The 52677-nt window shown below is 57.6% G+C and carries 79 protein-coding genes, 1 tRNA gene and 1 pseudogene (2 of these 81 cut by a window edge); 55 read left to right on the forward strand and 26 right to left on the reverse strand.

Annotated features, from left to right (window positions below; translation table 11 throughout):
- Window positions 1-454, reverse strand: partial view of an ATP-binding protein gene (locus tag AC245Y_RS08210; protein ID WP_012757246.1) — the 5' portion only. Its footprint begins 419 nt before the window's first position; only the first 454 of its 873 coding nucleotides appear in the window; it begins with the start codon at window positions 452-454; its stop codon lies off the left edge, out of view.
- A gap of 206 nt (window positions 455-660) precedes the next feature.
- Here AC245Y_RS08210 and yajC point away from each other — a divergent pair, with 206 nt between their 5' ends.
- From yajC to AC245Y_RS08235, 5 genes are all read left to right on the forward strand, one after another.
- Window positions 661-1008 (forward strand): preprotein translocase subunit YajC, encoded by a 348-nt coding sequence (gene yajC / locus AC245Y_RS08215; protein WP_003558894.1) that lies wholly within the window; start codon window positions 661-663, stop codon window positions 1006-1008.
- Window positions 1009-1053: 45 nt separating this feature from the next.
- The gene (secDF, locus tag AC245Y_RS08220) at window positions 1054-3594 is read left to right on the forward strand and encodes a protein translocase subunit SecDF (protein ID WP_012757247.1); all 2541 of its coding nucleotides are present in this window, start codon (window positions 1054-1056) and stop codon (window positions 3592-3594) included.
- Between the two features lie 4 nt (window positions 3595-3598).
- On the forward strand, window positions 3599-3985 hold the full coding sequence (locus AC245Y_RS08225) for an Mth938-like domain-containing protein (protein ID WP_003539009.1): 387 nt from the start codon (window positions 3599-3601) through the stop codon (window positions 3983-3985).
- A gap of 2 nt (window positions 3986-3987) precedes the next feature.
- Window positions 3988-4845: a phytoene/squalene synthase family protein gene (locus tag AC245Y_RS08230; RefSeq protein ID WP_012757248.1), complete on the forward strand. Its 858-nt coding sequence runs from the start codon at window positions 3988-3990 to the stop codon at window positions 4843-4845.
- 71 nt (window positions 4846-4916) lie between these two features.
- Complete coding sequence (locus AC245Y_RS08235; RefSeq protein ID WP_017993777.1) at window positions 4917-5384, forward strand: hypothetical protein; 468 nt, start codon at window positions 4917-4919, stop codon at window positions 5382-5384.
- 107 nt (window positions 5385-5491) lie between these two features.
- Here the strand turns inward: AC245Y_RS08235 and trmFO are convergent, their stop codons facing one another.
- The 3 genes from trmFO to AC245Y_RS08250 all read right to left on the reverse strand — a co-directional run bounded on the left by trmFO (window position 5492) and on the right by AC245Y_RS08250 (window position 7603).
- Entirely contained in the window at window positions 5492-6925 is a 1434-nt protein-coding gene (gene trmFO, locus AC245Y_RS08240; protein WP_012757250.1) for a methylenetetrahydrofolate--tRNA-(uracil(54)-C(5))-methyltransferase (FADH(2)-oxidizing) TrmFO, read from the reverse strand.
- Window positions 6926-7018: 93 nt separating this feature from the next.
- Window positions 7019-7162 (reverse strand): DUF1127 domain-containing protein, encoded by a 144-nt coding sequence (locus AC245Y_RS08245; protein WP_003539017.1) that lies wholly within the window; start codon window positions 7160-7162, stop codon window positions 7019-7021.
- Between the two features lie 294 nt (window positions 7163-7456).
- A complete protein-coding gene (locus AC245Y_RS08250; RefSeq protein WP_012757251.1) occupies window positions 7457-7603 on the reverse strand; it encodes a DUF1127 domain-containing protein in 147 nt (48 codons plus the stop codon).
- 871 nt (window positions 7604-8474) lie between these two features.
- Between AC245Y_RS08250 and AC245Y_RS08255 the strand changes: the two genes are divergently transcribed.
- From AC245Y_RS08255 to AC245Y_RS08275, 5 genes are all read left to right on the forward strand, one after another.
- On the forward strand, window positions 8475-9578 hold the full coding sequence (locus AC245Y_RS08255; protein WP_017993778.1) for a DUF2157 domain-containing protein: 1104 nt from the start codon (window positions 8475-8477) through the stop codon (window positions 9576-9578).
- Entirely contained in the window at window positions 9575-10165 is a 591-nt protein-coding gene (locus AC245Y_RS08260) for a GDYXXLXY domain-containing protein (RefSeq protein WP_012757253.1), read from the forward strand. The genes AC245Y_RS08255 and AC245Y_RS08260 overlap by 4 nt, the downstream gene beginning before the upstream one ends.
- Before the next feature lie 153 nt (window positions 10166-10318).
- Window positions 10319-10403 (forward strand) — tRNA-Leu (locus tag AC245Y_RS08265).
- A 199-nt stretch (window positions 10404-10602) separates the two neighbouring features.
- Window positions 10603-12087 (forward strand): trigger factor, encoded by a 1485-nt coding sequence (tig, locus tag AC245Y_RS08270; protein WP_012757254.1) that lies wholly within the window; start codon window positions 10603-10605, stop codon window positions 12085-12087.
- Between the two features lie 178 nt (window positions 12088-12265).
- On the forward strand, window positions 12266-12691 hold the full coding sequence (locus tag AC245Y_RS08275; RefSeq protein ID WP_012757255.1) for a nuclear transport factor 2 family protein: 426 nt from the start codon (window positions 12266-12268) through the stop codon (window positions 12689-12691).
- 127 nt (window positions 12692-12818) lie between these two features.
- Here AC245Y_RS08275 and AC245Y_RS08280 read toward each other — a convergent pair whose 3' ends face one another.
- From AC245Y_RS08280 to AC245Y_RS08350, 15 genes and pseudogenes are all read right to left on the reverse strand, one after another.
- Window positions 12819-14588, reverse strand: a complete 1770-nt coding sequence (locus AC245Y_RS08280; RefSeq protein WP_012757256.1) for a B12-binding domain-containing radical SAM protein — start codon at window positions 14586-14588, stop codon at window positions 12819-12821.
- Window positions 14589-14749: 161 nt separating this feature from the next.
- A complete protein-coding gene (locus AC245Y_RS08285) occupies window positions 14750-15559 on the reverse strand; it encodes an endonuclease/exonuclease/phosphatase family protein (RefSeq protein ID WP_017993779.1) in 810 nt (269 codons plus the stop codon).
- A gap of 57 nt (window positions 15560-15616) precedes the next feature.
- On the reverse strand, window positions 15617-17023 hold the full coding sequence (gene sthA / locus AC245Y_RS08290) for a Si-specific NAD(P)(+) transhydrogenase (RefSeq protein ID WP_026157329.1): 1407 nt from the start codon (window positions 17021-17023) through the stop codon (window positions 15617-15619).
- Between the two features lie 218 nt (window positions 17024-17241).
- Window positions 17242-18429: an alpha-hydroxy acid oxidase gene (locus AC245Y_RS08295; protein ID WP_017993781.1), complete on the reverse strand. Its 1188-nt coding sequence runs from the start codon at window positions 18427-18429 to the stop codon at window positions 17242-17244.
- A gap of 201 nt (window positions 18430-18630) precedes the next feature.
- Window positions 18631-18795: pseudogene (locus tag AC245Y_RS08300) on the reverse strand (JAB domain-containing protein); the annotation flags it as partial.
- A 144-nt stretch (window positions 18796-18939) separates the two neighbouring features.
- Window positions 18940-19329 carry a Rap1a/Tai family immunity protein gene (locus AC245Y_RS08305; RefSeq protein ID WP_017993783.1) on the reverse strand — a complete coding sequence of 130 codons (390 nt, stop codon included), beginning with the start codon at window positions 19327-19329 and terminating at the stop codon, window positions 18940-18942.
- A gap of 66 nt (window positions 19330-19395) precedes the next feature.
- Entirely contained in the window at window positions 19396-19626 is a 231-nt protein-coding gene (locus tag AC245Y_RS08310; protein ID WP_017993784.1) for a hypothetical protein, read from the reverse strand.
- A 3-nt stretch (window positions 19627-19629) separates the two neighbouring features.
- Complete coding sequence (locus AC245Y_RS08315) at window positions 19630-19935, reverse strand: hypothetical protein (RefSeq protein ID WP_017993785.1); 306 nt, start codon at window positions 19933-19935, stop codon at window positions 19630-19632.
- Window positions 19922-20101: a hypothetical protein gene (locus AC245Y_RS08320; RefSeq protein WP_172643734.1), complete on the reverse strand. Its 180-nt coding sequence runs from the start codon at window positions 20099-20101 to the stop codon at window positions 19922-19924. The genes AC245Y_RS08315 and AC245Y_RS08320 overlap by 14 nt, the downstream gene beginning before the upstream one ends.
- Complete coding sequence (locus AC245Y_RS08325; RefSeq protein WP_017993786.1) at window positions 20102-20374, reverse strand: hypothetical protein; 273 nt, start codon at window positions 20372-20374, stop codon at window positions 20102-20104. It abuts the gene before it with no gap.
- An 80-nt stretch (window positions 20375-20454) separates the two neighbouring features.
- Window positions 20455-20691, reverse strand: a complete 237-nt coding sequence (locus AC245Y_RS08330; protein WP_017993787.1) for a hypothetical protein — start codon at window positions 20689-20691, stop codon at window positions 20455-20457.
- On the reverse strand, window positions 20691-20918 hold the full coding sequence (locus AC245Y_RS08335; protein WP_017993788.1) for a hypothetical protein: 228 nt from the start codon (window positions 20916-20918) through the stop codon (window positions 20691-20693). The genes AC245Y_RS08330 and AC245Y_RS08335 overlap by 1 nt, the downstream gene beginning before the upstream one ends.
- Before the next feature lie 203 nt (window positions 20919-21121).
- Complete coding sequence (locus AC245Y_RS08340) at window positions 21122-22090, reverse strand: DUF4062 domain-containing protein (RefSeq protein WP_050563522.1); 969 nt, start codon at window positions 22088-22090, stop codon at window positions 21122-21124.
- 101 nt (window positions 22091-22191) lie between these two features.
- Window positions 22192-22476 (reverse strand): hypothetical protein, encoded by a 285-nt coding sequence (locus AC245Y_RS08345; protein ID WP_017993790.1) that lies wholly within the window; start codon window positions 22474-22476, stop codon window positions 22192-22194.
- Between the two features lie 244 nt (window positions 22477-22720).
- Window positions 22721-22894, reverse strand: coding sequence for a hypothetical protein (locus tag AC245Y_RS08350; protein ID WP_172643735.1), 174 nt, complete (start codon window positions 22892-22894; stop codon window positions 22721-22723).
- 162 nt (window positions 22895-23056) lie between these two features.
- On the opposite strand from AC245Y_RS08350, the gene AC245Y_RS08355 reads away from it, so the two are divergent.
- Window positions 23057-23275, forward strand: a complete 219-nt coding sequence (locus AC245Y_RS08355; RefSeq protein WP_017993792.1) for a hypothetical protein — start codon at window positions 23057-23059, stop codon at window positions 23273-23275.
- On the opposite strand, the gene AC245Y_RS08360 is transcribed toward AC245Y_RS08355, so the two are convergent.
- Window positions 23265-23900, reverse strand: a complete 636-nt coding sequence (locus tag AC245Y_RS08360; protein WP_487762863.1) for a hypothetical protein — start codon at window positions 23898-23900, stop codon at window positions 23265-23267. The two genes, AC245Y_RS08355 and AC245Y_RS08360, sit on opposite strands and share 11 nt — an antisense overlap.
- A gap of 151 nt (window positions 23901-24051) precedes the next feature.
- Between AC245Y_RS08360 and AC245Y_RS08365 the strand changes: the two genes are divergently transcribed.
- The 4 genes from AC245Y_RS08365 (at window position 24052) to AC245Y_RS08380 (ending at window position 26875) form a co-directional block, all read left to right on the forward strand.
- On the forward strand, window positions 24052-24711 hold the full coding sequence (locus AC245Y_RS08365) for an ASCH domain-containing protein (RefSeq protein WP_017993794.1): 660 nt from the start codon (window positions 24052-24054) through the stop codon (window positions 24709-24711).
- On the forward strand, window positions 24711-25532 hold the full coding sequence (locus tag AC245Y_RS08370; protein WP_245274010.1) for a helix-turn-helix domain-containing protein: 822 nt from the start codon (window positions 24711-24713) through the stop codon (window positions 25530-25532). Before AC245Y_RS08365 ends, AC245Y_RS08370 begins: the two co-directional genes overlap by 1 nt.
- On the forward strand, window positions 25492-25830 hold the full coding sequence (locus tag AC245Y_RS08375; RefSeq protein WP_487762864.1) for a hypothetical protein: 339 nt from the start codon (window positions 25492-25494) through the stop codon (window positions 25828-25830). The genes AC245Y_RS08370 and AC245Y_RS08375 overlap by 41 nt, the downstream gene beginning before the upstream one ends.
- Before the next feature lie 832 nt (window positions 25831-26662).
- Entirely contained in the window at window positions 26663-26875 is a 213-nt protein-coding gene (locus AC245Y_RS08380; protein WP_017993799.1) for a hypothetical protein, read from the forward strand.
- Between the two features lie 3 nt (window positions 26876-26878).
- Here the strand turns inward: AC245Y_RS08380 and AC245Y_RS08385 are convergent, their stop codons facing one another.
- Complete coding sequence (locus AC245Y_RS08385; protein WP_017993800.1) at window positions 26879-27355, reverse strand: hypothetical protein; 477 nt, start codon at window positions 27353-27355, stop codon at window positions 26879-26881.
- 90 nt (window positions 27356-27445) lie between these two features.
- Here AC245Y_RS08385 and AC245Y_RS08390 point away from each other — a divergent pair, with 90 nt between their 5' ends.
- On the forward strand, window positions 27446-27805 hold the full coding sequence (locus AC245Y_RS08390; protein ID WP_157628324.1) for a RusA family crossover junction endodeoxyribonuclease: 360 nt from the start codon (window positions 27446-27448) through the stop codon (window positions 27803-27805).
- On the opposite strand, the gene AC245Y_RS08395 is transcribed toward AC245Y_RS08390, so the two are convergent.
- From AC245Y_RS08395 to AC245Y_RS08415, 5 genes are read right to left on the reverse strand one after another with little or no spacing between them, the layout of a single operon-like run.
- Window positions 27802-28119 carry a helix-turn-helix domain-containing protein gene (locus tag AC245Y_RS08395; RefSeq protein WP_017993802.1) on the reverse strand — a complete coding sequence of 106 codons (318 nt, stop codon included), beginning with the start codon at window positions 28117-28119 and terminating at the stop codon, window positions 27802-27804. The two genes, AC245Y_RS08390 and AC245Y_RS08395, sit on opposite strands and share 4 nt — an antisense overlap.
- Window positions 28116-28307 (reverse strand): hypothetical protein, encoded by a 192-nt coding sequence (locus tag AC245Y_RS08400; protein ID WP_017993803.1) that lies wholly within the window; start codon window positions 28305-28307, stop codon window positions 28116-28118. The genes AC245Y_RS08395 and AC245Y_RS08400 overlap by 4 nt, the downstream gene beginning before the upstream one ends.
- A complete protein-coding gene (locus tag AC245Y_RS08405; protein ID WP_017993804.1) occupies window positions 28304-28705 on the reverse strand; it encodes a NinB/YbcN family protein in 402 nt (133 codons plus the stop codon). Before AC245Y_RS08405 ends, AC245Y_RS08400 begins: the two co-directional genes overlap by 4 nt.
- A 15-nt stretch (window positions 28706-28720) precedes the next feature.
- Window positions 28721-29380, reverse strand: coding sequence for a phage replication initiation protein, NGO0469 family (locus tag AC245Y_RS08410; RefSeq protein WP_157628325.1), 660 nt, complete (start codon window positions 29378-29380; stop codon window positions 28721-28723).
- A 23-nt stretch (window positions 29381-29403) separates the two neighbouring features.
- Window positions 29404-29565 (reverse strand): hypothetical protein, encoded by a 162-nt coding sequence (locus AC245Y_RS08415; protein ID WP_017993806.1) that lies wholly within the window; start codon window positions 29563-29565, stop codon window positions 29404-29406.
- Window positions 29566-29719: 154 nt separating this feature from the next.
- Here AC245Y_RS08415 and AC245Y_RS08420 point away from each other — a divergent pair, with 154 nt between their 5' ends.
- The 39 genes from AC245Y_RS08420 to AC245Y_RS08610 all read left to right on the forward strand — a co-directional run.
- On the forward strand, window positions 29720-29848 hold the full coding sequence (locus AC245Y_RS08420) for a hypothetical protein (RefSeq protein WP_017993807.1): 129 nt from the start codon (window positions 29720-29722) through the stop codon (window positions 29846-29848).
- A 23-nt stretch (window positions 29849-29871) separates the two neighbouring features.
- Window positions 29872-30492 (forward strand): hypothetical protein, encoded by a 621-nt coding sequence (locus tag AC245Y_RS08425; RefSeq protein ID WP_017993808.1) that lies wholly within the window; start codon window positions 29872-29874, stop codon window positions 30490-30492.
- Window positions 30492-30725, forward strand: a complete 234-nt coding sequence (locus AC245Y_RS08430; RefSeq protein ID WP_017993809.1) for a hypothetical protein — start codon at window positions 30492-30494, stop codon at window positions 30723-30725. Before AC245Y_RS08425 ends, AC245Y_RS08430 begins: the two co-directional genes overlap by 1 nt.
- Window positions 30722-31096 (forward strand): hypothetical protein, encoded by a 375-nt coding sequence (locus AC245Y_RS08435; RefSeq protein ID WP_017993810.1) that lies wholly within the window; start codon window positions 30722-30724, stop codon window positions 31094-31096. Before AC245Y_RS08430 ends, AC245Y_RS08435 begins: the two co-directional genes overlap by 4 nt.
- A 14-nt stretch (window positions 31097-31110) precedes the next feature.
- A complete protein-coding gene (locus tag AC245Y_RS08440; protein WP_017993811.1) occupies window positions 31111-31374 on the forward strand; it encodes a hypothetical protein in 264 nt (87 codons plus the stop codon).
- A complete protein-coding gene (locus AC245Y_RS08445; RefSeq protein ID WP_017993812.1) occupies window positions 31367-31939 on the forward strand; it encodes a hypothetical protein in 573 nt (190 codons plus the stop codon). Before AC245Y_RS08440 ends, AC245Y_RS08445 begins: the two co-directional genes overlap by 8 nt.
- Before the next feature lie 483 nt (window positions 31940-32422).
- Window positions 32423-32878 (forward strand): hypothetical protein, encoded by a 456-nt coding sequence (locus tag AC245Y_RS08450; RefSeq protein WP_017993815.1) that lies wholly within the window; start codon window positions 32423-32425, stop codon window positions 32876-32878.
- Entirely contained in the window at window positions 32871-33053 is a 183-nt protein-coding gene (locus AC245Y_RS08455; protein ID WP_157628326.1) for a hypothetical protein, read from the forward strand. The genes AC245Y_RS08450 and AC245Y_RS08455 overlap by 8 nt, the downstream gene beginning before the upstream one ends.
- A 61-nt stretch (window positions 33054-33114) precedes the next feature.
- Window positions 33115-33780, forward strand: a complete 666-nt coding sequence (locus tag AC245Y_RS08460) for a hypothetical protein (protein ID WP_017993817.1) — start codon at window positions 33115-33117, stop codon at window positions 33778-33780.
- A 44-nt stretch (window positions 33781-33824) separates the two neighbouring features.
- Complete coding sequence (locus tag AC245Y_RS08465) at window positions 33825-34229, forward strand: hypothetical protein (RefSeq protein ID WP_157628327.1); 405 nt, start codon at window positions 33825-33827, stop codon at window positions 34227-34229.
- Window positions 34230-34237: 8 nt separating this feature from the next.
- Window positions 34238-34462: a hypothetical protein gene (locus AC245Y_RS08470; protein WP_157628328.1), complete on the forward strand. Its 225-nt coding sequence runs from the start codon at window positions 34238-34240 to the stop codon at window positions 34460-34462.
- Window positions 34455-35657 (forward strand): terminase large subunit domain-containing protein, encoded by a 1203-nt coding sequence (locus tag AC245Y_RS08475; RefSeq protein WP_017993820.1) that lies wholly within the window; start codon window positions 34455-34457, stop codon window positions 35655-35657. Before AC245Y_RS08470 ends, AC245Y_RS08475 begins: the two co-directional genes overlap by 8 nt.
- Before the next feature lies 1 nt (window position 35658).
- Window positions 35659-36978 carry a phage portal protein gene (locus AC245Y_RS08480; RefSeq protein ID WP_017993821.1) on the forward strand — a complete coding sequence of 440 codons (1320 nt, stop codon included), beginning with the start codon at window positions 35659-35661 and terminating at the stop codon, window positions 36976-36978.
- 225 nt (window positions 36979-37203) lie between these two features.
- Window positions 37204-37929, forward strand: a complete 726-nt coding sequence (locus tag AC245Y_RS08485; RefSeq protein ID WP_017993822.1) for a phage minor head protein — start codon at window positions 37204-37206, stop codon at window positions 37927-37929.
- Window positions 37930-37969: 40 nt separating this feature from the next.
- Window positions 37970-38644, forward strand: coding sequence for an HK97 family phage prohead protease (locus AC245Y_RS08490; RefSeq protein WP_017993823.1), 675 nt, complete (start codon window positions 37970-37972; stop codon window positions 38642-38644).
- Window positions 38619-39842: a phage major capsid protein gene (locus tag AC245Y_RS08495; RefSeq protein ID WP_017993824.1), complete on the forward strand. Its 1224-nt coding sequence runs from the start codon at window positions 38619-38621 to the stop codon at window positions 39840-39842. The genes AC245Y_RS08490 and AC245Y_RS08495 overlap by 26 nt, the downstream gene beginning before the upstream one ends.
- Before the next feature lie 23 nt (window positions 39843-39865).
- Complete coding sequence (locus tag AC245Y_RS08500; protein WP_017993825.1) at window positions 39866-40270, forward strand: hypothetical protein; 405 nt, start codon at window positions 39866-39868, stop codon at window positions 40268-40270.
- A gap of 49 nt (window positions 40271-40319) precedes the next feature.
- The gene (locus AC245Y_RS08505) at window positions 40320-40730 is read left to right on the forward strand and encodes a hypothetical protein (protein WP_017993826.1); all 411 of its coding nucleotides are present in this window, start codon (window positions 40320-40322) and stop codon (window positions 40728-40730) included.
- An 11-nt stretch (window positions 40731-40741) separates the two neighbouring features.
- Window positions 40742-40969: a hypothetical protein gene (locus AC245Y_RS08510; RefSeq protein WP_017993827.1), complete on the forward strand. Its 228-nt coding sequence runs from the start codon at window positions 40742-40744 to the stop codon at window positions 40967-40969.
- Window positions 40970-41599: a head-tail connector protein gene (locus tag AC245Y_RS08515; protein WP_017993828.1), complete on the forward strand. Its 630-nt coding sequence runs from the start codon at window positions 40970-40972 to the stop codon at window positions 41597-41599.
- 50 nt (window positions 41600-41649) lie between these two features.
- The gene (locus tag AC245Y_RS08520; RefSeq protein WP_157628329.1) at window positions 41650-41970 is read left to right on the forward strand and encodes a phage head closure protein; all 321 of its coding nucleotides are present in this window, start codon (window positions 41650-41652) and stop codon (window positions 41968-41970) included.
- Complete coding sequence (locus AC245Y_RS08525; RefSeq protein WP_017993830.1) at window positions 41967-42401, forward strand: hypothetical protein; 435 nt, start codon at window positions 41967-41969, stop codon at window positions 42399-42401. The genes AC245Y_RS08520 and AC245Y_RS08525 overlap by 4 nt, the downstream gene beginning before the upstream one ends.
- The gene (locus AC245Y_RS08530) at window positions 42394-42798 is read left to right on the forward strand and encodes a DUF3168 domain-containing protein (RefSeq protein WP_017993831.1); all 405 of its coding nucleotides are present in this window, start codon (window positions 42394-42396) and stop codon (window positions 42796-42798) included. Before AC245Y_RS08525 ends, AC245Y_RS08530 begins: the two co-directional genes overlap by 8 nt.
- Before the next feature lie 58 nt (window positions 42799-42856).
- Window positions 42857-43264, forward strand: a complete 408-nt coding sequence (locus AC245Y_RS08535; protein WP_017993832.1) for a phage major tail protein, TP901-1 family — start codon at window positions 42857-42859, stop codon at window positions 43262-43264.
- Between the two features lie 8 nt (window positions 43265-43272).
- On the forward strand, window positions 43273-43710 hold the full coding sequence (locus AC245Y_RS08540; RefSeq protein ID WP_017993833.1) for a hypothetical protein: 438 nt from the start codon (window positions 43273-43275) through the stop codon (window positions 43708-43710).
- Between the two features lie 2 nt (window positions 43711-43712).
- Complete coding sequence (locus AC245Y_RS08545) at window positions 43713-44054, forward strand: GTA-gp10 family protein (protein ID WP_026157330.1); 342 nt, start codon at window positions 43713-43715, stop codon at window positions 44052-44054.
- Window positions 44055-44077: 23 nt separating this feature from the next.
- Window positions 44078-44278 carry a phage tail assembly chaperone gene (locus tag AC245Y_RS08550; RefSeq protein ID WP_017993835.1) on the forward strand — a complete coding sequence of 67 codons (201 nt, stop codon included), beginning with the start codon at window positions 44078-44080 and terminating at the stop codon, window positions 44276-44278.
- Window positions 44275-46302, forward strand: coding sequence for a tape measure protein (locus tag AC245Y_RS08555; RefSeq protein WP_017993836.1), 2028 nt, complete (start codon window positions 44275-44277; stop codon window positions 46300-46302). The genes AC245Y_RS08550 and AC245Y_RS08555 overlap by 4 nt, the downstream gene beginning before the upstream one ends.
- Window positions 46302-47060, forward strand: coding sequence for a hypothetical protein (locus AC245Y_RS08560; protein ID WP_017993837.1), 759 nt, complete (start codon window positions 46302-46304; stop codon window positions 47058-47060). Before AC245Y_RS08555 ends, AC245Y_RS08560 begins: the two co-directional genes overlap by 1 nt.
- The gene (locus AC245Y_RS08565) at window positions 47057-48799 is read left to right on the forward strand and encodes a hypothetical protein (RefSeq protein WP_017993838.1); all 1743 of its coding nucleotides are present in this window, start codon (window positions 47057-47059) and stop codon (window positions 48797-48799) included. The genes AC245Y_RS08560 and AC245Y_RS08565 overlap by 4 nt, the downstream gene beginning before the upstream one ends.
- Before the next feature lie 52 nt (window positions 48800-48851).
- Window positions 48852-49481 (forward strand): hypothetical protein, encoded by a 630-nt coding sequence (locus AC245Y_RS08570; protein ID WP_017993839.1) that lies wholly within the window; start codon window positions 48852-48854, stop codon window positions 49479-49481.
- A 57-nt stretch (window positions 49482-49538) separates the two neighbouring features.
- Entirely contained in the window at window positions 49539-49790 is a 252-nt protein-coding gene (locus AC245Y_RS08575; RefSeq protein ID WP_017993840.1) for a spike base protein, RCAP_Rcc01079 family, read from the forward strand.
- Complete coding sequence (locus AC245Y_RS08580; RefSeq protein ID WP_017993841.1) at window positions 49790-50584, forward strand: hypothetical protein; 795 nt, start codon at window positions 49790-49792, stop codon at window positions 50582-50584. Before AC245Y_RS08575 ends, AC245Y_RS08580 begins: the two co-directional genes overlap by 1 nt.
- Before the next feature lie 25 nt (window positions 50585-50609).
- Window positions 50610-50885, forward strand: coding sequence for a hypothetical protein (locus tag AC245Y_RS08585; RefSeq protein ID WP_017993842.1), 276 nt, complete (start codon window positions 50610-50612; stop codon window positions 50883-50885).
- Window positions 50886-51022: 137 nt separating this feature from the next.
- Window positions 51023-51343, forward strand: a complete 321-nt coding sequence (locus tag AC245Y_RS08590) for a hypothetical protein (protein WP_017993843.1) — start codon at window positions 51023-51025, stop codon at window positions 51341-51343.
- Between the two features lie 125 nt (window positions 51344-51468).
- On the forward strand, window positions 51469-51882 hold the full coding sequence (locus AC245Y_RS08595) for a DUF5675 family protein (protein ID WP_017993844.1): 414 nt from the start codon (window positions 51469-51471) through the stop codon (window positions 51880-51882).
- 33 nt (window positions 51883-51915) lie between these two features.
- Window positions 51916-52176, forward strand: a complete 261-nt coding sequence (locus AC245Y_RS08600; protein WP_017993845.1) for a hypothetical protein — start codon at window positions 51916-51918, stop codon at window positions 52174-52176.
- Window positions 52176-52370 (forward strand): hypothetical protein, encoded by a 195-nt coding sequence (locus tag AC245Y_RS08605; protein ID WP_017993846.1) that lies wholly within the window; start codon window positions 52176-52178, stop codon window positions 52368-52370. The genes AC245Y_RS08600 and AC245Y_RS08605 overlap by 1 nt, the downstream gene beginning before the upstream one ends.
- Window positions 52371-52584: 214 nt before the next feature.
- Window positions 52585-52677 carry the 5' portion of a hypothetical protein gene (locus AC245Y_RS08610; protein WP_017993847.1) on the forward strand. It continues 90 nt past the right edge of the window, so only the first 93 of its 183 coding nucleotides appear in the window; the start codon lies at window positions 52585-52587; the stop codon falls past the right edge of the window.

Consider the following 52677-nt stretch of genomic DNA (forward strand, 5'->3'; position numbering starts at 1 on the left):
AAAGATCGTCGCAGAAGACGATCACGCGGTAGGGTGTGTCCTTCAGGAGGTCGAGCAGATGGGGAAGGCTGGAGATATCCTCACGATGGACTTCTACCAGTTTCAGCAACACACTGCTTTCGCGCCTGACATCCTCGTGCACGGCCTTGACCAGCGAGGATTTGCCCATGCCTCGCGCGCCCCAGAGCAGCACATTGTTGGCGGCATAGCCCTCGGCGAAACGCACCGTATTCTCATGCAGAATGTCGCGCACGTGATCGACGCCGCGGATGAGCGTCAACGCCACCCGGTTCGGCCTCTTGACCGGCTGCAGATGCTGGCGCAATGGCGCCCAGACGAAACAGTCGGCGGCATCCCAGTCGTTGCGGGCGGGCGCCGGTCCGGCAAGACGTTCGACGGCGTCGGCGAGCCGTCTCAGTTCGGCAAGCAGGGCTGTGTTGATTTCCTCGGTCATCGACGGCCTCCTGATTTCTCGCTGCGGCAATCCGCTTTGATCTTTCGATGTCGGTTAGCATGGCGTTTTGAATGCGGAAAGGTTATGAGGCAGCGGAATCGGTACTGTTTCCGGCTGTTTCTGTTGCATTCATCGAAGCCGTAACTATAGTCCGGCAACCTGAAAAGAGAGGCGGAGTTCCGCCGCCCAAGCCTGAGGAGTTTAGCATGTTCATCACCCCGGCATTCGCCCAGAGCGCGACCGATACCGCAACGGGATTCGGCGGCTCCGGTTTCGAAATGATCATCCTGTTCGTGCCGCTGATGGTCGTCTGGTACTTCCTGCTGATCCGTCCGCAGCGCGCACAGGCAAAGAAGCGTGAGGAGACCCTGAAGGCGATCCGTCGCGGCGATCAGGTCGTCACCGGCGGCGGTCTCGTCGGCAAGGTCACCAAGGTCGTCGACGAAAAGGAAGTCGAAGTCGAGATTGCTGACGGCGTGCGCGTGCGCATCGTCCGCAGCGGCATCTCCGAAATTCGCGTCAAGGGTGAACCGGTCAAGGCCGACGCGGCGTAACAAGCGATAACAGCAGGACCGCCGGATCGGAAGATCGTCGAGAGAATGTTGCATTTTTCCCGCTGGAAAACACTTCTGATTTGGCTGGCCGCGTTTGCGGCCATCGTCATCGCTGCGCCCAATCTGCTGACTGAGGCGCAGCGATCCTCCCTGCCGGACTGGTTGCGGCACGACCGCGTAGTGCTTGGGCTCGACCTGCAGGGCGGCTCGCATATCGTTCTAAAGGTCGAGCGTTCCGACATCGTCAGGGACCGCCTGGAAGAGCTGGTCGCCAATGTGCGCAACGCGCTGCGTGGCGCCAGCATCCGCTATACCGGGCTGACCGGCAATGACCAGACCGTCACCGTCCGGATCACCGATCCGGCCCAGACACAGGCGGCGGTCGATCTGCTGAAGCCTTTGACGACGGCCGGCGGACATTCCGGATCTGAGGTTGCGCTGCAGCAGGGCGAAGAGGGGCAGCTCTCACTGCAGATTTCCGACGCCGGCATTACTGCTGACGTCGCTTCCGCCCGGACCCGCTCGCTCGATATCGTTGGCCGCCGCATCGCCGGATTCGGCTATGATAATTTCCTCGTTCACCCCGATGGCGCCGACCGGATCGTCGTGCAGGTGCTGGGATCGGTCGACGCGGAGCGGCTGAAGAATATCCTGAACCAGCCGGCCAAGCTTTCCTTTCATTTGATCGACGAAAGCATGTCGGGGCAGGAGGCGCTGAACGGCCGTTGGCCGGCGACATCGCAGGTGCTCTATTCGCTTGACGATCCGCCGATCCCCTATCTCGTCGACCGCACCGCTTTCGCCAACAGCGGCAACATGGTCGATATCGAGCCTGTCATCGACCCGCAGACGCAGGAGACCTCGATTGCCTACCGTCTCGATGCCGAAGGCACGCAGCGGTTGGCGCAGGCGACCGGGCAGAATATCGGCAAGCATCTTGCCATCGTCTTCGACGACCAGGTGATGTCGTCACCGGTCATCGATGCGGCGATCACCGGCGGCGAGGGCAGGATTTCGGCAAACTTCTCCGAGGATGGCGTCCGCGACCTTGCGATCATGCTGCGCGCCGGCGCCTTGCCAGCGACGCTGACCAGCGTTGAGGAACGCAGCGTCAGCCCGAGATTCGGCGCTGATTCCATCTTCAACGGCATCGTTGCCGGCCTCGTCGCCGTCGTATTGGTCGCGGCACTGATGATCGCGCTCTATCGCATCCTCGGCATCATCGCCGTCGCCTCGCTCTTCCTCAACCTGATCCTCATCGTCGCGGTGCTCAGCCTTGCCGGCGCGACGCTCACCTTGCCCGGGATTGCCGGCATCGTGCTGATTGTCGGCATGGCCGTCGACTCGAACGTTTTGATCTACGAGCGAATCCGCGAAGAGGAGAAGACCACTCATTCCTTTGCGGAGGCCGTCGGCCGCGGTTTCTCGCGCGCATTCGCAACGATCGTCGACGCCAATGTGACGATTTTCATTGCGGCCATCATCCTCTTCTTCCTCGGCAGCGAATCCATCCGCGGTTTCGCGGTGACGCTTGCGGTCGGCATCCTGACGACCGTCTTCACGGCTTTCACGCTGACGCGCTCGATCGTTGCCGTCTGGCTGAGCGCGCGCCATCCCCGGCATCTGCCGAAGAGCGTGCTGACGCATCTTTTCGAGCACGCCAATATCCGCTTCATGGGGATTCGCCGTTATGTCTTTACGGCCTCGGCGGTCATTTCGCTGATCGCCATGGCCGCCTTTGCCACCGTCGGCTTGCATCTCGGCGTCGATTTCACTGGCGGCTCGCTCATCGAGGTGACGGCAAAGCAGGCCAATGCCGAGATCGCCGATATCCACTCGCGCCTCAATGATCTCAATCTCGGCGATGTCAGTGTCGAGCGCACGGGCGGGCCGGCGAATGCGCGGATCCGCATCGCTTCCCAGGGTGGCGGCGAGAATGCCGAGCAGTCGGCGGCGACGCTGGTGCGCGGCGAGCTCCAGGAAGATTATGATTTTCGTCGCGTCGAGGTCGTCGGTCCCGCCATCTCGGGCGAATTGACGATGATGGCGACGCTCGGCGTGCTTGCAGCTCTTGCGGCGATCCTCATCTACATCTGGATCCGCTTCGAATGGCAATTCGCGGTCGGCGCCATCGTCGCAACGCTGCACGACGTCATCATCATGCTCGGTCTCTTCGTCCTCACCGGCATCGAGTTCAACCTGACGAGCATCGCCGCCGTACTGACCATCGTCGGTTATTCCTTAAACGATACGGTCGTGGTCTACGACCGAATGCGCGAAAATCTCAAACGATACAAGAAGATGCCGCTGCCGATCCTGATCGATGCCTCGATCAATCAGACGCTGTCTCGCACCGTTCTGACCGCGGCGACGACGCTGATCGCCTTGCTGGCGCTCTTTCTCTTCGGCGGCGAAGTCATCCGCTCCTTCACCTTTGCGATGCTCTTCGGCGTCGCTCTCGGCACCTTTTCTTCGATCTATATCGCTGCTCCTGTCTTGATCGTCTTCCGGCTGCGGCCGGAGGCTCCCGACGGGGAAGAGAGCAACAAGACGGATGCTGGTGTAAAATCCGGCACGGTGGTTTGAAAACATGGCAAAAGGCATAGAAATCCGCGCTGCGCATTTCCCCGGGCGCGCTCCGATCGATGCTTACGGCAATGGTGGCTTTCGTTTTGCCGACATGTCGCATCGCGGCTCGATCCTTTGCCTGCCCTCCGGCATTCATGGCTGGGACATGGATATGTCGAAACCGCTGTCGCCTGAAAACTTTCGCCGGGTGCTGGATGAGGCCGCCGATATCGAGGTTCTGCTCGTTGGTACCGGAACCGAGCTTCGCCGTCTGCCCGAGGAATTGAGGCTGGCGCTGAAGTCGCGCGGCATCTCCTCCGATCCGATGAGTACCGGAGCGGCGGTGCGCACCTTCAATATCATGCTCGCCGAGCAACGTGCCGTCGCCGCGGCGTTGATTGCGGTCTGACGATGACTGAAGCGAATATTGCGACGAACCAGGAGATCTGCCTGGCGATGCTGCGTGACAGCGATCGCGACCGCTATCTCGCCTGTCTGCTGTCGCCGGAGGCAAAGCGCGGCGCGCTTGCAGCTCTTTATGCCTTCAATGCCGAGCTTGCCCGCATCCGTGATCTCGTGCACGAGCCGTTGCCCGGCGAGGTACGGCTGCAATATTGGCACGATCTTCTGGAGGGCAGCGCGCATGGCTCGACAGCGGCCAATCCCGTTGCCGCAGCACTTCTGACCGCGATCGAAACGCACCGCCTGCCGCGCAAGACGCTGATCGACATGATCGAGGCCCGCACCTTCGATCTCTATGACGATCCGATGGAGACACGTCTTTCGCTTGAAGGCTATGCCGGTGAAACGGCATCGGCCCTGATCCAGCTCGCAAGCCTGGTGCTTTCGCCGGAGGAAGCCGCACGATCGGCCGACGCCGCCGGCCATGCCGGGGTCGCCCAAGCGGTCGCCGGGCTGTTGCTGCTGATGCCAGTGCATCGCCGCCGCGGCCAGATCTATGTTCCGCTGCAGATCCTTTCGGCCACCGGTCTCGACCGCGATGCCTTCCTCGCCGGAAAAGACAGGCCGCGCATCTCTGCCGCCATCGAGGCCTTCGCCGGCCTCGGTCGCGAACATCTGGCAAAGGCGAGGGCGGCGGGGCCGATTGCGCCGGCCGTCTTTCCAGCCTTCCTGCCGGCGACGCTTGCCGAACCAGTGCTCATCAAGGCGCAGAAACGCGGCGCCTTGCTGTTCGACCGGCCGCTGCAGCCGCCGCAATGGCGCCGCCAGCTGCGGATGGGGCTGGCTGCTGCACGCCGAAAAATCTGATATCGGTCAAATTCGCGCAAGTCTCGCGCGCTACAAGGCTTCCACCGCTACCCTTTGAACGGAGACTCGGCGTGGGCATTATCGTCTGGTGCGTCCTTTTCGCCATCGTCATTTTCATTGCTTTCGTGGCAACACGAATGGCCGCGCAGAACAAGGAAGACGGCCTGCATGACACGGGCCTCGCCATTATCGAATTCGGTCGCGCCTTTCCGAACGAGGCGATCCGTCAGCTGCAGACGACGGAAAATGGCCAGGCCGTCTTCGTGCGTCTGCATGACAACAAGGCCGGCTTCATGCGCAACATGTCGCGCCATTTCGCCTGCCATCTGATCGAGCCGGGCCGGGTGCGCGTCGTGGGCTCGGAAACGGGCAGGGGCTTGGTGATCGACTTTCTCGATGCACCCTATCACAACGGCGATTTCCAATTTGCTTCTGCCAAGGAAGCCTCGGAAGTCTCGCTGTGGCTGCTCGGCAATTATATCGCCGAGCCGGATAAAGACCTGCCGCCCGGCAATATTTCGGCGGCGAACAAGCAGTAATTCATGCCGCCCAAAACCGTGCAGCGTTTTGCGACGACATGCATAAAGCAAAGACTTCAAGCGGGTCGCTTGAACCGGGTTCGATGCGACACGCATAGAAGCGCCGTTCAGGCGCTTTCGGCAAGCGTCGATTCTTGACCGAGCCAGGTCGCGCAGTCGGCAAGGGCGCGGCGAGCGATCAGCTGCCGCTTCATGATCGTCTTGTCCTTGCCGCGGAAGCGCTTGACGCCTTCAGGTTTGACGATCGAACCCGGCTGGAGCTCCGGAAACAACCCGAAATTGATGTTCATCGGCTGGAACGATCGTTTGCCCGGTTCCTCGTCGGTGACTAGGTGCCCACCGGTGATATGACCGAGCAGGGAGCCCAGCGCCGTCGTTGCCGGCGGCAGCGAGATCGCCTCGCCCTTGCGTTCCGCGGCAGCGAAACGCCCGGCCAGTAGACCGACGCTGGCGCTTTCCACATAACCCTCGCAACCGGTGATCTGGCCGGCAAAACGCAGGCCGGGCCGCGATTTCAGCGTCAGCGACGGGTCGAGCAGGGTGGGCGAGTTGATATAGGTATTACGGTGCAGGCCGCCGAGACGGGCAAATTCCGCATTTTCCAGACCCGGGATCATTCGGAAGATGTCCGCCTGCGCGCCATATTTCAATTTCGTCTGGAAACCGACCATATTGTAAAGCGTGCCAAGTGCATTGTCCTGCCGCAGCTGCACGACGGCATAGGCCTTGACTGTCGGGTTATGCGCATTCGTCAGCCCCATCGGCTTCATCGGTCCGTGGCGCAGCGTCTCGCGGCCGCGTTCGGCCATCACCTCGATCGGCAGGCAGCCGTCGAAATAAGGCGTGCCTTCCCATTCCTTGAAACCGACCGTGTCGCCTGATATCAGCGCGTCGACGAAGGCATTGTACTGCGCCTCGTCCATCGGGCAGTTGATGTAATCCTTGCCGGTGCCGCCGGGGCCGACCTTGTCGTAGCGCGACTGATACCAGCAGATATCCATGTCGATGCTCTCGCGGTAGACGATCGGCGCGATGGCGTCGAAGAAAGCAAGCGAATCCTCGCCGGTTTCCGTCTGGATGGCGCTCGCGAGCGACGGAGCCGTCAGCGGTCCGGTGGCAACGATGGCAAGATCCCAGTCCCTCGGCGGCAGGCCGGTGATCTCTTCACGCACGACGGTGATGAGCGGGTGGTCATGGACCGCCTTGGTCACCGCCTCGGAGAAGCCGTCGCGATCGACGGCGAGCGCACCGCCGGCCGGTACCTGGCACCGATCGGCCGCGGCCATGATCAGCGAGCCCGCCATGCGCATCTCGGCATGTATGACGCCGACGGCATTGCTGGTCGCATCGTCGGAACGGAAGGAGTTGGAGCAGACGAGTTCGGCCAGGCCGTCGGTCTTGTGCGCATCTGTGCCGCGCACCCCGCGCATTTCATGCAGGATGACCGGGACGCCGGAACTGGCGATCTGCCAGGCGGCTTCCGAACCGGCAAGCCCGCCGCCGACGACGTGGATAGGGGAATAGGAGGAGATCGTATTCATTCCGGGCTGATATCATGTCGGCCGGTGCGATCCAACACCCCGGAATCAAAAACGGCGCCCTGAGGCGCCGTCTTGGAAGCATCGCGCCCGCTATTAGCGGAACGAGCGGGATGCGATATTCCGGATGTCGTAACGGCTGACGCCGATATCGGACAGGGTCTGGTTCGAAAGGCCGCCGAGTTCGTTGAGCGTACGACGGTAGCTGAGCCAGCTTCTTGCAATGCGGATCGGGTTCATTGTCTTCTTCCTATGTCCGCGGGACGGCGGGATCGCCTGTCTCTCTGCGGTTGATGTCTATATAGGCGCGATCCGTCCGATTGTGCAGTGCAAATAAAAGGCGTCTGCCATGCAATTGTGCACTATGATGCTCGACAATTAGGCGGTGAATATTTTTTGAGCGAGCTAATCATGCGGAAAAACATGCAACCGCCGCGGCCAACCCGTTAAGACAAAAGAAAACGCCCGCTGTGGGTACAGCGGGCGTTTCGATCGAGAACAATCGTGCCTGGGAGGAGCAGCGATCGCCTTGAATTAGCGGGAAGAAGCCTCACGGGCAACGCGATGGATGTCCGAACGGTCGATGCCGAGATCGTGCAATTCGCGGTTGGTCATGCGGCCGAGTTCCGTGATGGTCTGACGATACTTGCGCCAGTTATTGAAAGAGCGAGAGAAGTTCATGTTAAGCCCCTTTCCGAGGGTTTCATCTGCCAGCAGCCACCGATCGGCGCTGACCTCTATTTGATGACCCGAATATATGTTGCGACGCGAAAGACTAAAACACACAAGTTTTCAGATCACCTATGCGAGCTATGCAATGCTTAAAGGGTATTTGACGCAAACTTACCGTTTTTTGGTCAACGAATAGGCAGAATGACTTTTGAGAAAGCAATTCGATTTGGAGAGGCGAATGCGGCCTCGTTGCGGAAAAACGCTACTTCCTCCGGCGGTTCCGCGTCCATTCGGTGCAAAGAGGCGTGCCGCTTCGGATCGGACGTCGCCCACCTCTTCGCAAGGCTGGTGGGGCGGCGTGACGGCAATGTGGCATGACGGCGCCATGCGACGAAAATCCTCTCACTGCCAAGGCTATAATGAAGCTTTGGCTAAACAAAAACGCCCGCCGGGGGAGGATCCGGCGGGCGTGTTATGGTGACTGACAACTGGGAGGAGGAGTGTTGTCAGTCTATCGCAGCGCGCTGGGAGGAGGAGTGCGCAGCTGCGAATCTCGTCACGGACAAAGCATCCGCGGGCGTCCGGCTAATACCGGGCCGGGGCGCCATCCCCGTGCTTCGATGCGTTAATCAATAGTATGACTAATGAGTATTGTGCAGTGCAATAAATTCATGGGGGATATGCGAAAATTGCATACCTCTCCGTTCATAAGCTTATATTAGCGCTTATGACGTTAGCGGCCGGTTAACACTCGATACTATTTAGACCAATGAGGAACTTGTATATTTGTCGCAAGAGCGTTTGCGAACACCCTTGCTGCGTCTATAACGGCGTGAGCTGCAGCGCCGCAGTCGACGTTGCGGAAATCGAGGGGTTGAGCATGTATCGCGGCAGATTGGAGCGGGATCTCTCACTCTGGGTGGGTAAGGGCCTGCTCGGGCAGGAAACGGCAGGTGCGCTACTCGCCGAATATGACAGCCGCCCGGCAAGCTTCAGCCTCGGCCGGGTGCTGATGGCGCTGGCAGCGGTGCTGCTTGCAGCTGCCATCCTGCTTGTCGTCGCCTCCAACTGGGAGGCCATTCCGCGCCTCGTGCGCGTGGGTGGCATCCTTGCCCTGATCTGGGTAGTGCATATCGCCGCCGCCAGGATGCTTGCCCGCGGTGCGACAGCGGCCGCAGGCGGGTTGCTCGTCATCGGCGCGATGAGTTTCGGCGGCGCCATCTCGCTGGTCGGGCAGATGTATCATCTCTCCGGCGACGAGCAGACGGTGATGTATCTGTGGTTCGCGATTGCGACGATCTCGGCGATCCTGTTCCGTTCGGGCGCCGTGACCGTAGTCGCCGGCTTCCTCTCCTGGGCGTCCTTCGCCGTCTATCTTGAGAATAACGACACGCACTGGATAGGGTTCGCCCCCTGGATGGCGCCCGTCATGGCGGTGATCGTCATCGGGCTGGTGCGGTATACCGGCGCCGAGCGGGCCCGCCACCTGGCCTACCTGCTGCTGATCGGCTGGCTTGCATGGCTCTATACTCTTTATGAGGAGATCGCCGTGGCGCTTGCCTTTGCAATCGGCGGCATGGCGGCATTCGTGCTGACGGCCTTGCCCCCCAGGCCTATTGCCTCCTTGGTCGGAACCGCCGGTGCGGCGCCGGCCTTCTACAGCTTCCTCGTCGCCGTAATCGGCTTCCTGCTGCTGCATATCGAGATCGAGGATGGCTGGCGGCTGGTGGTGCTCGGAGTGGTGACGCTTGCCGCTTCCGTGCTGGCGATCGTCCTGCGTGGCAGGGATAATGGCGCGGTGCGATATCTCGCCTACGCGACCTTTGCCGCGGAGATGCTCTATCTCGCCTCCGTCACCGTCGGCTCGATCCTCGGCACGTCGAGCCTCTTCCTCTTCTCCGGTCTCGTGGTGGCGCTTGTCGCTTGGATGGTCATCCGTCTCGAACGGCGTTTTTCGGCGAATGCACAGGGGGAGCGCGCATGAGCTCGTTCATGGCAAGGCTGCAATCCGGCAAGGGCTATCTGCTTTCGGCGATCATCGTCGCCGGTCTGCAGACCCTTATCCTCGGCACGATCATCCAGAGCCGGGCGTCGATCCTCAGCGACGGCGCCGAGGTGCTGCTGAAGACGGCGCCCGTCGATCCGCGCGATTTCCTGCGCGGCGACTATGTCGTCTTGAACTACGACATTTCCTCGGTGCCGGTGCAGACGGTTTCCGGCGGCATTCCGGCCGAGGCCGGCGAGCGGGTGTTATGGGTCCGGTTGAAGAAGCAGGAGGACGGTTTCTGGACGGTGACCGAATCGTCCTTTCACGAGCTGCCTCCGCAGCCGGAGACCGTGATCCTGCGCAGCCAGCCATTTTATAGTGGCGGACTTGCCGCCGGCGACAGCATGCGTGTCGAATACGGCATCGAGCGTTACTACGTTCCAGAAGGCCAGGGCAAGCCGATCGAGGAGGCCCGCAATGACGGCAATGTCGCCATCGCAGTGCGTGTCTCGCCTGATGGAAGCGCGCAGATCCGCAGCCTGCTGGTTGACGGCAAGCCGGTTTACGACGAGCCGCTTTACTGATCGCGTCACACTTCGGGGCAGGGCGGTTCCGGGGCCGCAAATCCCCTGTCATTTACCGTTCATTTTTCCTTTGCCTCGACCAAATCGGGTGATATAGAGACGCCGCGCTCCGGAAGGCCTCATGCGCAGGCATAGGCATGCGGTTTTGTGAACGCGGGTATGGTGAAATTGGTAGACACGCCAGATTTAGGTTCTGGTGCCGCAAGGCGTGGGAGTTCAAGTCTCTCTACCCGCACCAAGCTGTTTGCAGGCGGGAGACTGAATCGGTTGGCTTAGGGCAGCCGAGAGTTGTCCCGAATAGCCCGCGAGTGCCGTTCCCCCTTGGGCGGAATGATACAGGAATTGGGAAAAGCCACGCGCGGCAGGATCGCCGGCGTCGTGCTCATAGAAACGAACGGCGTCTGGGCACGGCCGCCACGAAATGAAGGTAGGAAGACATGCAGGTTATCGAAACGCTCGCTGAAGGGCTGAAGCGCGAAATCAAGGTCGTTATCCCGGCCAAGGACATGCAAGACAAGATGAATGAGCGTCTTGCCGATGTGAAGGACAAGGTTCGCATCAACGGTTTCCGTCCGGGCAAGGTCCCCGCCGCTCACCTGAAGAAGGTCTACGGCAAGTCGATCATGGCCGACCTCGTCAACGAGATCGTCCGCGAGCAGCCGGCCGCCATCCTGTCTAGCCGCGGCGAGAAGTCGGCCACGCAGCCGGAAATCGCCATGACTGAGGACAAGGACGAAGCCGACAAGATCCTCGCCGCCGAGCAGGATTTCGAATTCACGCTCTCCTATGAAGTGCTGCCGCCGATCGAACTGAAGTCGGTCAAGGGCATCAAGGTCACGCGCGAAGTCATCGACATCTCGGACGACGAAGTCAACGAGCAGGTCCTGAAGGTCGCCGAAAGCGCCCGCGCCTACGAGACCAAGACCGGCAAGGCCGCGAACGGCGACCGCATCACCATGGATTACGTCGGCAAGGTCGACGGTGAAGCCTTCGAGGGCGGCACCGACCAGGGCGCCGAACTGGTGCTCGGCTCCGGTCGCTTCATTCCGGGCTTCGAAGACCAGCTCGTCGGCATCAAGGCCGGCGCCGAGAAGACCATCACCGTGACCTTCCCGGCCGACTACCCGGCCAAGAACCTCGCCGGCAAGGAAGCGACCTTCGACGTCTCAGTCAAGGAAGTCGCCGCACCTGCCGATGTCGAGATCAACGACGAACTCGCCTCCAAGCTCGGCATCGAATCCGCTGACCGCCTTAAGGAAATCGTCCGTGGCCAGATCGAATCGCAGTACGGTTCGCTGACCCGCCAGAAGCTGAAGCGTCAGATCCTCGACCAGCTCGACGAGATGTACAAGTTCGAGACCCCGAACTCGCTCGTCGACGCGGAATATAACGGCATCTGGAGCCAGGTGAACAACGACCTCGCCCAGTCTGGCAAGACCTTCGAGGACGAAGACACGACCGAAGAGAAGGCTCGCGAGGAATACAAGACGCTCGCAGAGCGTCGCGTTCGCCTCGGCCTCGTTCTCTCCGAAATCGGTGAAAAGGCCGGCGTCGAGGTCAGCGAAGACGAGATGCAGCGCGCCATCTACGATCAGCTGCGCCAGTATCCGGGCCAGGAAAAGCAGATCCTCGAATTCTTCCGCAGCCAGCCGGGTGCCGCCGCTTCGATCCGCGCACCGATCTTCGAAGAGAAGGTCATCGATCACCTGCTGACCGAAATCGACGTCACCGACAAGAAGGTGACCAAGGAAGAGCTGCTCGCCGAGGAAGAGGGCGAAGCCAAGGCCGAAACCAAGAAGGCCGCACCGAAGAAGAAGGCTGCCGCCAAGGCCGAAGCAGCTGACGCCGTTGAAGGCGACGAAGCCGCACCGAAGAAGAAGGCTGCTCCGAAGAAGAAGGCGGCTGACGAAAGCGCCGAATAATCGCTTTTTTAGTTCAGAAGTTTGGAAGGCCTCGCCATCGTGCGGGGCCTTTTTCTTTTATCCAGGGCAGTTTCATTCTCGCCGCCTACTCCATTGTGTTTAGTCATCTTGAACAACAAATAGTTGCATTAGCGTATAATTAGATGCAGATTTCGCTGATGGTGGGAGGGACCTGAAAATGACTGCAAAGCATGATATGAAGAAGCTCGTGGAGGAAATCTATGCTGTGCGTGACCGCGGTGATATCGAGGGCACGCTGGCGCTGACTGGTGAGGATTGCACCTTTCGCATTGTCGGCAATGCACGGCTGGGGCCTTTTTCGTCTGAAGCAGCCGGGCCCCATGCCTTTCGTCAAGCAATAACGCAGCTTATCACTGAATGGGATCTGTCAGCTATCAGGACAGTCGGAATCCATGTGGACGAGGACGACCATGTGGTTTTTGCGCATCGCGAAGGCGAGGTCAGGTATATCCCGTCGGGCGTGAGCTTCCATACGGAATTCGTCGACAAGATCCATTTCAAGGACGGGAAGCCAGTCAAGATTGTCGAATTCCTCGACACGCTGCAGGTCGCCGAGACGAGCCAGATTATCCAAATCGCTTAGAGCATGTCGCGCAAAACTGCGCAGCGGTTTTGCGCAGAACGAAAGTCGGAGCCTCCAAGCTTCGACTTTGAAGTCATCCATGATTTCCGGGCGACAGGGCGTCAGCCGCCGTTGCAAGAATTGCCGCTCAATGCGCTGTCAGCTGTGCGACTTTCCTGACATGGCTCACGGCTGCGGCGCCGCCGGCGGTCTGTGTGAAGAGGTGGAGCGTTTCCTCTTCGTCGTCGGCGACCGGCGTCAGAGCCTGATCCATGTAGGTCTTCGACTTTGCATTCCTTGAAATCAGGAATGCCGAAATCGTCAGGCCAATGATCGTGCCGGCGAGCGAAACATGTTTGCGGAAGGTTTCCCAGGCAAAGCGCGGCCAGAAGACCAGCGGATTCTCGCGCGGCAGGTCCGGGCGCCGCTCCGACGGCGTCTTCAGGCGCAGCAGGCCGCTTTGCAGCGGGTGCACGTTTTCCAGCGGCACGGTGGTGGCGAAGGAGACGAGAACCTTGACGAGCCTTGCGAGTGGCACGCCGGTTGCCACGGCGCGGCGTAGCAGCGTCTTCATATGATCAGGCGAATAATAGAGCGCCCAGGCCTCGTGGTAGATGTCTTCCCATTCCTGCTTGCTCATCTTCGGATGCGCGGTGCAGACGTGCTCGACATCGTAGATGTTGAGATCGGCATCCATGTCGACGCCCTTCTTCCACAGGACCTGATGGTCCTCGGAGCCGGGCAGCGGCGTCAGGATGAAGAATTCGATGACGTCGAGCGGCAGCTCTTCCTGGATGATCGCGATGTCGCGGCGGATCGATTCCGGCGTGTCGGCGGGAAAGCCCAGGATATAACCGGCCAGCGTCATGATGCCCTGCGCCTTCCAGGCGAGCAGCATCTTGCGGTATTCGGTGATCTTGTTCTGGTTCTTCTTGGCGGCGGTCAGATTGTCGGGATTGACGTTTTCGAGGCCGATGAAGACTCGGGTGACGCCGGCGCGCCGGGATTTCTCGATGAAATTAGGGATCTTGTGGCAGAGCGTGTCGACCTGGATCATCAGGCCGAGCGGAATGCCGTCCCGCTCCTTGAGCTCGATCAACCGGTCGAAGATCGCTTCCCAATCCTTGTTGCGGGCGAAATTGTCGTCGGTGATGAAGAATTTGTGGATGCCCTGCGCCCAGTTCATCCGCACCAGCTTTTCGACGTCGTCGGCCGAACGGAAGCGCGACTTGCGTCCCTGCACGTTGATGATGGTGCAGAACGAGCACTGATAGGGACAGCCACGTCCGGCATCGAAGCTGGTGCTGAGCCCGAGCGTGCGCTGGATATTGTCCTTCGGCAGGAAAGGAACCGGCGTGCCGCCGATGCCGGGAAGGTCGTTCATGAAATTATAGAGCGGCTTCAGCTCGCCGGCGGCGGCATCGCGCAGCACCATGTCGAGCCGGCCCTCGGCCTCGCCGGCAAACATCGAGATGCCCATATCGCGGCAGGCGTCGAGCCCGACCGCCTTGCCATCCAGCATCGACAGGCAGCCGGAAACATGAAAGCCGCCGATCGTAACCGGCAGGCCGGCATCGCGGAAGGGGCGGGCGATATCGAGGGCGCGCGGATATTGGTTGGTCTGGACGCCGACGAGCGAAATCATGCCGAAATTGTCGTGACGCTTGAACTGCGCCAGCAGTCCGGCGACATCGATCCGCGTATTGGTCTCGTCGATCACGGTGATATCGATCGCCGTATCGTCGCCGAGCACCTTGCGCTCGGCGCATTCGGCGGCAATGCCGTAAAGAGCCGCCAGTGAATTGGACGGAATCATCGCCCGCCACCAGCGGATGACGTAGCCGTCATCGTCATAGTGCGACGGCTTGATCAGGATCAGCTGAAAACGTCTGCGCGCAACTTCCAAGATATGGGACAAGAGTATCTATCTTTCTTTAGAAGCTTTTGCCCGAAGGCAAAATGGCGTTGAAGGCATCTATCAGGCACCACACATCAATGCGATTTAGGGAGGTCAAACTAAGGCATAAAAAAACGGCACGGCGTGCAAACGCTTCGCGAAGTGTATCATTCCTCAATATACTACCCAATATCGAGCAGCAATGCGCGATGGTCGGAGACTTCGGGCGCCTCGACCACCTCGAATTTGGCAACCTTCACCCCCGGCGTCGCCAGCATGTAGTCGGCAAAGCGGCCCTGCTTCAGATAGTAGGAGGTTCGCGTGTCTACAAGGCCGCTTCCGGTGACAAGGTCGGAAAGCCCAAGTCTGGCGAGAATCGCAAAGGTCGCGCTATCAGGCAGCACGTTGAAATCGCCGCAGACGACGAGCCCTTCGTCGCCGGGCCAGACGCCCTCGATGAGCCTCACCAGTGCTGCTGCCTGCTCGTCGCGCGCCGCCGTGTCGCCCTTGCCTGCGGGATCGCGCAGGCCATGCATGTGGGCGATGGTTACGGTAGAAGCGCACTCATGGCTGAAGAGACGGATGCAATGGGCGTTTCGCGGCCGCGGATGTTCGCCCCAGCCATCCGCCGAAAAACGGCCATGCACGAAGTCCAGCCCTTGAGCGATGACGGAATGCGTTTTGCGCACGAAGGTCGCGAGCCCGAATTCGGCGACAATGGCGCTATCGCCATTGAAAAGCTCGCCTCTCGAGGTCGGGCAGAAAAAGCCGTCGTGGCCGGGCAGGGCGGTGCTGATCTCGGTAAAGAGATTGAAGCGCTGCGGCAATTCGACATCGCCGTCCCGATAGACCGACCAGCCTGAGCGGGTGCCGGGTGCGCGCAAAACTTCCTGTAGGCACAGCACGTCGGGATCGGCCGTCGTCACATATTCAATCAGTGCCTCATGAAGCCTGCCGCCCCATGCGTTCAGCGAGATGATGCGCAATGTCATTCCGCTCCGTTTGGCGGCAGGACTTAGAAGGCCGATCCCTCGACGACGCGACGGACTTTAGAGTTCCGACTTGATGTCGCCCATCCGGTTCCAGGCATCGAGCCCGGCGATCTTGTAGGCTTCGGCGAGCGTCGGATAGTTGAAGGTGTTCTCGACGAAATATTCGACCGTGCCTTTGAGGTTGAGCACCGCCTGGCCGATATGCACCAGCTCGGTGGCGCCTTCGCCGACGATATGCACGCCGAGCAGGCGGCGGGTCTTCAGCGAGAAGATCAGCTTCAGAAGCCCGGTGTCGAGGCCCATGATATGACCGCGCGACGTTTCGCGGAAGCGGGCAATGCCGCATTCATAGGGAATACCGCGCTCCTTCATCTCTTCTTCGGTCAGGCCGCAGGTCGAAATCTCCGGCACGGCATAAATGCCATAGGGGAAATATTTCGGCGGCTCCTTGGCGACCGCGCCGACCGCGACGCGGGCGGCGATGCGGCCCTGTTCCATCGAGGTCGAGGCAAGGCTCGGAAAGCCGACGACGTCGCCGGCGGCATAGATGTTGGCAACCGATGTCTGGAAGGTTTCCGGATTGACCTTGAGACGGCCGCGGCTGTCGGCTTCGAGGCCGATGGCCTGAAGATTCAGCGCATCAGTCGCCCCCATGCGGCCGGCGGCGAAAAGCACCATGTCGGTCGTCAGGCGTCGGCCGCTGTCGAGCGTCAGTTCGACCTTGCCGTTTTCGAGCCTCTCCACCTTGTCGGCCTTCTGGCCGAGCAGCAGCTTCATGTTGCGGTCGCGCAGCTGGTAGGTAAAATCCTCGATGATTTCCTTGTCGATGAAGTCGAGCATTGTCGCCTTCGGGTCGATAACGGTGACGGCGGTGTCGAGCGCGCTGAAGATCGTCGCATATTCGATGCCGATGACGCCGGCGCCGATAACCACCATCGATCGCGGCAGGTCCTGGATGTCGAGCAGTTCGTCGCTGTCGAGAACGGTCTTGCCGTCGAAGGGCATGTAATCGGGACGGAACGGTTTTGTGCCGACGGCAAGCAGCACGCTGGCGGCGGTGACCTGCGTGGTCTCGCCGTCATCCTTGATCACCTGCAGCGTCGACGCATCGATGAAGCTTGCCTTGCCGCGAATATGCTGCACGCGGTTTCGGGCGAACTGGTGTTCCAGCACCTCGACCTCGTGGTTGAGCGTAATCAGCAGGCGACGCCGCAGGTCATCTGCACTGATCTCTTCCTTGACGCGGTAAGACCGGCCGTAGAAGCCGCGTTCGCGCCAGCCGGAAAGATTAAGCGCAGTCTCGCGCAGCGTTTTGGAAGGGATGGTGCCGGTATGCACGGATACGCCGCCGACGCGTTTGCCCTGCTCGATGACAAGCACTTTCTTGCCGAGTTTTGACGCCTGGATCGCGCCGCGGCGCCCTGCGGGGCCGCTGCCCACCACAACGAGATCGTACTGAAGCATCATCAAGCCCCGGATTGGAAAGGAATCATATTGCGACGCAAAATGTCGCCCGTCCATCGTTAGCCGGTCAATGTTACAGATTGTTTTACGGCCACCTGATTGGTCCTGACGGGTGCTTTTTCGGGCAAGTGAGCCCTTCGAGAAACAGCTTACGCCATGGGTCCTAGCCGACGAACACCGGCAGGGGCGCTTGCCATGCTCGATGGCTCGACGGCTTTTCATGCATGGGTGATGTAGTCCGCGGAAATATCGCCCACCTTGGTGACGCCGAGCAACGCCATATTGCTATGCAGTTCCGTCTTCAGGATATCGGCCGCCTTGAGCACACCCGGTAGGCCCGCGACGGCTGCGGCATAAAGGAACGGCCTGCCCACGAACACGAAACAGGCCCCGAGTGCGAGGGCCTTCATGATGTCCGTTCCACGCCTGAAACCGCCATCGACCATGACGGCAACGCTGTCGCCGACACGGGACGCAATCTCCGGAAGGACCTGAAGGGGAGATGCGGTGCCGTCGAGCTGGCGGCCGCCATGATTGGAGACGATCACGCCATCCGCTCCGGTGTCGACAGCCAGGGCCGCGTCGTCAGGATGCATGATCCCCTTGACCACGAGTTTGCCGGACCACCTGTTGCGTATCCGCTCCAGATGGTTCCAGTTGAGATGGTCGCGCCTGCCGAAATCGCGCGTCACATTCGAAGAGATGATCGGCGCGCCTCTTGTGGCGTAGGAATTTTCAAAATGCGGAATGCCGTGCCGGACGATCGTGCGCAGGAATGTGCCGGTGGTCCAGCGCGGGTGCGAGATGCCCTGCCACGCCAGGCGGAGACCGGGACGCAGAGGTGTCGAAAATCCGGCCCTTACATTGTTTTCACGGTTTGGCAGCGTGGCTGTGTCCACGGTCAGCAGAAGCGTGCGCAAGCCGGCCGCGCCGACGCGATCGATCAAAGCATCGATACGGTCGGGTTCGCCGGGGAGATAGGCCTGAAACCATGCTTGCGGCGAAACTGCAGCTATCTCTTCCAAGGGGATAAGTGATGAACCGCTTATGATCATCGGGATTCCCGATTGATCCGCTCCTTGCGCAAGCACGATGTCACCTCGATAGGCCATCAGCGCGCTGATACCCATCGGCGCGATGCCGAATGGCGCGGCATGGGTCTTGCCGAAGAGGCTCGTCTCGGTGCTGCGTTTCGAGACGTCCCGAAGGACACGAGGCCGGAAGGCATAGGCCTGGAAAGCTTCTGCGTTATGCCGCAGCGACGCATTGGTCTCGGTCGCGCCTGCGATATAACCAAACAGAGGCTTTGGCAGATGTCGCCGCGCCTTTATTTCAAAGTCATCGAGGCAGAGCACGTCGCGGCAGAGCCGGGTCGTTCGGTCGGTGTTGCCGCTGCGAATCGTCATGGAGCTTCATCTTCTCGGGTATTTCGGGCGGGCATTGTCCAGTGAGTAGCGGTGCAGGACTGCATACAATCCCGCACCACCGACTGCTGTCAACTCCAGCATTCAGCAGTCTTCTCGCCTCAGGCTTCTCGCGGGGATGGACCAGGGCAGGTCGACGAGCCGGGGCTCTGCATCTCGTCGGCGAGCAGCCGCAATGTTTGTTCAGATTAGCTTCAGCCCCTTCAGGCTGACATGGCCGTCCTTGCCGATGATGACGTGGTCGTGGACGGTGATATCGAGCGCCTTGGCGGCATCGATGATCACCTTCGTCATGTCGATGTCGGCGCGGGATGGCGTGGGATCGCCGGAGGGGTGGTTGTGGACGAGGCAACCGGAACATTCCGAGAATGCTTGATTAGCAGGGCGGAACGGGGCGGGAGAGGGTGGAACAAAGCGGAACATTTCATAGCGATTTCGTCGTTTACGCGCCAATTACTCGCCAGCGATTTCGGTTCTTGAGCGCAAGCTGCTTTAGTTGGGTACGCAGGGCCAAGCCGTGCTATAGGCGGCTCTGAAGTGACCGACCATCGCTAGTTGCCGGTCCTCCGGATGACTTTCGAGATATTTGCAAATCACGTCGACCATCTGGCCAAGGGTAACCTTCGGCGGAATGCAAATGTTGGCTTTGATCTCTCCGGCGTAGAATTTGATATGCTTGCGGGTGTCTGCGTCCGGTGACGTTATCTCAGCCAGGTTCGCCAGATCAGCATCATTCGCGTGGCTATCCCACCAGCCGCCGACATAGGCAGTGGCAAGGCTTCTGCCGCCCGTACAGTATTCGTACAGGTCATTTCCGTTGAAAAGATCAGCTTGAGCTGATGACGCGGCCAAAAGCAAGGCAACAGCTAGAATCGCGCGCATGAAAATCCCCCGTGAATTGCGGGGGATGGTATCCGAGCGGCAGAGGGAATCAACTGGCGGGCGGCCCTAGATAGAGCGCTCCATTGCAGACTTGAGTTCTTTCCGGAGTTGAGTCTTTCGCTCGATGAGAAATGCCCCAGAAACAGCCCAGACTTCCCCTGAAAACCGGTAGCCGATGAGAACGAGATTCCGGCTTTTGACGGCATAGTAATATTGCCCATTGTAGCCGAACACCCCGTCTTTCTTGGCGGCTGCCATCTGTCGCATCTTGTCTACAGCGGCTTGAGGGACGCCCATGTCCTAGCCCTCCTGCTTCTGTTGGGCGAGGGCGGCTCGAAGTGTCTGAATCGCGCGTAATTCAATAGGGATTAAATCGGTGGACAGTTCGGCCGTGCAGAGGTCATCGAGAGCTGATTGGACGGCGGCACGTAGCCGCTTTACCTCTGCTGCAATATTCTCTTCTAAGGGACGTGCTTCGCGCATATCTCGGACAAAGCACTTAACGTCGAAGCGGGACTGGACCGGTCGTCCGGTCGCATCACAAATCGCAATCGTCTTTTCCGTGCGGTGCAACGAGTACTCGCAAGGCAGTTCAAATTTTTCCACGTTCCATACTTCTCATTCGTTCGTGTTTAGCGCGCTCCACATCTGCGCGGGTAATCGGGGGTGATTCGTTGGCCTTGAGGCCCGCCGCCAGCAGTTCCCAAACGGTCGGCGGCTTCGGAGGCTCCGGCACCAACTCAATCAAAAAACTGAGCTGGGCCGGTTCCATTTAGGCAACCGTGATTTTGGGGTTCACAATGATGATGTCGTCGTCCTCGCCTTCACAGCGAACGTCGATGCTGACGCTCTGGCCGGTGAGGCGGGCGAGGCGGAAAGCAACGCCACGTGCTTCGCTCTCGCATTCCATGGGAACATCAACGCCGTCTGCAAAAGCTTCGTCGCCTTTGAACTGGTTCGGGTCGATGTAGTAGGTGGGGGTAGGCATGCAGGGTGCGGTGAAGCGCATTTCGCAGGCTAGTTCAAATTCTCTTTCGGCATCCATGTCCTCGCTTTCTCTTGGTTATGAGGAATAGTGCCACGTATATTGTAGGTTGTAAACATAATTATATAGTAATTTAAAGTTTAGTGGTCGACTCCATAGAGCGCGACTTCGCACATCTGGTACCGGCTTATCATGGCATAGATGGAGACGATCTGATGGGGTGTCGGCGTGGGCAGGGGCTTAGCGTCCTCAAGCACGACCCTCAGGTGGGCACCTGTCAGCGCACGGGGGTTGAGGACGGCAACCGTGCCGTTCTTGTTCAGCAGGACGTCAAAGAAGCGCGGGGCATAGGTTTGTTTGTAGATTTCCAGCAGCATCAGCGGGAGAACCCGTTGAAGATGACCGTGCATTTCTTGTACCGGTAAATCAGCCGGAAGAGGGTCGTTACCTGCATTCTGGACGGCCGTGCAGGCGTGTCGACGAGAATAATAAGCCTTCCCTTGGCGCGGCCACCTCCTCGCCACGTGGACTCCCCGTTTGGCCCGATGAGAACGTCATATTCTGGCGGCGCGGTCTCTCCGCTCTTGTGGATATGCAGGTTCATCCTGTCCCCCGGATTTGGCGTGAATCCTCAGGGTAGGCGAAATGCTCGTCCGGCGAATCCCCCTTTACCGGACTCTTTTTGGCACAATCTCAAGTAGGACGGCGAGACGGGTGGCTCGGCTAATGTGTAGCACACAGGGCTCTGTCACTGGCACCCGTGAGGGTGGAAGGGGTGGGCGCGAAGCGCGGGTGCCGATAAACAGGTCAACGAATCATTTGATCGATAAGGTATTTGTTGGCGTACATCGCGAAATCTTTGCCATAGGTCGTCAGATGAAAGGTGGTATTGATGCCGTTTTTCTTCGGCGTCTGCGTGAATTCCACCAAATTGTGAGAAGAGAACTCGGCAAGCAGTTTGGCGACATCTTCCATGTCGGTGCCCTCGATCTTATCAAAATGCAGCCTTAGGGTCTGGATAAGCTCATACGGTGCGCAACCAATCGCTAGCCGTTTATGGCAAGCAAGAAACATGTCGAGCACCGAGGCAAGCTCGTCTTCAATGTGGTATCCATCGAAATACTCGTTGATGAACGACATGCTCATCTCCTGAATCCGATACACCACATCGGGAGGAACGGTGATGCTGGTATTCCCAGACAGAGCGGAAAGCTTCTCCTGCAGTAGGCGCTTTTCCTCCGACAATCTGGAAATTTCCTCCATAACCTGCATGGATGGAACGGTGCTGGCCTTAACCCATCCGTTACGAGGCTTATCCCGAAACAGCTCATGAAGCGCGAGGGCGACTTTGCCACTGAGGTCGTCCGGGTTCGTCCAAAACTTGCTTAGTTTTTCTTTGGCCAGATTTCGAAACGCCTCAACCTGCATGCGCAAATCTACGTCTACCCGGTCAACAGGCAGTGTGCGCCGGACATGGTCAGCCAAAAGGAAGGCAACGACAGGTATGCCTTTGGCGGTCGCGTATTCGTATTCCATTTGCGTATAGCTTTTGCCGTCGAGCATGGAGCCATAGCGTTCGGCGATAATGACCACGTAATAGTCGCTCTCGTCGATCCGACGCGTTATGTATTCCCATTGCGTGCTATCGCTGGCTTGAAAAGCCTCCATCCCGATGGGGATATGGCCCATATTCATGATCATCTCGATGACCTTCCGCCGTTCCTCCTGAAGGTCGGTGAAAGTCGAGCTGACAAAGATTTGATATTTTACTTCCATAAGGGCCTCGCACGCGTGATTGCGAATCATACTACCGCAGAGTTGCCGTTGCTGGTTGGCGACGGGTTATCCCCAATAGAAAACGCCCCATTGCTGGGGCGTCAGTTCAGGTCATACAGTAGCACTCGGCATATCGGGCCGTGGGCGGTGGCAATCTCCTGATAGAGGTGGCACTCGTCGACAGAGTTCATCTTCATAAGGAACTCGATCGCGCCTTTCTGGTCAGTCGTCAGCCATCGCGGCCCATTCTCCAGCACTACCTGCATCATATCTTCCAGCTCAACCCTTGGCACCGGCGACATGCCGTAGAGATTGCCGTGCCGGTCGATGTAGGCGTCGAACAGCGGGGGATGGGCCTCATTGGACATGTAGAGTTCAATAAACATGATGATGCTCCATAAAAAAGGCCCCGCACATTCGCGTGCAGGGCCAGTCAACCGCCGATCGCCGGGAGGACGCGGGGCGGGATTGGTCGGGCATTTTTTACATGCGGCCCGTGCGCATGAGAGCCTTGCGACCTATTGCCGTCATGGCCCTTGGTCGGCGTGGTAGCGATAGGTTTTCAGGCATCTGGGAGAGCGGGACGGTTTACCTCAGCCCCGCAAGAGGAGATGAAGGATCACCTCGCTTTCAATTCACCACGTCAAAGGCTTTCCAGCCGATGCAGCGGCATTCTGCCGTTTCACATTTCTCGCAAGGACGCTTGAAGTCCTTGGCGCGGTTTGCCGTCATACGCGGCGGTAAGTCAGGTAATTCAAACTGCTCCTCGATATCCTCCCGAAGATGGCTTGGGTTAACGGTCATGATGTTGCTCCTGTTTGGATGCAGCTGAATCATGAGGCGGTTGTGGGAATCCGTCAAAGTATACTTCAGGGTGTAGGAAGGCGCGTCGGGGCATAGCGGCGCATAGGCTGCGCGAACCTCAAGAATCGGCCATGATGGTCGGACGCTGGGGGAGAAGTTATTATGCGATCCGTCTTGTTGGTGCTGTCGCTGGGCCTGAACGTCTGGATGGGGGTCGCATTAGCCAGGCTAGAGAACTACCACTACGCATCTCAGCTGGGGATGTGCGCCGAATACCTCGGACCTGACCTGAGCCAGCAAATCAAGCGCGACAACTGCCTGGACGGGAAGCAGACGCGTACGAGCGCCCTCTGGCATATTTTTTACGCCCTCACAAACTAACGGTGGGAGGATGCTTGGTTGCTGCCATCCGCAACCCGACCATTGCCTGCCTAAGCAGGACCGATCGTCTATAAAATCCCATCACATAGGCGCCTACAAGGGCCACAAGCGCGATTGTTCTCCATGAGGTGGCCACTTCGAAGGAGACGACTGACTCCATTGCACCGAGGTCTGTGTGTGTTTGATTCAGGCTGTCGTAAACTGACTTGAGGTCAGCTGATATGGCGGGGTCGTAGTCAAAGTGCCTACGAATGCCGGCCACTTTGGTACCGAAACCGTAAGCCGGGCGTAGTCGCTCAATTTCACGGCAATTTATGGAGACTTTGTCCTCGCAATATTTGGCTTCGAGTGTGCGAAGATTGTCCCAGTACAACCTCCAGTCAATCTGACGTTCGAGAAGTGCAGGCTGTTTCAAGCGCACACTGTCTGCATATTCGGTTATCGTGGTATATACGAAAAGCAGGATTGATGCTCCCGCCAGACCATATGAAATCAAGTCCAGGAGCGGGAGATAGTAGCGCAGGCGGCTTAGCAGCAAGGATATTGCAAATGAAAAGCCTGCGCAAACGGCGATAAGGAAAATAGTCGCTTCTGCTGTCTGATATCCGATGTCCAGCTGCATCAAGGGTTCTCTCCGAAACGGCGCGTGACGCAATTATTGGTTGCGTGATTCTTCGTCCTGCCACACTATGACATTAAGGGGTGCGGACCCAAGACCCGCATCCCGCGCTATTAATTTTGTCTTGGGAGCGAAAAACAAAGGAAAGTCTTGGGATGTGGAACGCCCTATTTTACTCAAAGCCCACGAGGTTCGTGGCATTTTAGAAAGCCGTCAGACGCAGCTCCGGCGTATCGTCAAGCGCCAGCCAGAAGACGGAAGAGAGATGAAGCCGCGCCGCAATCGCGCCGGGAGCGTCGTCTGGATGAGCTGGAAAGGAAAACCTGAAAAGGCTGATCCTGTGACAGGCATTTACGGTGCCGGTTGGGATCTGTGCAAATGCCCGTACGGCGAAAGAGGTGATCGCCTTTGGGGGCGTGAGACATGGACTGACAATCGGGGAAATTCATGCCCCATGTATCGTGCAGACCTGCCCTTGTTCATCCCCGCTGACCGAACTGAGTTCGGGGATGATGTTCAGATGAACCCAGAAGATTATAGGTGGACATCATCCGTGCATATGCCCCGTTGGGCCTCCCGCATCCTGCTGGAAATAGTCAGCGTGCGGGTGGAGCGGTTGCAGGATATCTCCCGCAAGGATGCAGCAGCCGAAGGCGTTTGTCTGCGTGATGAAGACAAGCCTTGGCCGAAGTGGTGCCGTCCTGACAAGTGGCCGGAGGAAAACTTCTTGCGCCTCTGGGACAGCATTCATGGGGAAATGAGCCATATGGCCAACCCGTGGGTCTGGGTGGTCGAATTCAAGCGGGTGGAGGCGTGATGAACAAGCTCCGCAAGCCCCCTAGCGGATTCACGATGGTGCCGAACGCGCTCATCCGCAGTTCCGCCATCAGCCTCAAGGCAAAAGGTCTCTATTGCCTGCTCTTCTCGAAGCCGGACAACTGGATTTACATGGAAGAGGCGCTAGTCAACGAAAGTGCCGATGGCAGAGAATCCTATCGATCTGGCATCAAGGAGTTGGTCGAATCTGGCTGGCTCACCAAAGTCCAGGTCCGTGACGACAAGGGCGTGTTCAGCCACATCGACTGGCATTTATCCGACGACGGTTCATCCGTCGCCGGGAAACCCGTCGCCGGAGAATCCCCTCCTAATAATACTGATCTAATCAAAACTGAGGGAAAAATACCCTCTGTATCTCCCAAGCCCAAAACGAAAGCCTCATCCCGTGCCCTCCCTGCAATCCGCCTTAGCCAGTTTCTCGAAAACACTGGAGGGCTCCCGCCCTGTGAATGGGGAGACTACCCGCGCGACGAACTCGGGTGGGATTCAAACCGCGTCACGACAGTCTGGCGGAGCTTCGAGCGATACTGGAACAGCCCTGATTGCCGAAAACCCCTCAAGCGAGACTGGTTTGGCACTTGGCAGAATTGGTGCGATCGAGAGGCCCAGAACGGCAGACGAGGCGGCGGCGCTGGCGGAACGGCTGGTGGGGGACTTGCTGCCGCCATCCATGGCTTTGTGGCTCGCGGCGAAAGAAACGGAACTCCGAACGGGGATGCAGCCTTTTCCTCGGGTGGCGGAGCCGGAGCGGACGCCGGAGATGATGGCCGCTGTTACGATGGCACTGACATCCCTTTCTGAGATTTTGGAGCCTTCGGCGAAGCGCCGGCCGGAACTGGCGGTCGAGATTGCCAAGCTGTTTGCGGCCTTCAACCTCTACACCGGTGATTCTGTCAAATCCGCCGCCCAGGTTGAGGTATGGGGCGAGCAACTGGGGGAGTTTCCGCTGTTCGCCATCCGGAAGGCTTATCGCTGGGCTGTGCGGTGCGAGGGAAAAATGCCTTCGATTGCGGCTTTCATCTTTGACGTGAAACTGGCTATGGGTAACAACATTGCGGTAAAGCGTGTCCTACTCACGGAATGGCGAAATAGCGCGTAAAGGAGTGGAAGTTGGGGAGAAAATTGTCGTACAGCCAGAAATGGCTATTCGCTGTGGTTGTTGCGAGTAGCGTGCTGGCACTACCGCTAGCGGCACTTATTGAATTGTTTAGCGACAAACCAGCCGCGATCATAATATGTTTGCTGCTTATGTGCATCGCGTTGTCTTCCATAATCGTCTGCGCTTACTGGTTTCGGGAACACAGCAGATTTGCGTATGGATTAATGGAATTCGTGATTGCGATCGCGGTCATTGTACTTACAATTTTTATGTACGTTGCAAACGCCCGTCCTCAAAGTGACGAGTATGCGATGCACCTTAAGGGGATTATTTCTAGCCAGTACTTAACGTTACAAATACTAGCGGGGCTGTATATTGGCGTGAGAGGCCTTGACAACATCGGACAGGCTCTTCGCCGTAGGGACGGCGGCTCGGAGTTCTGGGATTGGTTTTCGCTCGGATCCTATTGACGCGACTGAACAAAAGTAGAACATAGGTCGGATGTCTCGGCGCAAAGGTGAACTCACTCCCGCTGCCATCGATCGTGGATGGCCCTTTCAGATAGCTCTGCTTGCCGAGTTGTCGCTGGGCAAGATCGGGGCGGAGCAGGCTGAATTCTGCGAGAAGCAGAAGCTCATGCGCTGCGTGCGCGGGCATACCGTTTTCCATGAGGATCGACACTACAACGTCCACTGCTTCGCTACGCGGGCGGGTGCGGAAGCATTCCTGGAAAGGTTCGGTGGAGAATGGTTCGATCCGCGTGAACGAGGTAGGGGCGCCAATTGGAGCCAGTGGTACAAAGGGCGCAGCGGTGCAAAGGGTGAGGCGAGCAATGGACGATCAGGATGAAGAGTTGCAGAAGCTGTTCAACGACACTGCGGAAAAAGCATTTGAGACAGCGACAAGGATGGTCGCTCGCGCTGCAAGGCACCTAGCCGAGACACCAAGCGTCGATGGGATGACGGGGCGAGAGGCGCTATTGGCGTTCGCCGACACGATTGACGGTATCAACATGGACTTCTTCAAGAAAAAGTTTGTCGAGTGAGAGCTATGATGCCTTGGGGCGGCTGAAGCCCGAAAAAGCCCATACAAAGGCGCCGCCAACGACGAGAAAGACAAACGGAACGCCGAAAGCAAAGCCGATGGTTCCTAATAGGGTGCGCCACGGATGCACAGGGTAGAGCGGTACACCGACGTCAGCATAGGTCTTGGTAACAATGTCCTCGTCGCTAAGGTCGGCATACTGCGGAAAGTTCGTCCGGAACTTTGCGATCATGTACCAGCACAGAGACCCCGGTATCGTCTTCGTAACGCCTTTGTCTAGCTCGTAGTCAACGCCTAAAGCACCCCGGGCGTCTTTACAGCTCACGGGGATAAGGGCTGAGGCATTTGCCGGGATCTCGGCAAGCAGGTTGGACTTTGAAAATTCTTCGTTGATACGGTCGTAGCCTAGAAACATGACAGTTGCTGCGAACAGCAGTCCGCAAACCAGCCACAGCCGAAAAAGCCCTCGTTTGATATTCATGGAATCCCCCAACTCTGGCGGGAGATAAGCACAACTTGAGGCCGTGCGATATGGCTTGACGGCAGATTCCGGTGCGGCGTTAATGGCCTGGTGAAGTCCTTCTCCGCCATCCTTCCTTTCCCTCCCTCGGTCAATAACCTGTTCCTGAATGTCGCCCGTGGCGGGCGGGTCAAGACTGCCAAATACCGGGCATGGGAAAAAGAAGCGGACACTATGAAGCCAGAGGATATTGTGAGCCTCCAGGGCGACGTTGTGGCTGTTTATGTGCTTGGGCGACCTGATAAGCGTCGACGGGATTGTGAAAACTGCTCAAAAGCGATTTCAGACACCCTCACGCGGTGGGGCGTGTTTTCAGACGATAGCCAGATTGTTGACATCCGTCTGCGGTGGGGTGCGGCGGATGAAATAAAACCCGGACAGTGCCGGGTGGATCTGGTCGAGGCTGCCTAAGCTCGGTGTTTCTGGAAGTATGCGGCCCGTCCACCACAATATGTCGGCTTCTGCCTCGGCCGCTGGGCTGGCGGCGGAGGAGTGCTGGTCAAGCGCGGCGCAATGTCATTGATGCTGCACGACATGACCTCGCAGATTTTTAGAAGCGTCTGCACTCGCGGCTTTGCTCCGGCGAAAAGCCACTCGTAGACCCGGAATTCGTACATATCGATATCACGGGCGAAGCCGGACAGGCTGTGGTACTTCTTGTCGATCAGCCGTGCGAGGGACCGTCGGTCAAAGCGGCGCTGGAATGTTTTGTAAACGTCCGTCATGACACCGCTCCATCGCCACCACGCAAAGCCTTCGAGTAGGCGTCCTTCGCAGCCTTCTCGGCACGTTCGGCGTTGTCCAGGTCGACGCGTAGAGGTGAATTGCGGTTGGCATCCATGAAAGCATGGTAAGCTTTGACGCGGGCATTCTCGGCTTCTATCCACTCGTCGCGCAGCTCAGTGAGGGTCATGCCGCACGCCCGCCTTCCATGGCATAGCGGTAGTCGTCCGGAATGGGCAGTTTCACTTCCAGCTCTGCCGCAAGAGCCTCAATTGCTTCCATGAAGCGTGCCATGGCCGTGGTGTCGAGGTCGGTGGTGCTACGGGGTAGGATAAGCGCCTGACCGGCGACAATCTTCCGCTCAACGCCAAGCACGCGAACCTTCATCTGGTCATGGACGTCATCGGGCTCGCAACCCAAATGGTCGGCCAGCACGTTGTACCACATCCACATCGTGCGGTTCTGGGCGAGGCTGCGGTTCTTCTTATAGGGCTTGATTTCGATACTGTAGAGCGGAGAGGCGGGGAGGCGCGCGACAAAGTTCGCGGCCTCCTGTCTCTTCTCCCTGCTGTCGATGATGAAAAACACATCGGCACCCTTTCGCTAGAAAGGGATTTCATCATCGAACGGCGCATCAGTAGTGGCCGTTGGGGCAATTGCGGACGGCGCCTGCAACCCATTCAACTCCTTCCACTCCGGCGATTTCACGATGATGTCGCGGATGCCTTGGGGAATGGATTCGAACACCTTCGGGTCGAATTCGTCCAGAATAAACACGATGTTCTGGTTGACGCTCACCGGCCGCTCGATGTTCTTTTGCAGCTTGGAGATGCCCTTGATTTTGACCTTGCCCTTCGCATTCGCCTCGATCCGGATCATGCAGGGAACGCCAAGCATTAGGCTCCAGTCAAAGCCATCAGTCTCGAACTCGCTGATTTGCTGCTCGGTGTATGGGGCGCCACGCCAGCTTTCCATGTACTTCCGCAGGGTGGCTTCCTCATGGAACGATGCGGTCAGCCAAGCGGACACCATAAAGGGTTTCATTGGGTCGGGCTTACCGGTGTCGTCCAGCATGTAGCCGTTGGCGTCGGTATCGACGCTTTCACCGTGCAGCTCAAAGCCAAGCATCAGCTGCCGCTTGCTGGTCTTTTTGCCCTCGTATTCGTTCTCTTGGGTGCCAAGGTCGATAACCCGGACACATACGCCGGGGAAGGTGCCCACTTGTGGGTCTTGGAAGGAACCAGCACTGCTGGTCATTTTCATTTTAGCCATAGTCCTCGCTTTCGTTATTCGTTTTCAGTTTTGGTGACGGTGAAGCCCTTGGCTTCGAGGTCGGCTTTCGCCTGCTCGATGCGTGCGGCTGCACACTTCTCGGGCTGCGCTTCATTGCCGATGGTGTGGCCTCCTGCATTGATATGGTCAGTATATGCGTCGCTGGCGCGGCTCATGGCTGTAGTCTCCTGATTGTTATGAGTATTGCGATAATCGCCAAAGCATACTGAGCCGGTATATTTCACCAGTCAACTATAAATTACTAATAAAAAGATGTTTACAACCTAAAATATACGTGAGAGTCTGCTCCTGTAACCAACGGAGAACAACATGTACGACATTAATCAGCCTATCTTTACTTATGCAGGGGCGCTCGTCCCTGAAGCTAAGCCTTCCAAGTTCCGCAATGTGCTGCTGGCCGTTTGTGCCGGTCTGCTGCTGGCGGCGCTGGCCATCTAATCAATCCAAGAGAAAGCGAGGACATGAATGCAGCTAAAAAGATCCAATTAGAAGTTGGCAAAACCTATTCACGGGCCGATGGCACCACGGAAAAGATCACGCTCGATGACAAGGGTCATACCTATCCGTTTCGAAGCGAGTCTGGAAATTGGTATATGCGCGATGGTCGCTGGCAAAAAGACAACCTCGCACCGCAATACAATCTCGTAGCAGAGGTCAAGGTCAAGGAGCAGAAAGATCGAACCCTGACGCTTGCGGCCGGTAAGTACTACCGGACGCGAGACGGGCGCAAAGCTTTTGTTTCCGCTGTCTCGGTGCCAGACCCTGAAACCGGTCTGGTTAGACGATACCCCGCAATAGGGTACATCGGCGGGCGAGAAGAGACCTGGCAGGCGTGCGGTCGGAATATGACTGACTGCATCTACAAGGATGATTTAGTTACCGAATGGGTCGAGCCTAAGCGCATCAAGGGCTGGGTGGCTGTTGGCCGTGATCTGACTGATTTCGTCCGTTGCACCCACATCCATCCTTCGAAAGAGGCGGCAATCAAGAACCTTCGGGGGCATGCCTACAATGATGATGCGTTCGCCTGCATCGAAATCGACGTCCTCGAAGGCGCCGGTCTCGAAGGGGAGGTGGCGTAATGGGCTTCTTCGTCATTCTTGTGGTGCTCGTGGTTCTGTTTGTTGCGGTCATGCTGGAGGCGTTCAAGGAGCGCGACGACACTGACCCACCGAACGACCGTTCTGGCATGGTTCTGTTCATCGACCACCGCACGGGTTGCCACTACGTCGGAACCCCGCACGGAGGTATCACGCCTCGGCTCGACCGGAATGGGGAACAAATCTGTGACCCGAAACCGGAGGGCGCCCGATGAAAATCCTCTCCCTCCTGAGCAAGCTTTGGCAGGCCGAACGGCCGAAGCCGCCAACGGTATCGCAAGTGGGCGTTCAAGCCCGAGCAATCCGCCACCTTATCGCCATCGGCTGGATTGATTCCCGCACGGTGCTGAACATGGGCACGAACGACGCCACCAAGCTCTTCACCCGCCTGCGCCGCCTCGGCCTCCTCTATGATGCAGAGGATGCCAACGGGCACCTGTGGATGGCGAATAAGTCCGGTCACGGTCAGTACAAGCTGCATCGATGGACGGGCAAGCTGCCGGAAAGCTGGGTGCAGAACGACCTGGTTCCGTGCCCGGTCGCAGGACAGGCAGAGCGCCGCCCGCGCACCGCAAATACGAAATAACCGAAAGACAGAACATGAAATTCCAAACAGTCCAGATCGTCACAGCTGACGAACTGCTGAAGCACATTGGCCAGGTGGTCGAGGCCAACCATACAGTCAACAAGAACGGCGGGAAGCGGGGAGGTGTTATGAAGACAGCCCGCCAATACGGCATCCGGCCGCAAGAGCTGTCGAACACCATCAACCGCTCTTTGACCCCGCCCAAGCGCATTCTCGAAGCGGAAAACCTTGAAAAGCAGGTTTTCTATGTCCGCAAGGGGAGCAAGTCCGATGAATAGCTATACCGATGAAAGCGGGTTTGACGGAGTTGTGCCGGCGCATCCGATCGAGTGTGAGAATCCGTCGAGGGTCAGAACGATGACGTTGGGTGAAGTCGCACAGATGGCTCTCGAAACAAACAACATGCGGTCTACTAGGGAGAAGCCTAATCCGTTCGTCTCTCCCCTGGATAAGGGTTCCCAGACTACGGGGATAAAATCCATCTTTGACGACTTGCCTGGTGGGAAGGAAAACTCGCACTACAAAGCCGAGCTAGCCGAACTGGAAGCCTGTGTGGGGCCAAACCCCGCTGACGAGGAAATCGCCGCCAACCTGATAAGCGAGGTTGATAGCTCATCATCGCCCAATAATCTGGAATGGGTTGCAACGCGTTTGTGCCAACACCGTCAGCAGGCAGTGGCAGAAGCGACGGCGGGATTGGTGGAGGCGTTGCAGCTTGCCGTTAAAACCTTCCCATTGACCAGCGATGATCCGCGCAAAACAAAACGCTACGTCCACGCCCATAACGTCATGCAGCAAGCCCTCAGCGGGCTGTCAGCCGCCCAACGTGGGGAGGGCAGATAGCATGGTGTATCTTCTCACTATCGGGGCATTTTTCGGATTTTGTGCCGGGAATATCTTCCAGATTTATATTCAGGGCATCACCAAAAAGGGAGGCAAGGGCAATGGCTGACCTTATCCAATTCCTCGACGTCATGATGTCGCCACCGGGCATTTTGACGATGGTCGCCATATTCTGCACTGGCGCGGTTGCCGGTCTTGCTTTGGGAGGGCGGTGATGGTGCCCGGAAGATGCTTGCGGCCGCGTTGAGGGCAGAGCCAGGTCTGACGAACTCAAAAAGTAGGGCAGCACTAACCGGATCCAAAAATTAATTTTTATCATCGGAGGGTTGCAGAGCATTGAAATAGAACGCCTTCTGGCAATCTATTTTAATTAATAAAAAAGAATGGGTTAAAGCCAAGTTTTAACGTCGAGCCCCTCTTGAATCATTAACGAAACGTAAATATCTGTAGGTCGTTATCAACTCATACTAGAAGGATATTTTGATGAGTAAGGAACTAGTAGCAGCAACTTTTGAGGTTAAGCGTTTCCACATAATGGAGGCGTTTAAGAGAGATCCCGGCAGCATTTCGGCGGCGCGGGTTTTTGCGTACGACAAGCGCATCGCGCCGATCGAGCATAACCATGGGATGATCGAGGCCTACGGCTTCGATCCGTTCGATGAAGTCTACGTTGTCAACAATGATATGATGAAGAAGATTGGCGACCACCTGAACAAGCTTTGGATGGCTGAAGATTGGGAGGCGCTGAAGTTCAGCAACCTAGAACTCGACTTCGGCGGGTATAAGACCATGCGAATGGAGCTAGTCTACGCCATCAATTACTTCAAGCTGTGCACGCTGTTCGGTGATGCACTCTTCGCGGCAGTGATGAAGATGGCGCCAAGTGAGGCGTCCGGCATCAAAAGGCCCTATGGGCCGAACGATGTGGACCTTGACTGAAGAGCCGGTCAGGTCGGTTTGGGAGGTTCCCAAGACCAGAAGCGCCAAGGGTGTCGTGAAAGCGTTCGAGGCGGCGGGTCATTCCGCCGACCTCGGCCACGATGGCTTGATCTACCTCAAGTCCATCGATGCGATAGCGGTTGCCATGTTGCTCAAGCTGGTCCGGCGTGCGTAGGCGCTTGCGGCTCGCGCGGCGAAGGTCATAGATTGCCGTTGAAGATTTTGTGAGGGGAAGCATGCAGCAGGACTTCAAATGGCTTGGCCACGACCTTATCGGGATTGAAGGCGAGGGGGAGAAGGGTGATCGCTTCAAGCGTGGATGGTGCAATGTCATCGTGAAGCTCGAAGACTACGACATCTCCTATTTCACCCGCGCCCACGATCACAAGTACGAGGATCTGCCGCATTTCCCACTAAATCGCTCCGGTCTGGATGATCTTCAAAAGGTCCAACGTGAGAACTTGATACCTGAGCGGTGGGATGGTCACCTTATCAAGGGCACCGGCAAGATCATCCATCAAACCGTTTGCTGGTCGAATACCATTGTCGGGCAGGCCGATGGCGATCGGGTTCATATCGAGTTTAACGAAGTCGAGCTCTCGATCTACGGGAGCGATAAGCATTCTATGGGCAAGCTGAGCGCAGGCAAGTTGCAGTTCGAAGAGCCAAAGCTGAGCGCAAGGCTTTATCTGGAACCCGACCGGCTGAAGGCCTTCGTTGCGGAAGTGAGATCTAGCACTAAGATGCTTCCGATTACGGTGGAGCTGCTAGCGTCCATCTTCTATTTCCGGTCAGCTTCTGGCGAGTACGGTGGGGTATACCTCATGCCATACCGCGCCGTAGATACCGCCGATGCCGTACTCAGCAGCTTGGGCGTTGGTTTGACGGGCGAGGACACGTAGCGGTTTTCCTTGCCAGCTGACTCCAGCTCCGGCAAGATTCCAGCGTGAGTAATTCCGTAGGCCGCCCGTTAACGACCATCGCCGACCTGGCGGAAAACTGGCGAGACATCATGCACACCATCTACGCCGATGGTGGTAGCGATGCAGAGGTCAAGGTCGCTCTCGCCATCCCTCCATCCCGAGCCATAAGCAATATGCTTTGGGACGATTTGCAAGCGAGAGAGCCAGAATTTTCAGAAGCCATAAGGGAAGGACGCATCCTTGCCGAGATGTGGTGGCAGCGAAAAGGCAGGGAAGGGCTCTTCACCTACGAGGGCGTGAAGTTCAGTTCCCAGCTCTGGTTCATCAATATGAAGAACCGGTTTGGCTGGAAGGACAAGCAAGAGGTCGAGCATTCCGCTGATAAGGATGCTCCCCCGGTCTTCACCCTGAAAATCGACAATAGTTAGTTCGCATAATGAACATCCGTACCTTTGAACACAATGGCCAACGCATCCGTGTCTTCCCGGAAGGCCACGCCTACCTTGATTGTGATCATGGGCCAACTGAGCGCTGGTCTGACGATAAGATGACGGATGTGAAGGTGAATGATTACCGGCATTCTATCCGTTTTGATTTCTGCCTCGGCTCCGATGTACCCAATGAAGAGATAATGGCGTTCTATAACGCCTGCCTTGGCTGAGCACGTCTACCAGCGTCCCAAGCTGTACCAGAAGCAATCTGACGCATTCTTCAACGCCGAACGCTACTCATGGATTGAAGGCAGTACCAAGAGCGGTAAGACCGTCTCCTGCATGGCGTGGCTATTTGAACAGGCGCTCTTCCTCGGCAAGGAAGGCCGGGAGTTCTGGTGGGTAGCGCCGGTATCCGGCCAAGCCGAGATTGCCTTCAACCGCATGAAGCGCGGTATTCCCAAGGGCCTTATCCGGGGCATCGTTTCCAGTCAGGGCGCCCAAACCATCACCCTCATCAACGGGGCTGTTCTGCGGTTCAAGTCCGGGGAGAAGCCAGACAACCTCTACGGTGAAGATGTTTGGGCGGCGGTGCTGGATGAAGCGAGCCGTATGAGGCAAGAAGCCTTTCACGCGGTCCGCTCGACGCTAACCGCCACTCGTGGCCCCATCCGCATCATCGGTAACGTGAAAGGCCGCAAAAACTGGTTCTATCAGGGATGCCGGAAGGCAGAGGCTGGGGAGCAAGGACACTCCTATCACAAGATTACCGCGCTCGACGCTGTTGCAGCAGGCGTCTTCCCGCAGGAGGAGCTAGACGATGCGCGGCGGGTTCTGCCGGATGCTGTTTTTCGGGAGCTTTACCTCTGCGAGCCATCCGACGACGGCGGCAATCCGTTCGGGCTTCAGTTCATCCGGCAGAATATCGCGCCAATATCAAACAAGGCGCCTGTAGTCTTCGGCGACGACCTGGCTAAGTCGGTGGACTGGACGGTGCTGCATGGTCTGGATGAGGATGGGCGCACCTGTAGCCATACCCGGTTCCAGCTCCCTTGGGAGAATACGATCGACCACATCAAGCTCATCTGCGGCAGCACCTACACGCTGCTGGACAGTACCGGCGTCGGTGACCCCATCGTCGAGCGGTTGCAGAAGACGGGGAGCAATTTCGAGGGCTTCAAGTTCTCGGCACCATCCAAGCAAATGCTGATGGAAGGGTTATCAGTTGCCATCCAACGTGGTGAAGTGCAGTATCCAGATGGTGTTATCGTCTCGGAACTGGAGAGCTTTGAGTACGAATACACCCGGACAGGTGTTCGCTATTCGGCGCCGGAAGGCAGCCACGATGACTGCGTGATGGCTTTGGCCTTGGCGGTCCATGCGAAGAACACCCGACCCGCACAGCCACAAGTGATTGCATTGTAGAGTGAATTTTTTAGGTCGGTTTTTCTCGAAGGCGGCGGCACCGTCCTCCAGTTCCTTTTTCCTTGCAGGCCTTTCGTCCTCGCTGCCGCAGAACATCAAGGCCTACGCCAAGGAAGGCTATTCCGAAAATCCCATCGTCTTTGCCTGCGCCAGCATCATCGCCAATGCAGCTGCGAGCGTGAAGCTTGAGGTCTATACGACCGACGCGAAGGGCAACAGGAAGGTCGATACCAAGCACCCGCTGCTTGACCTGATGGCAAAGCCCAATCCGATGCAGACGTGGGAAGAGTTTGCAATCGAAATGGTGGCCTGGCACCGGGTAGCTGGTGAGTTCTTCATCCTGCGCCTGCCGGAAACTGGCAAGCCGAAAGAGCTTTATATCCTCAATCCCGACCTGATGGACGTGAAGGGTGCTGACAGCGGCAATATCCCGCTGCGCTACGAGTACGGGACCGGCGAAAAGAAGAGCGTCTATCCCGTCAATCGTCTGACCGGCGAAAGCCAGATCCTCCACATCAAGACTTTCAACCCGAATAACGAGTGGCGCGGCCTTTCTCCGCTGAGCCCGGCTGCACGCGCCACGGACATCCACAACAACGGCAGCAAGTGGAATTCCAACCTGCTGCTCAATAGCGCTCGCCCATCTGGTGTCGTTGAGGTTGCCGGTACTGTGGATGAAACCACGATCAACCGGCTGCGTGAGTATTTCAAAAAGGCGTGGGAGGGGCCTTCCAATGCCGGAAACGTCCCCTTGCTGACCGGTGGTGCCAAGTTCACCCAGCTCTCCCACAGCCCGAAGGACATGGACTTCGAGAAGAACATGGCCGGTGCCGCGAAGGATATCGGCCTCGTCTACGGGGTGCCTCTACCGCTCCTTACCATGGAAGCCGCCACCTTCTCGAACATGGACGCCGCGCAGGAGCGCCTTTGGACGGATACCGTCCTGCCGCTGCTGAATCTGATTATCAAGAAGCTCTCCCAATTCCTTGTTCCGCTGTTCGATTCCAGCAAGAGTGGGGTCACGCTGGCCTACAACGCTGATTCCGCGCCGGGGTTAGAGCCACAGCGTGAGCGTCTCTACAAACGGATGAAAGATGCCGTAGGCGGCGGCCTGATTACGCCGAATGAGGCGCGGGCGGAGATGGGCTTTGAGGAAGTCGAGGGTGGTGACGTCCTGCTGGTGCCCGGCACGCTGAAGCCGATCGACCAGGCGGAAAGTCAGCCCACCACCGATATCGTGAAAGCGATGTCGGACTGCGGCTTTACGGCAAAGGAGATTGCCGAGGCAATTGGCGCAACATCAACAAAGGACACTGCATGACGTGAAGAACACCAAACTACGAATTGTATGGTTATGGAACTTTTGGCCGATCCTGGTCAGGATTTCTATTGAGGATGACTTCTCAAAAGAGAATCCTTTGCAACTCAATTTGAGCACAAACTTCCCCCGCTGGTTCCCATTTAACTGGCCAGTTGTCGGTTTGCTATCTCGATAATGCTTTTCCGCGCCAAGCCCGACCCGTTATTGGCCCGCTGGGATGGGTTGATGCGGTCGGTAGAGGTGCCCTTCGCCGCCGCCGTGGAGGAAGAGAAGAACCGCTATATTCAGGAAGCGGCAGAGGCGTTTCCGATCACCCTGCGCCTGAGCGATACCGGCTACGAGCTGCACCGCGCGAACATGGCGGAGATCGCCAACCGCTTCGACCGCATTGCCATCCGTATCGCGCTGCTGGAAGCCCTTAAGGGCATCAAGTCCGCAGTTCGCATAATGGAGAAGCGGGAAGGGTGGGAAAGCCTCTGGTTCTACCTCGTGAGCAAGTGGGTGCAGGACTTCGGTGCCCAGCGTGCCCGCGAGACCGCCGATACCACCCGCTCGGACATGCAGCGCATTATTGACGTCGCACTCTCGGCCTCTGAGGAGTTCAATCCCCAACAGGTGGCGGTGAAGCTGCTCCGTGTGCAGGGTATCAGCGCCTTCCGCGCCCGCACGGTTGCCCGCACCGAAACCCACGCCGCCATGATGTATGCCAGCGAGGAGGGGGCAGCCAAGCTCGGACGCGATCATGAAATCACCATTCTGAAGTCTTGGCTTCCGGTGCAGGACGAGCGCACCCGCGTCAATCACGCAGCCATGTCATCCCATGTCGCCATCGCCATGGATGCGGATTTCATCGTTGGGGGAGCGCTCATGAAGCGTCCCGGCGATCCGCGTGGTGGTGCCGCAAACTGCATAAACTGCCGCTGCGTCCTCACTTATAAGGAGCAAGAATAGATGTTGCGTAAACGTATAGGTTGTGAGCAAAATTAATCCCATGAAGAACAAGCATCTCGAATTCGACGCCAATTTCAAAGCCGTAGGCGATGAGGATTCGGGTGAATTTGAAGGCTATGGCTCCGTCTTCGGCGTCATCGATTCCTACAACGAGGTGGTCGACAAGGGCGCCTTTGCCGATAGCCTGGCCAAAAATGGTCTTCCCAAACTTCTCCTTCAGCATTCGACGTGGATGGTCGGCGGCATCTACCTCGAAGCTCGCGAAGATGAGCGTGGCCTCTACGTCAAGGGGCAGCTCAACCTCAAGGTCAATGCCGCCCGCGAAGCCTACGAGCTTCTGAAACAGGGTGCGCTTACGGGCCTTTCCATCGGTTTCCGCACCTTGGAAGAGGAAATCAACCGGGAAACCGGCATCACCCACCTTAAGCGCGTGAAGCTGTACGAAGTGTCCATCGTGACATTCCCGGCGAACGAAGCCGCCACCATTTCCGCCGTTAAATCGGCACCCGACACGGTTCGGGATTTTGAAGATTTCCTGCGTGAGGCAGGCAAATACAGCCAACAGGACGCGAAACTTATCGCCTCCAAAGGCTTCAATGCACTCCTGAAACACCGAGAGGGTGGTGACGCTGCATTGGCTCAACACGCGCTGGAAGGCGCTATGAACCAATTAAGAAAGTTACTACCCAATGCCGCAGGAAACGGATCTCGCTAAAATCGGCGAGGAGTTGCAGACTGGCCTTGTAGCCCTGCAAAAAGCTCAAGAAAAGCAAGTCAAGGACACAGACGGTCTGGTGAAGGCCGAAGTTAGTCGCGTGGCCGAAGACCTCGGAAAGAAGTTCGAAGAGCTTCAGGACGGTCAGGACAAGCTCAAGGCGGCAATGGAACGCGTTGCCGCCAACGACAACACCAAGCCTGAAGAGGCCAAGGCCAAGCTCGAACAGGAGGCCTTCAAGTCCTTCCTGCACGCTGGTGGCGACATTGCCAAGTTGGCTCCCGAGCATGTGAAGGCTCTGTCTACAGACAATCTCGCCAACGGTGGCTATCTGGTTCCGGCTCAGCAGCTCGGCATCATCAATGGTCGCATCTTCGAAACCTCCCCGATGCGCCAGGTGGCCAATGTCATCACCACCAGCAACAAGAGCATCGAAGTCATCCTCGATGACGATGAGGCTTCTGGTGGCTGGGCAGGCGAAGGCGACACCCCGAGCGAAACCAACACTCCCCAGCTCGGCCGCATCGAGATCGTGGCCAAGAAGCTCTACGCTTATCCCAAGGCGACGAACGAAATGCTCGCCGACGCTACCGTGGACATGGAAGCATGGCTCACCGGCAAGATCTCCGACAAGTTCGGCCGTCTCGAAAACACTGCCTTCATCAGCGGCAACGGCGTGAACGCTCCTCGTGGGATTCTGACCTATAATGCCGGCACTAGCACCTACGCCCGGAACACGATCGAGCAGATTGCCAACGGCAGCACCACGTCCCCTACGGAAGCCGGTCTCATCTCCCTGATAGGTTCGCTGAAGGAAGATTATCAAGCCGGTGCCAGCTTCCTTATGAAGCGCGCGACCTTCATTGAATACCTGAAGCTATCTGGCACTAACGTGTTCCGCTTCTTCAACCTGCAACCGCAGTCCGGCCCGCAAGGCAAGGTTCTCGGCGGCTCTTTGACTTTGCTCGAACAAACCGTTCGCCTCGCTGACGACATGCCCGTCATCGCGTCCAACGCGCTGTCAGTCGCATACGGCAACTTCGGACGCGCCTACACCATCGTCGACCGCAAGGGCATCTCCGTGCTGCGCGACCCCTACACCGCACCCGGTCTCACCAAGTTCTACGCTGAAAAGCGCACGGGCGGTGGCGTGACCAACTTCGAAGCCATCAAGCTTCTGAAGATGTCGGTCTCCTAAGGTAACAATAGAAAGTCACGAACATGCAGTTCGACAGCGCACAAGGGATGGCGGTTCAAAACGCCGTCAACACCGGGGCGATCTCCACCAGCACTACCACGGCTGGCGTCATCATCGACACCCAAGGCTACAACTCGCTCACGTTCATCCTGAACATGGGCGCCCGTACAGACGGGACTTATACCCTGTCCGTCGAGCACGGCGATGCCGCCAACCTCTCCGACACCTCAACCCCTGCCGCCGACGACCTCGTTGGCACAGCGGCCGGTACGGCACTTGCCGTCGCGCAGGGTGTGAAGAAGCTCGGCTACGTCGGCAACAAGCGGTATGTCCGCGCCAACATCGTCAGCACCGGGGTAACTTCCGGCGCAACCGCAGGCGCGCTGGCGATCCTCGGTCGTCCGTCCGTTGGTCCAATCGCCCAATAATGTGAGGGGCGGTTATCCGCCCCTGCTTTAAAAACGAAAGTTCATTTCAATGAAATTCACTAAAATCATGCTGGCAACCTCCGCTTTGGCGGCTGTTGCCGTCGCCGCGATCGCGCAAACCTATACAACGGATGGCGACAACCGCTATTACACGGTGTCTCGCGGGCGCCTCGATGCCACCACAACGCCCGCCGATCGCGCCTTTCTTGATAGCCGCTCCGATGTCTCTGTCGGCTATAAGTGTGGCTCGGTTACCAGCACCTCCCTCGTGTGGAAGCTGGCGGACGGAACTGTGGTGAGCACCACTGGACCCGTCGCATGTGACGGCACTCAGCGGTGGACAACCAACAACGGCCCGCAGTTTGCCCAATCGGTGTCCGTCAGCCCCACGACCGCTGTGAGCACCACGGCTGGAGGCGTGAGCGCTACGGTCATCGAAACCAACCGCGTGAACCGATAGGGAGCATCACCATGAAGATCAAAATGCTCCGCTCCAAAATGGGCTCGAACGACGGGCACTCCACCCACTACTACGAAGAAGGCCAGGAATACGACGTTTCCGAAGCCCTCGGTCAATCGTTTCTCGATGAGAAGCTGGCCGAGGTCGTAGCCGAGGAAAAGGCAGAAGCCGCGCCGGAGAATAAGGCGATCGCCAAGGCTCCGAAGAACAAGGCAGAAGCCGCGCCGGAGAATAAGTAGGTGTCGAACCTCAAAGCCTACACATTGGTAACGGCACCGGCCTCCGAGCCGGTGTCGCTTCCCGATGTGAAAACATATCTACGGATTGACGGCACTGCGGATGATGCCGTTCTGACCACCCTCATCGCCTCTGCCCGCCGCACGGCTGAGGAATACACCAAGCGGGCCTTCATCACCCAATCGTGGAAGCTGGTCATGGACAGCATCTGTGAAGATGTCGACCTTCCCAGCGGCTACTATGTCCTTCCGACGCCATTCCTCGTCAACGGCAGCCAATTCATCCAGCTTTCGCGCCAGCCCATCCAAACCGTCACTTCCATAAAGACCACGGACACCTCCAACGTCCAATCCACAGTCAATGCCGCTGTTTACACCTTGGAGACCGCCACGGGCCGCATTCTGCTCAACGATGGCTACAGCTGGCCGACGAATCTGCGTTGCCGCTCAGCCGTCGAGGTCCAATTCGCGGCAGGGTGGGCGAATGCCGCCGCCGTGCCCGATCCCATCAAGCAAGGCATCCTGCAGCACGTCGCCGCCAGCTATACCAACAAGGTCTGCTCGGACATTCCGGCCGGTGCTAAATCCCTCTACGACGCCTTCCGCCTTCCCGAGGCATTCGGTGCCTACTAATGTGCAAGTGCGGGTCCGACTTCGCTTCCTCGGCAAACACCCGGATTGTGGTGCAGACGCCGACTGAAACGTCCGACGAATTCGGCGGGCGCTCTGTAGCGTGGAATGATCTTGTTTCCCTCTGGGCCGTGGTTGAACCCATGGCGGGGCGTGAAATCTACGTCAGCGCCCAGCAGCAAAGCCGCGTTGATGCCCGCATTCTCATCCGGTACCGCTCCGACCTTTCTGACACTACGACCGCTTCCCGCAATCGGGTGCAGGTCGACAGCCGCTTCTACAACATCGCGGCGGTGCGGAATCTCAGCGATGATCTGAAGACAGAGGGGAAGGACTTTCAGCAGCTCCTTTGCATGGAAGGTCAGCCCGCATGACCGTCCGCAATGCCGACAAGCTCATTAAGAAGCTGCAACGCCTGCCCCTCGACCTACGCGGCGGTATCGGCTCGGCTCTGATGCTCTCCGTTATCGAAATGGACGCCTATGCGAAGCAGCACATTTCAAGCGGCGGCCGATCGGGGCGCACCTATCGTCGCGGGTCGATCCCACATCAGGCTTCCGCACCAGGCGAATTCCCAAAGACGGACAGCGGCGAGCTGGTGGCGTCCCTCTTCTTCCGTGTCGGCGCCAACAAGCTGTCGGCCTTCTTCGGCACAAAGCTCGCCAAGGGGAAGTGGTTGGAATTCGGGACCAGCCGTATGCGCGCCCGCCCATGGCTTCGCCCTACATTCATGGCATTGCGCGACAAGATCACCACCCGCGTACGGTCGGCCGTCAACGAAACACTGAGGAAGGCCCGTGGTTGATTCCGCTGCATCCGTCATCAAGGCTGCGGTCGCAGCCCTCAAAGCCAATGCGGCAGTCACCACCCTTGTTGCGGGCAGGGTGTTTTCCGACGTGCCTGAGGGTGCCACGTTCCCCTACATTGTCCTGAGCATCCACAGCCAGCCCTTTGCCGCGAATGATTTCAGCGGTCAGAGCCATACCCTGAAGATTCAGACGTTCAGCCGCGACAAGAGCATTGCAGGCGCTCTCCTTGTCCGCGCTGCCGCCCTCACGGCGCTCGACCGCAATGAGCAAGCCCTGACTCTCGATGCAGGCACGCTGGTGAAGTGCGAATACACGGGATTCAGCGACGCCTTCAAGGAAGACGACGGCCGGACGTGGCAAGGCTACGCGGAGCTCGAAGTGGTTGTTGTTTGATGTTGCGCAACTGTCGGTTTAGGCGCTAGTCTGAATTCATAAATGAAAGGGTCATAATTTGGCTGCACAGAAAGGACGGGGAGTCCTCGTCAAGTACAATACCACCGGCAGCACCTATGCAGCCGTGGGCGGTGCTCGTGAGATAACGCTCACGATCAATAACGAGCCCGTAGACATCACCAATTCCGACGATGCCGGTATCCGCAAGTTGCTCGAAGGCGCGGGTGTCAACTCCATCAGCATCAAGCTTCAGGGGGTTTACGTCGAAGACGCTGCAGCCGCTGCGATCCGCGTCGATGCCAGCACCAACGCCCACCGGAACTACCAGTTCGTCATGCCGGGTGCGGTCTCAAAGACCTATCAGGGCAGTTTCATGCTCGCCTCCTACGAGGAATCCGGTTCGTACAACGGCCCCGCCACCTACAACATCACGCTCGAATCTGCGGGCGCGGTCACGATCAGCTAGGGGGCAACATGAACAAGAAACCTCTCCTTATAGCCGCTATCGCCGTCCTCGGCGTGGCGTCAGCACTGTTGGCGCCGGTTGCCAATGCCCAGACCGCTCCGAATATCAGCACCACTGACATCAGCACGGCTGGGATCAACACCGCTTCAGGTTTACAGGCTGCGTCCCCGACGACCTACTTCAGCAACACAGGTGATGCCCTGTTGATCGTTAAGGGCGGCGGCACTGCGGTATCTGCGACCTTGAAGACTCAGGCGACTTCACTTTATCAGGACGGATACGGCAGCACGCCTTTGTCCGATGTGACGGTAGGCATTCCATCTGCCTCTATCGTCATCATGGGGCCGTTCCCCCAAGGCCGCTGGAACAACCAGTACGGCCTTGTCACTGTCTCCTTCACGTCGGTTACTGGCGTAAGCGCATCAGCAGTCAACGTGCCGCAATAGTCATGGAAAACCTACGCAACGAAGTGAAAATCACCCTTGCCGGTGAAGAGCGCACGATGCGCGCTACATTTTCTGCCATTCGCGGCATAGAAGCGTCCCTCGGAAAGAGCATCATCGCCATCATCAGCCAATCCGGAAATGGTGACCTCTCTATCACTGATGCCGTAACCATCATTCACTACGGCCTGCGCGGGCATGACGACAAGCGCTTGAGCTTGGACCAGGTAGGCGACGCTGTGATGGATGTTGGTTTCTCTGCGGTCAGCCTAGCTGCAATCCAGTTCCTGAGCGTTGCTCTGGGCGGTGTAAGCGTGGGAAAGCCTCAGGAGGCGGCGCCCCAGTAGCGGAACTTCCGTGGGAGGACATCATGGCGTCCGCGCTGGGAGTCCTGAAATGGCCGCCTGAGGTTTTCTGGAAAGCGGGATTCTACGAATACACCGCTGCCATGAAGGGGCACCTTGTTTCGCAGGGAGCAGACCTTAGCCCACCGATGACGCGAGATGAGTTCCTGACCATGAAGGCGGAAGACGAGGCCCGAGAGAGTAACAAGAGAATGCCCGATGCGTGAGCCAAACCTTAGAAGCGCTGGTAGTCGAGCTTCGGGCTGACGCAAAAGGCCTGCAAAGCTCATTGCAGTCCGCCGCTGGCGACGTTCAGCGATTCAGCAATTCATCCTCTAAATCGGTCGACGGTTTCCAAGCCGCCATCTCACGCGCACGCATCGCCGTCCTGACCCTTGGCACGGCATGGGTGGCATTCAGGATCGGCAAAGGCATCCTCGACGCTGGCATTCAGATTGAGACGATGCGGAACAAGATGATCGCCGCGACAGGCGATAGTCGCGTCGCCGCTGATGCTTTGGCCTTTGTTCGTGAGGAAGCGAACCGGCTGGGTCTCGACATCCGCACGGCCTCTGACGGATTCGCCGGATTCTCGGCGTCCGCACTTCGTGCCGGTCTCACCCTCCAGCAGACAAAGGATATCTTCGCGGGGGTAAGCGAAGCTGCCGTGTCCATGCGTCTGCCTGCGGAGCAGGTAGGCTTGGTTTTCAAGGCCCTCGAACAGATTGCCGGTAAGGGTGTGGTCAGTATGGAAGAGCTGCGCGGCCAGCTCGGTGATGCGCTGCCCGGCGCATTTGAAATTGCCGCGAAGTCGATGGGGAAAACGACCGCGGAATTCTCAAAGATGGTTGCCAACGGCGACGTTCTAGCCAGCGACTTCTTGCCGAAATTCGGCGCTGCCATCAGACAGGAGTTGGGCGGTAGCGTTGATGAAGCGTCCCAAGGGGCGCAGGCCGCCTTCAATCGACTCGGTAATGCGTTCTTTGACCTGAAGGCGAAGATGGCTGAGGCTGGCTTCATCGACGTAATCACAGATGCGGTCACCCGGTTGACCGATCAGATGAATGACCCGGCGACAGCCGATGGCCTGAAGGGTTTCGCAACGCTGTTAGCGAGCATCGCCAGCGCTGCCATTTCTGCTGCTTCTGCTCTCGGTGACTTCTACACCTCAGCCAACAAAGCCATTGAAAGGGCCGGAGATAGCGCTTTCGGTGCCATTTTCGGTGAGGAAGGCTCCAAGCAGATCGCTCTGGCACGAAAGGCCAAAGCCAACGGCCTCAGCGTCGATTCTCAAAAAGCCATTGACGCCTATATGGCTAAGGGCGGTTTGAAAGCCAAGGTCGGAAATCCTGCGGATACCGGAGGGCTTTCGAGTGAAGGCACATACGCTGGCGGTGCCGCGCCGGTGACAGGCGGTTACACCCTCGGTTCCACAGCAAAACCTGTCGCCAGTGATGACCAGCGCAAGAAGATGGAGGCGGCCCAAAAGAAGGCCGAGGCGGTGCGTGAGCAACTCGCCGGGCAGGCTGAATCCATGAAGTACCAGTTTGCCAGCCCTGAGCAGCAAGCCGCGATGGACGTGGAAAAGCAGCAGGAGACGCTGAAGAAGGCTCTCGACGCTAAGGCTATTACTGAACAAGAGTATCGCGATCTGGGTCTGCAGGCGGAATCCGATTACCAGGACCGTCTAACCGAGATACGACAGGATGCAACCGACAAAGATATTGAAAACCGCAGGCGTGCGGCCGATCAGGAGACCGCAATCCGCGAAACTGCGATGAACAATGCGGTTAGTCTCCTCAACGTGTTTGCGACGAAAAATAAAGCAATCGCCGTGGCGTTGCTCGTCTTTGAGAAAGCTCGAGCGATTGCTCAGGCAATCATGGCGACGCACGTCGCAGCTACTACCGCGCTGATCTACGATCCCACAGGTGCAACATCGGCTCGCGTGACTGCGATGGGTTATGCCAACGTGGCCCTGATTGCTGCCACCGGCATTGCGCAACTGGCTACGATGGGGTCCGGAGGGGGCAGTGGAGGATCTTCTTCTGGGGGGTCTTCCTCCGGTACTGAGGGAGTGACTTCATCCGTCTCCAGTAGCAAGGCTTCGCCGGTTCCAAAGAGCCTCTACATCACCCTCAACGGAGACGATGCTGCGTTCTATTCAAAAAATTCTATCCGTAAGCTCCTCGAAGGCATCAATGATGCTTTGAAAGATGGCAGCAAACTTGACGTGTTGGTGGCCGCATAATGCCGACCTCTAACGCCCGGATCGGATACGAGAACCTCCTTGAAAACGGGACCGTTGTCGCGTCCAGCGAAAATTCCGATTATCCCGTGAAAAATGCCTACGACTGGCTGACGTCGGACTTCTTCAAGCCAGCCGGCTCCGGAACTATCAACATCGATCTGACGCTGTCCGTTTCCGATGGCGCCGATTATTTCGCCTTCTATGGTCACGACCTCTATAGTCACGGCGGGACCATCAAGCTCCAATACTGGAACGGCTCGGCCTACGTCGACTGCTTTGCAGCCATTACCCCCACGGATAATTCACCCCGTTTCGTCAATTTCACCAGCCAGGCTTCCACGAAATGGCGGGTGGTTATCACCTGCACCAGCGTCTTCAGCATTGCCGTCATCAGCTTCGGTGCCCAGCTCGCGCTGGAATACGGCATGTACCTGAACTGGACGCCGCCGAAGTTCGGGAGAAACACCAAGCTCATCAACAGCCAGTCTGACGGCGGTGCGTTCCTTGGCCGGAGTGTTGTGTCGCTCGGGGTAAGAAGTTTCCTGATCCTCCAGTATGCGTCTGACACATGGATGCGTGCAAACTGGCTCGCGTTCATCACACATGCGGAGAAGAAGCCTTTCTTCTTCATTCCTAACATCGGGACGCTCCCGCTCGAAGCCGTCTTTGCCTATACGGAAGAATCGATTCCGGCGCCCGCCCACACCCATTACGGCCACATGGGAGCAACAATCCCGATCATGGGGATGGTCGAATGAGCTACGACACCTTGCGGGTCAAGGTCGGTCGTCGGCCGATCACCGTCGTTGAGCTGGATCTCGATTCCTGCGCCAGAACATATGGCGTCGCGCCATGTACGGCCGCTGTTGGCGTCACCGGCACCCAGAAGTGCTTCAATACCTACGGCACCTGTCAGGACACGGCCAATTACAGCAAAACCACCAAAACCTACCGATTCACCTCGAAGTCGTCTTTCCTGCCGATCGGAGAGACTGTTTACCCCTGCATCGACTCCGTGAGCCTCGCGCCGGTTCAAATCGACGCAAAAGGCTTCTCCGTAAGTGCGTCTGTGACGGTCCAGTTGGACGACTTTCCGCACCACGACCGGGGAGTTGACCCCTATCCGGAAACCCGGAGCTATAACGCGGTCGGGCAGGGCACCTTCTTTGGAAAGCTTCGCGGCCGGAACGCCTATCTCGAAAACCGGGTGATGCGGATTCGTGAGGGATACATCGACGATGACCGCACCATCTACGACCGGACCCGTACCTATTTCATCGACCGGATGGAGGGGCCGGATGCAAACGGCAATGTGCGGATTATCGGGAAGGATGCACTGCGGTTCGCGGACAGCGAGAAGGCGAAGGCACCGGCCGTCAGCAAGGGCAGCCTGATAGCTGCGATGAACACCACCATCGACACCCTGACGCTGACGCCATCAGGGATCGGGGCGGATTATCCTGATACCGGCACGGTGCGTATTGATGACGAGATCATCCGCTATGGCGGGCGAACTGGCGACATGCTCACCGGTCTCACGCGCGGAAGCGACGGGTCGACGGTCGACACCCATGATGCCGCCAGTGTGGTTCAGCTTTGCCTTCGCTACACGAGCGCCAGCATCCCTTTTATCCTCAATGACCTTCTGGTGAACTTCGCCGGGCTCGGCGCGGCCTATATTCCGCTGACGGATTGGGAGGAAGAGAATGCCACCTGGCTTGGCAGCTTTACCTCGACGGTGCTGCTGACGGAGCCGACAGGCGTGAAAGACCTGTTGCAGGAGATCATCGCCAGCACCGGCTGCGATCTGTGGTGGGATGACATTGATGCCGAGGTCAAATTCAAGGTGCGCGCCCGGCCGCTGCCATCCAACCTCCCTCCGGTACTGAATGAGCTGGAGCATTTCCTTGCCGGTTCGATCACCGTGAAGGACTTGCCGAAAGAGCGCATTAGTCAGGTGGTGATGTACCTGTCACCGACCGGTGCGGCTATCCAGTTGAAGCCTGAGAACTTCCGATCGGTCTCTATTCAGGTGGATACTACGGGTGAGGGGGTCAACGCCTACGGGACGTCCAACGCCCGCACGATCCTTAACCGCTGGGTCGCATCGCTGCCGCTGGCTGACGAGATCGGAATCCGTTTGCTCAAACGGTACAAGTCTACCCCCCGCCAAGTGGCATTCCAGATTGATGCCAAGGACGCCACCCTCAAGACAGGTGACCTCGTGGACGTCTCTTCCCGCCTTATTCAAGGGGTGGATGGGGCACCTTATCTTATCCGCTGCATCGTGACGGAAAGCCGGGAAGTGGTCGCTGGCAGCCAATACGAATATACGGTGATGCAATCAGATGACACATTGGGGACAGCCGTGCTGATCGCGCCCGATGGGACACCAGATTGGACGTCTGCGACCGCTGAGCAGAAGACGACCTACATGTACATCAGCAATGACGCTGGCCTGATGAGCGACGGCGCGACCGGACCGCTCATTACTTAATTGCTAGGCTGCCGGTTGCTGGGTTACGCTGCTTCCTGAAGAAAGCCTCTCCGTGACCACCTATACCACTCTCACCGACACGACCTTGTCACAGGACAAGCCGTTCACGCAGTCCATTGCGCGCGCAATGCGGGATAATCCCAAAGCGCTGGCCGAAGGCGATGTCACCGCACCTGAAGTAGTTGGCTTGTCGCCTTTGGACAAACAGGTTGCGAGCAACTCCGCGTCTTTAGTTTTTGATAATCTTCCGGACGGATACGACGTTCTGGAGTTCGACATTGTGGGGATTTATCCGGTTTCTCCGAACTGGACGAATACTCTAGTGATGGAAGTATCGACCGATAACGGCTCCTCATGGGTCAACACGGGCTACCAGCTTGCCGACGATAGTGGCGCCGTCTCAAGTTCGTCGTGGGCGCTCACCGGGACATCCAATACCTTCAACACCGTGACCGCGAACTCCATCAACGGACGGTTCAGGACCTATAATTTTTCCTCGTCTTCGCTCTACAAGCAGATGGAAGGTCAGACTATCTGGCTTTCCAGCGCTCCAAGCCTCGTGCGCAAACGCTTCTACGGCCAAATCAATGACGTGACGAAGTTCAACGCTGTACGCTTCCGGTTCAGCACCGGCAATATCAACTCCGGCTACATCACCATGCGCCGCGTGCGTCCATCCTAAGATATATTGCCAAGGTTGTATTTCGATGGCTTAATAAGCCAAAGAAAGTATCCGTCCATGTTCGACCGTCAGCAGTCCATCCGCGAAGCCCGCGCGGTGGATCTATCCCTCACTGATGACGCCATGCCCACGAACAGCCCAACGCGATCCGTTTTTGTCGGTGTAGGCGGAACGCTGGTTGTCGAGCTTGTTGGAAAGCCCGGTGTAAGCGTGACCTACACGATTGCAACTGGTACCTCCCGCCCGCTCGCCGTGTCGAAGTTCATCAAGGTTGGTACCTCGGCAACCGGAATTATCGCAGAGTTCTAATGCAGGTCGGGATCAGCACCTGGTATCCAGCCGATGTCACCAGTGGGCTTGATGCGGACGTCGCAGCGTTCCTTGCCCGCCTGACAACTCCGCCGACAACCGACCGCGCTTCTCTCTACAATACTCTTATTCTGTCGCTGAAATCAGCCGGGGTATGGTCGAAGCTGGATGCTCTCTGGATTATGGCGGCAGCGGATAGTCAGGCTGCAAGACTTAATTTGGTGAGCAGTAGCTATACCCTGACACCTGTTAGCAACCCTGTGTTTACAGTTGACAGAGGCTACCAAGGTGATGCGTCAGCCAGTTACCTTGACACCAACGTGGATACAGGTGCCGGAGGCAGTGTTAAAATTCAGAGGAACAGCGCCTTCATGGGCTGTTACGTGAACACAGCCACCGCAGGCGCAGATGTCCGCGAAATGGGCTCACGTAACTTCGCTGTCAACTTACTGAACCTCACTAGCGGTATGAGCTTCCGTAATGCAGCCACCAACTCAGATTCTACGATAGCTACCTTTGCCAACTCCATTGGGTTTGCAGCTACTAACCGCAATAACTCCGCCAACCACGACATATACAAGAATGGAGTTTATGTAGAAACTCTGACAAGAGGTAGCGTAATTCTGTCTTCGTCTAATTGTCTTATCTGTGCATTTAACAACAATGGCGTACCGTCCCAGTTCTCCGCCAAGAGAGTTGCCTCCGCAGCAATAGGACAAGATTTGACGGCAGGGGAAACCCTCGCACTTTATAACGCCGTTTTCTCCTACCTTACTGCGGTAGGAGGAAATTAAAACCTAATAATCGAAAGACTATATTATGCCTGTTCTTGCAATGATAATCATGGATGGCACCGAACGTGCTGCTGCCATGGGGCTAAATGAAGTGGGTGTTGTGGCAGTCAACCCACGCCTGATTGATAATCCCTTGGCCAACCAGCTAGGTTATGGGACCCTACTTGGTATGTATGTGACTGGGGCCCAGTTGATGAATGACCCCGCGTCTGAGCGTTGGTATGAGATGTTCAGTGATAATGATATCCGTGTCTTGGATTCTGAAGTCATCTTCCTTCCATTTGTAGAAGACGAAGAATAGCCTTGCGCGATGCGATGCAGCCGGGTGCAGAACCAAAGAATCGAATGCGCGATTCCCACGTATCCGGCTGCTAAAGCACCGGTCGGGCGCAACATTACCGGGTTATGTCTGTTATCATCACATGAAATGCACCACTAATGCCCGACAACGTCTTCTTGTTTCTGATCCATTACGCCAACGAGATATGGATGGCGTTTCTGGGCATGGTGGGCGGCTCGGTGCGAATAGCGGTAGGTGTATCAAAGGGCGAGAACATGCCGCCCTCCCAAATGTTTGCTATTCTCGTAACCGGAGCAGTTCTGGCGGGCACAAGCTCGAAGCTGTTCACCGGCTGGCTAGGGTTGGGGCCGGAGGCGACGAGCTTTTGCAGCTTCATCGTGGGCATAATGGGAATGAACATCGTCACCCACGCGATCGATACCGATCTGGTCTCAACCATCTTCAAGAAGAAAGCGTGAGCGTGAAGATGATCGACACCGTCCTCCGCGTCTGCCGTGATCGGGAATTGCTTTGGTGCTCGGCGATCATCGTGTTCATCGTCGTTGCTGACCGGCTATTGAGATAGATCAGGAAAGTTCACGATGTGCAGCTTACCCTTAACCGCCTGACAGAAACTAACGGCGCCAGCCTCGGTGTGCTCAAAGGATTGAGCCGCACCCTCTACACGCTGGAAGAGGCGTGGCGGGAGAACAAACCGAAGGTCAGCTGCGTGCCAGCCGGAACCTACCGCTGCATCCCGCATGGTTGGGAGACGGGGACTAAGGTATCAAAACCACGGACGTGGGAGCTCGTTGGCATTCCAGGCCGGAGCGCGGTCCTGATTCACGTCGGCAACACCACGAAGGATACCGAAGGCTGCATCCTCGCCGGCATGGGGTTGATGGTGACGCAGCTCCTTTCGTCCGTGTCCGACAGCCGGATTGCAATCGAGCTGATGCGCCGGGAGATCGGGCCGAAAGAGTTCATGCTGACAATCGTGGACACCCTCAAAATTTAGGGGGTAAGATAAGGCATAACGAAAGTCCTCAACGTGAATGCCGTCGTCTCCCTCCTGACCATCCTGCTTCCGCAGCTCTATCAATATTTCACTAAGAACAAGGGTCTGAACACCGTCACCGGCGCCGCTGGTGGATCACTTCTGACGGTTCTGCTCATCGGAATGCAGAACGGCTATTACGATCAGGCCATCACCTTCCTTCAGAACAATTGGGCATATGGCGGGTACGCTACCGCTGTGATGGTGGGCCTGCGAGCCGCAGTCCAAGCCTATGCTGCCTTCAAAGGCAAATAATGCCCATCCAAATCGACGAAGAGAGGAATGAAAAGGCCGCGCCTATCGCGGTGCTCATCGCTCTTGGCCTGATCGGCCTGGTTCTTGCGCTTGGTTGGAGATGGATTCTCTTCGTGTTTATCGTGCTAGCTGCGGTCGCCGGGTGGTACTTAGGCAGTGAAAACGGCAGTTTTCCGCAAATTGGTCCCTCATAAGATTTGTTTTCGGGGGATCTGTTGATAAGTCAGAATCCGGCATCAGAATCAGGCATTTAGCGCCAAAAAATGAAAAGCAACAACTTATTGACATCTTAACAGAATCCCGCATGTGCTGTTCATGGCGGTTTGCGGCTATTGCAGGAATCACCTGAGCTGTAGTAATGCGTAGCAGGAGCAGGCGGCGTTTCTTTTTTTATGGAGAAGTGCGCCGATGAACGACAAAGACCTCCTGACAATCGAATATGGCAAACTGAAAGCCTCCGCTGTTGGCAGGTTTCCTATCGCCGTTCTTTTCTGCATCCTC

This window comes from Rhizobium sp. SRDI943 (assembly GCF_057653695.1).

Coding starts and splice junctions, on each gene's coding strand:
- AC245Y_RS08575 (WP_017993840.1), top strand. CDS start 49,539: ATGTTCGACCGTCAGCAGTCCATCCGCGAAGCCCGCGCGGTGGATCTA.
- AC245Y_RS08250 (WP_012757251.1), bottom strand. CDS start 7,603: ATGAACTTCTCTCGCTCTTTCAATAACTGGCGCAAGTATCGTCAGACC.
- secDF (WP_012757247.1), top strand. CDS start 1,054: ATGTTGCATTTTTCCCGCTGGAAAACACTTCTGATTTGGCTGGCCGCG.
- AC245Y_RS08325 (WP_017993786.1), bottom strand. CDS start 20,374: ATGGATGCCGAAAGAGAATTTGAACTAGCCTGCGAAATGCGCTTCACC.
- AC245Y_RS08550 (WP_017993835.1), top strand. CDS start 44,078: ATGGCGTCCGCGCTGGGAGTCCTGAAATGGCCGCCTGAGGTTTTCTGG.
- AC245Y_RS08320 (WP_172643734.1), bottom strand. CDS start 20,101: ATGGAACCGGCCCAGCTCAGTTTTTTGATTGAGTTGGTGCCGGAGCCT.
- AC245Y_RS08500 (WP_017993825.1), top strand. CDS start 39,866: ATGCAGTTCGACAGCGCACAAGGGATGGCGGTTCAAAACGCCGTCAAC.
- AC245Y_RS08435 (WP_017993810.1), top strand. CDS start 30,722: ATGAAAATCCTCTCCCTCCTGAGCAAGCTTTGGCAGGCCGAACGGCCG.
- AC245Y_RS08560 (WP_017993837.1), top strand. CDS start 46,302: ATGCCGACCTCTAACGCCCGGATCGGATACGAGAACCTCCTTGAAAAC.
- AC245Y_RS08485 (WP_017993822.1), top strand. CDS start 37,204: ATGCGGTCGGTAGAGGTGCCCTTCGCCGCCGCCGTGGAGGAAGAGAAG.
- AC245Y_RS08305 (WP_017993783.1), bottom strand. CDS start 19,329: ATGCGCGCGATTCTAGCTGTTGCCTTGCTTTTGGCCGCGTCATCAGCT.
- trmFO (WP_012757250.1), bottom strand. CDS start 6,925: ATGAATACGATCTCCTCCTATTCCCCTATCCACGTCGTCGGCGGCGGG.
- AC245Y_RS08225 (WP_003539009.1), top strand. CDS start 3,599: ATGGCAAAAGGCATAGAAATCCGCGCTGCGCATTTCCCCGGGCGCGCT.
- AC245Y_RS08415 (WP_017993806.1), bottom strand. CDS start 29,565: ATGAGCCGCGCCAGCGACGCATATACTGACCATATCAATGCAGGAGGC.
- AC245Y_RS08525 (WP_017993830.1), top strand. CDS start 41,967: ATGACCGTCCGCAATGCCGACAAGCTCATTAAGAAGCTGCAACGCCTG.
- AC245Y_RS08355 (WP_017993792.1), top strand. CDS start 23,057: ATGCGATCCGTCTTGTTGGTGCTGTCGCTGGGCCTGAACGTCTGGATG.
- AC245Y_RS08345 (WP_017993790.1), bottom strand. CDS start 22,476: ATGTTTATTGAACTCTACATGTCCAATGAGGCCCATCCCCCGCTGTTC.
- AC245Y_RS08330 (WP_017993787.1), bottom strand. CDS start 20,691: ATGCTGCTGGAAATCTACAAACAAACCTATGCCCCGCGCTTCTTTGAC.
- AC245Y_RS08495 (WP_017993824.1), top strand. CDS start 38,619: ATGCCGCAGGAAACGGATCTCGCTAAAATCGGCGAGGAGTTGCAGACT.
- AC245Y_RS08340 (WP_050563522.1), bottom strand. CDS start 22,090: ATGGAAGTAAAATATCAAATCTTTGTCAGCTCGACTTTCACCGACCTT.
- AC245Y_RS08420 (WP_017993807.1), top strand. CDS start 29,720: ATGTACGACATTAATCAGCCTATCTTTACTTATGCAGGGGCGCTCGTC.
- AC245Y_RS08510 (WP_017993827.1), top strand. CDS start 40,742: ATGAAGATCAAAATGCTCCGCTCCAAAATGGGCTCGAACGACGGGCAC.
- AC245Y_RS08490 (WP_017993823.1), top strand. CDS start 37,970: ATGAAGAACAAGCATCTCGAATTCGACGCCAATTTCAAAGCCGTAGGC.
- AC245Y_RS08295 (WP_017993781.1), bottom strand. CDS start 18,429: ATGACGATTCGCAGCGGCAACACCGACCGAACGACCCGGCTCTGCCGC.
- AC245Y_RS08460 (WP_017993817.1), top strand. CDS start 33,115: ATGCAGCAGGACTTCAAATGGCTTGGCCACGACCTTATCGGGATTGAA.
- AC245Y_RS08410 (WP_157628325.1), bottom strand. CDS start 29,380: ATGAAAATGACCAGCAGTGCTGGTTCCTTCCAAGACCCACAAGTGGGC.
- AC245Y_RS08230 (WP_012757248.1), top strand. CDS start 3,988: ATGACTGAAGCGAATATTGCGACGAACCAGGAGATCTGCCTGGCGATG.
- AC245Y_RS08395 (WP_017993802.1), bottom strand. CDS start 28,119: ATGACGGACGTTTACAAAACATTCCAGCGCCGCTTTGACCGACGGTCC.
- AC245Y_RS08505 (WP_017993826.1), top strand. CDS start 40,320: ATGAAATTCACTAAAATCATGCTGGCAACCTCCGCTTTGGCGGCTGTT.
- AC245Y_RS08470 (WP_157628328.1), top strand. CDS start 34,238: ATGAACATCCGTACCTTTGAACACAATGGCCAACGCATCCGTGTCTTC.
- AC245Y_RS08445 (WP_017993812.1), top strand. CDS start 31,367: ATGAATAGCTATACCGATGAAAGCGGGTTTGACGGAGTTGTGCCGGCG.
- AC245Y_RS08275 (WP_012757255.1), top strand. CDS start 12,266: ATGACTGCAAAGCATGATATGAAGAAGCTCGTGGAGGAAATCTATGCT.
- yajC (WP_003558894.1), top strand. CDS start 661: ATGTTCATCACCCCGGCATTCGCCCAGAGCGCGACCGATACCGCAACG.
- AC245Y_RS08400 (WP_017993803.1), bottom strand. CDS start 28,307: ATGACCCTCACTGAGCTGCGCGACGAGTGGATAGAAGCCGAGAATGCC.
- AC245Y_RS08245 (WP_003539017.1), bottom strand. CDS start 7,162: ATGAACCCGATCCGCATTGCAAGAAGCTGGCTCAGCTACCGTCGTACG.
- AC245Y_RS08375 (WP_487762864.1), top strand. CDS start 25,492: ATGATGGCCGCTGTTACGATGGCACTGACATCCCTTTCTGAGATTTTG.
- AC245Y_RS08285 (WP_017993779.1), bottom strand. CDS start 15,559: ATGACATTGCGCATCATCTCGCTGAACGCATGGGGCGGCAGGCTTCAT.
- AC245Y_RS08430 (WP_017993809.1), top strand. CDS start 30,492: ATGGGCTTCTTCGTCATTCTTGTGGTGCTCGTGGTTCTGTTTGTTGCG.
- sthA (WP_026157329.1), bottom strand. CDS start 17,023: ATGCTTCAGTACGATCTCGTTGTGGTGGGCAGCGGCCCCGCAGGGCGC.
- AC245Y_RS08605 (WP_017993846.1), top strand. CDS start 52,176: ATGCCCATCCAAATCGACGAAGAGAGGAATGAAAAGGCCGCGCCTATC.
- tig (WP_012757254.1), top strand. CDS start 10,603: ATGCAGGTTATCGAAACGCTCGCTGAAGGGCTGAAGCGCGAAATCAAG.
- AC245Y_RS08540 (WP_017993833.1), top strand. CDS start 43,273: ATGAACAAGAAACCTCTCCTTATAGCCGCTATCGCCGTCCTCGGCGTG.
- AC245Y_RS08380 (WP_017993799.1), top strand. CDS start 26,663: ATGGACGATCAGGATGAAGAGTTGCAGAAGCTGTTCAACGACACTGCG.
- AC245Y_RS08425 (WP_017993808.1), top strand. CDS start 29,872: ATGAATGCAGCTAAAAAGATCCAATTAGAAGTTGGCAAAACCTATTCA.
- AC245Y_RS08585 (WP_017993842.1), top strand. CDS start 50,610: ATGCCTGTTCTTGCAATGATAATCATGGATGGCACCGAACGTGCTGCT.
- AC245Y_RS08385 (WP_017993800.1), bottom strand. CDS start 27,355: ATGAATATCAAACGAGGGCTTTTTCGGCTGTGGCTGGTTTGCGGACTG.
- AC245Y_RS08450 (WP_017993815.1), top strand. CDS start 32,423: ATGAGTAAGGAACTAGTAGCAGCAACTTTTGAGGTTAAGCGTTTCCAC.
- AC245Y_RS08565 (WP_017993838.1), top strand. CDS start 47,057: ATGAGCTACGACACCTTGCGGGTCAAGGTCGGTCGTCGGCCGATCACC.
- AC245Y_RS08370 (WP_245274010.1), top strand. CDS start 24,711: ATGAACAAGCTCCGCAAGCCCCCTAGCGGATTCACGATGGTGCCGAAC.
- AC245Y_RS08350 (WP_172643735.1), bottom strand. CDS start 22,894: ATGACCGTTAACCCAAGCCATCTTCGGGAGGATATCGAGGAGCAGTTT.
- AC245Y_RS08545 (WP_026157330.1), top strand. CDS start 43,713: ATGGAAAACCTACGCAACGAAGTGAAAATCACCCTTGCCGGTGAAGAG.
- AC245Y_RS08440 (WP_017993811.1), top strand. CDS start 31,111: ATGAAATTCCAAACAGTCCAGATCGTCACAGCTGACGAACTGCTGAAG.
- AC245Y_RS08590 (WP_017993843.1), top strand. CDS start 51,023: ATGCCCGACAACGTCTTCTTGTTTCTGATCCATTACGCCAACGAGATA.
- AC245Y_RS08260 (WP_012757253.1), top strand. CDS start 9,575: ATGAGCTCGTTCATGGCAAGGCTGCAATCCGGCAAGGGCTATCTGCTT.
- AC245Y_RS08310 (WP_017993784.1), bottom strand. CDS start 19,626: ATGGGCGTCCCTCAAGCCGCTGTAGACAAGATGCGACAGATGGCAGCC.
- AC245Y_RS08255 (WP_017993778.1), top strand. CDS start 8,475: ATGTATCGCGGCAGATTGGAGCGGGATCTCTCACTCTGGGTGGGTAAG.
- AC245Y_RS08580 (WP_017993841.1), top strand. CDS start 49,790: ATGCAGGTCGGGATCAGCACCTGGTATCCAGCCGATGTCACCAGTGGG.
- AC245Y_RS08335 (WP_017993788.1), bottom strand. CDS start 20,918: ATGAACCTGCATATCCACAAGAGCGGAGAGACCGCGCCGCCAGAATAT.